The organism is Amphibiibacter pelophylacis (assembly GCF_037688875.1).
Lineage (GTDB): Bacteria > Pseudomonadota > Gammaproteobacteria > Burkholderiales > Burkholderiaceae_C > Amphibiibacter > Amphibiibacter pelophylacis.
On record NZ_JAWDIE010000012.1, the window covers coordinates 1 to 57,457 of the forward strand.

General features: G+C 64.4%; 45 protein-coding genes, 1 tRNA gene, 2 pseudogenes and 1 riboswitch. Of the genes and pseudogenes, 20 read left to right on the top strand and 28 right to left on the bottom strand.

Translation table 11 applies throughout. The annotated features are described in order from the left end of the window. Positions 1-302: 302 nt before the first annotated feature. The 8 genes from RV045_RS08740 to RV045_RS08775 all read left to right on the top strand — a co-directional run bounded on the left by RV045_RS08740 (position 303) and on the right by RV045_RS08775 (position 8,472). Complete coding sequence (locus tag RV045_RS08740) at positions 303-1,205, top strand: abortive infection family protein (RefSeq protein ID WP_423235405.1); 903 nt, start codon at positions 303-305, stop codon at positions 1,203-1,205. A 162-nt stretch (positions 1,206-1,367) separates the two neighbouring features. After that, on the top strand, positions 1,368-2,186 hold the full coding sequence (locus RV045_RS08745) for a hypothetical protein (RefSeq protein ID WP_423235406.1): 819 nt from the start codon (positions 1,368-1,370) through the stop codon (positions 2,184-2,186). Positions 2,187-2,431: 245 nt separating this feature from the next. After that, entirely contained in the window at positions 2,432-2,695 is a 264-nt protein-coding gene (locus tag RV045_RS08750) for a type II toxin-antitoxin system Phd/YefM family antitoxin (RefSeq protein ID WP_423235407.1), read from the top strand. After that, entirely contained in the window at positions 2,692-3,078 is a 387-nt protein-coding gene (locus RV045_RS08755) for a type II toxin-antitoxin system VapC family toxin (RefSeq protein WP_423235408.1), read from the top strand. Before RV045_RS08750 ends, RV045_RS08755 begins: the two co-directional genes overlap by 4 nt. 1 nt (position 3,079) lies before the next feature. Further along, complete coding sequence (locus RV045_RS08760; RefSeq protein ID WP_423235494.1) at positions 3,080-4,507, top strand: class I SAM-dependent DNA methyltransferase; 1,428 nt, start codon at positions 3,080-3,082, stop codon at positions 4,505-4,507. Further along, positions 4,504-6,069 carry a restriction endonuclease subunit S gene (locus RV045_RS08765; protein ID WP_423235409.1) on the top strand — a complete coding sequence of 522 codons (1,566 nt, stop codon included), beginning with the start codon at positions 4,504-4,506 and terminating at the stop codon, positions 6,067-6,069. The genes RV045_RS08760 and RV045_RS08765 overlap by 4 nt, the downstream gene beginning before the upstream one ends. After that, positions 6,059-7,633: an AAA family ATPase gene (locus tag RV045_RS08770; RefSeq protein ID WP_423235410.1), complete on the top strand. Its 1,575-nt coding sequence runs from the start codon at positions 6,059-6,061 to the stop codon at positions 7,631-7,633. Before RV045_RS08765 ends, RV045_RS08770 begins: the two co-directional genes overlap by 11 nt. Continuing rightward, positions 7,630-8,472 (top strand): HNH endonuclease family protein, encoded by an 843-nt coding sequence (locus RV045_RS08775; protein ID WP_423235411.1) that lies wholly within the window; start codon positions 7,630-7,632, stop codon positions 8,470-8,472. The genes RV045_RS08770 and RV045_RS08775 overlap by 4 nt, the downstream gene beginning before the upstream one ends. A 268-nt stretch (positions 8,473-8,740) precedes the next feature. Here RV045_RS08775 and RV045_RS08780 read toward each other — a convergent pair whose 3' ends face one another. The 7 genes and pseudogenes from RV045_RS08780 to RV045_RS08810 form a co-directional block, all read right to left on the bottom strand. Then, on the bottom strand, positions 8,741-9,808 hold the full coding sequence (locus RV045_RS08780; protein ID WP_423235412.1) for a PDDEXK nuclease domain-containing protein: 1,068 nt from the start codon (positions 9,806-9,808) through the stop codon (positions 8,741-8,743). Next, positions 9,805-11,007: pseudogene (locus RV045_RS08785) on the bottom strand (tyrosine-type recombinase/integrase). The gene RV045_RS08780 and the pseudogene RV045_RS08785 overlap by 4 nt, the downstream one beginning before the upstream one ends. Positions 11,008-11,252: 245 nt before the next feature. Continuing rightward, positions 11,253-13,448 (bottom strand): catalase/peroxidase HPI, encoded by a 2,196-nt coding sequence (gene katG / locus RV045_RS08790; protein WP_423235413.1) that lies wholly within the window; start codon positions 13,446-13,448, stop codon positions 11,253-11,255. A gap of 398 nt (positions 13,449-13,846) precedes the next feature. Further along, entirely contained in the window at positions 13,847-16,438 is a 2,592-nt protein-coding gene (acnB, locus tag RV045_RS08795; RefSeq protein ID WP_423235414.1) for a bifunctional aconitate hydratase 2/2-methylisocitrate dehydratase, read from the bottom strand. A 63-nt stretch (positions 16,439-16,501) separates the two neighbouring features. Beyond that, positions 16,502-17,095 carry a hypothetical protein gene (locus RV045_RS08800; RefSeq protein WP_423235415.1) on the bottom strand — a complete coding sequence of 198 codons (594 nt, stop codon included), beginning with the start codon at positions 17,093-17,095 and terminating at the stop codon, positions 16,502-16,504. 63 nt (positions 17,096-17,158) lie between these two features. Continuing rightward, a complete protein-coding gene (locus tag RV045_RS08805) occupies positions 17,159-18,181 on the bottom strand; it encodes an HpcH/HpaI aldolase/citrate lyase family protein (RefSeq protein WP_423235416.1) in 1,023 nt (340 codons plus the stop codon). Continuing rightward, entirely contained in the window at positions 18,178-19,164 is a 987-nt protein-coding gene (locus RV045_RS08810; RefSeq protein WP_423235417.1) for a malate dehydrogenase, read from the bottom strand. The genes RV045_RS08805 and RV045_RS08810 overlap by 4 nt, the downstream gene beginning before the upstream one ends. A gap of 205 nt (positions 19,165-19,369) precedes the next feature. Between RV045_RS08810 and RV045_RS08815 the strand changes: the two genes are divergently transcribed. From RV045_RS08815 to RV045_RS08845, 7 genes are all read left to right on the top strand, one after another. Beyond that, positions 19,370-20,176, top strand: a complete 807-nt coding sequence (locus RV045_RS08815) for a GntR family transcriptional regulator (protein ID WP_423235418.1) — start codon at positions 19,370-19,372, stop codon at positions 20,174-20,176. 231 nt (positions 20,177-20,407) lie between these two features. Beyond that, the gene (gene sdhC, locus RV045_RS08820) at positions 20,408-20,824 is read left to right on the top strand and encodes a succinate dehydrogenase, cytochrome b556 subunit (RefSeq protein ID WP_423235419.1); all 417 of its coding nucleotides are present in this window, start codon (positions 20,408-20,410) and stop codon (positions 20,822-20,824) included. A gap of 25 nt (positions 20,825-20,849) precedes the next feature. Beyond that, entirely contained in the window at positions 20,850-21,221 is a 372-nt protein-coding gene (sdhD, locus tag RV045_RS08825) for a succinate dehydrogenase, hydrophobic membrane anchor protein (RefSeq protein ID WP_423235420.1), read from the top strand. 2 nt (positions 21,222-21,223) lie between these two features. Further along, positions 21,224-23,047, top strand: coding sequence for a succinate dehydrogenase flavoprotein subunit (sdhA, locus tag RV045_RS08830; RefSeq protein WP_423235421.1), 1,824 nt, complete (start codon positions 21,224-21,226; stop codon positions 23,045-23,047). 12 nt (positions 23,048-23,059) lie between these two features. Continuing rightward, positions 23,060-23,764, top strand: coding sequence for a succinate dehydrogenase iron-sulfur subunit (locus RV045_RS08835; RefSeq protein WP_423235422.1), 705 nt, complete (start codon positions 23,060-23,062; stop codon positions 23,762-23,764). Positions 23,765-23,782: 18 nt separating this feature from the next. Next, a complete protein-coding gene (locus tag RV045_RS08840; protein ID WP_423235423.1) occupies positions 23,783-24,070 on the top strand; it encodes an FAD assembly factor SdhE in 288 nt (95 codons plus the stop codon). Then, positions 24,067-25,377, top strand: coding sequence for a citrate synthase (locus RV045_RS08845; protein ID WP_423235424.1), 1,311 nt, complete (start codon positions 24,067-24,069; stop codon positions 25,375-25,377). Before RV045_RS08840 ends, RV045_RS08845 begins: the two co-directional genes overlap by 4 nt. Before the next feature lie 106 nt (positions 25,378-25,483). On the opposite strand, the gene RV045_RS08850 is transcribed toward RV045_RS08845, so the two are convergent. From RV045_RS08850 to RV045_RS08870, 5 genes and pseudogenes are all read right to left on the bottom strand, one after another. Next, a complete protein-coding gene (locus tag RV045_RS08850; protein WP_423235425.1) occupies positions 25,484-27,265 on the bottom strand; it encodes an ABC transporter ATP-binding protein/permease in 1,782 nt (593 codons plus the stop codon). A gap of 54 nt (positions 27,266-27,319) precedes the next feature. Further along, the gene (locus RV045_RS08855) at positions 27,320-28,342 is read right to left on the bottom strand and encodes an ABC transporter ATP-binding protein (RefSeq protein ID WP_423235426.1); all 1,023 of its coding nucleotides are present in this window, start codon (positions 28,340-28,342) and stop codon (positions 27,320-27,322) included. Positions 28,343-28,364: 22 nt separating this feature from the next. Further along, positions 28,365-29,990, bottom strand: a complete 1,626-nt coding sequence (locus RV045_RS08860; RefSeq protein ID WP_423235427.1) for an ABC transporter permease — start codon at positions 29,988-29,990, stop codon at positions 28,365-28,367. 7 nt (positions 29,991-29,997) lie between these two features. Further along, positions 29,998-31,095: a thiamine ABC transporter substrate-binding protein gene (locus RV045_RS08865; protein WP_423235428.1), complete on the bottom strand. Its 1,098-nt coding sequence runs from the start codon at positions 31,093-31,095 to the stop codon at positions 29,998-30,000. A gap of 114 nt (positions 31,096-31,209) precedes the next feature. After that, positions 31,210-31,328: riboswitch (TPP riboswitch) on the bottom strand. A gap of 396 nt (positions 31,329-31,724) precedes the next feature. Continuing rightward, positions 31,725-32,741 (bottom strand): annotated as a pseudogene (locus tag RV045_RS08870) (inositol monophosphatase family protein); the annotation flags it as partial. Between the two features lie 23 nt (positions 32,742-32,764). Between RV045_RS08870 and RV045_RS08875 the strand changes: the two are divergent. Next, entirely contained in the window at positions 32,765-33,535 is a 771-nt protein-coding gene (locus RV045_RS08875; RefSeq protein WP_423235429.1) for an RNA methyltransferase, read from the top strand. Positions 33,536-33,542: 7 nt separating this feature from the next. On the opposite strand, the gene RV045_RS08880 is transcribed toward RV045_RS08875, so the two are convergent. From RV045_RS08880 to RV045_RS08895, 4 genes are all read right to left on the bottom strand, one after another. Beyond that, a complete protein-coding gene (locus RV045_RS08880) occupies positions 33,543-35,477 on the bottom strand; it encodes an amylosucrase (protein ID WP_423235430.1) in 1,935 nt (644 codons plus the stop codon). A gap of 74 nt (positions 35,478-35,551) precedes the next feature. Next, positions 35,552-37,105: a threonine ammonia-lyase, biosynthetic gene (gene ilvA / locus RV045_RS08885; protein ID WP_423235431.1), complete on the bottom strand. Its 1,554-nt coding sequence runs from the start codon at positions 37,103-37,105 to the stop codon at positions 35,552-35,554. A gap of 12 nt (positions 37,106-37,117) precedes the next feature. Beyond that, the gene (locus tag RV045_RS08890) at positions 37,118-38,890 is read right to left on the bottom strand and encodes an HDOD domain-containing protein (RefSeq protein ID WP_423235432.1); all 1,773 of its coding nucleotides are present in this window, start codon (positions 38,888-38,890) and stop codon (positions 37,118-37,120) included. Continuing rightward, positions 38,880-40,733: an HDOD domain-containing protein gene (locus tag RV045_RS08895; RefSeq protein WP_423235433.1), complete on the bottom strand. Its 1,854-nt coding sequence runs from the start codon at positions 40,731-40,733 to the stop codon at positions 38,880-38,882. The genes RV045_RS08890 and RV045_RS08895 overlap by 11 nt, the downstream gene beginning before the upstream one ends. Before the next feature lie 178 nt (positions 40,734-40,911). Between RV045_RS08895 and trxA the strand changes: the two genes are divergently transcribed. Together trxA and RV045_RS08905 are read left to right on the top strand one after the other, a co-directional pair. After that, positions 40,912-41,241, top strand: coding sequence for a thioredoxin (trxA, locus tag RV045_RS08900; RefSeq protein WP_423235434.1), 330 nt, complete (start codon positions 40,912-40,914; stop codon positions 41,239-41,241). Between the two features lie 68 nt (positions 41,242-41,309). Then, a tRNA-Arg gene (locus RV045_RS08905) sits at positions 41,310-41,387 on the top strand. Between the two features lie 108 nt (positions 41,388-41,495). Here the strand turns inward: RV045_RS08905 and RV045_RS08910 are convergent. After that, a complete protein-coding gene (locus RV045_RS08910; protein ID WP_423235435.1) occupies positions 41,496-43,118 on the bottom strand; it encodes an ArnT family glycosyltransferase in 1,623 nt (540 codons plus the stop codon). Positions 43,119-43,414: 296 nt separating this feature from the next. Here RV045_RS08910 and RV045_RS08915 point away from each other — a divergent pair, with 296 nt between their 5' ends. After that, on the top strand, positions 43,415-44,677 hold the full coding sequence (locus RV045_RS08915) for a branched-chain amino acid ABC transporter substrate-binding protein (RefSeq protein ID WP_423235436.1): 1,263 nt from the start codon (positions 43,415-43,417) through the stop codon (positions 44,675-44,677). Positions 44,678-44,761: 84 nt separating this feature from the next. Here RV045_RS08915 and ampD read toward each other — a convergent pair whose 3' ends face one another. Together ampD and RV045_RS08925 are read right to left on the bottom strand one after the other, a co-directional pair. After that, on the bottom strand, positions 44,762-47,038 hold the full coding sequence (ampD, locus tag RV045_RS08920; protein WP_423235437.1) for a 1,6-anhydro-N-acetylmuramyl-L-alanine amidase AmpD: 2,277 nt from the start codon (positions 47,036-47,038) through the stop codon (positions 44,762-44,764). Positions 47,039-47,118: 80 nt separating this feature from the next. Further along, on the bottom strand, positions 47,119-48,525 hold the full coding sequence (locus tag RV045_RS08925) for an aminotransferase-like domain-containing protein (RefSeq protein WP_423235438.1): 1,407 nt from the start codon (positions 48,523-48,525) through the stop codon (positions 47,119-47,121). Positions 48,526-48,683: 158 nt separating this feature from the next. On the opposite strand from RV045_RS08925, the gene RV045_RS08930 reads away from it, so the two are divergent. Further along, positions 48,684-49,358, top strand: a complete 675-nt coding sequence (locus RV045_RS08930) for a LysE family translocator (RefSeq protein WP_423235439.1) — start codon at positions 48,684-48,686, stop codon at positions 49,356-49,358. Between the two features lie 80 nt (positions 49,359-49,438). Here the strand turns inward: RV045_RS08930 and nagA are convergent, their stop codons facing one another. The 9 genes from nagA to queF all read right to left on the bottom strand — a co-directional run bounded on the left by nagA (position 49,439) and on the right by queF (position 57,243). Further along, positions 49,439-50,578, bottom strand: a complete 1,140-nt coding sequence (nagA, locus tag RV045_RS08935; protein WP_423235440.1) for an N-acetylglucosamine-6-phosphate deacetylase — start codon at positions 50,576-50,578, stop codon at positions 49,439-49,441. Next, positions 50,579-50,755 carry a hypothetical protein gene (locus RV045_RS08940; RefSeq protein WP_423235441.1) on the bottom strand — a complete coding sequence of 59 codons (177 nt, stop codon included), beginning with the start codon at positions 50,753-50,755 and terminating at the stop codon, positions 50,579-50,581. It lies immediately after the preceding gene. Continuing rightward, entirely contained in the window at positions 50,752-51,291 is a 540-nt protein-coding gene (locus RV045_RS08945; RefSeq protein WP_423235442.1) for an ATPase, read from the bottom strand. Before RV045_RS08945 ends, RV045_RS08940 begins: the two co-directional genes overlap by 4 nt. Beyond that, the gene (prmB, locus tag RV045_RS08950) at positions 51,272-52,189 is read right to left on the bottom strand and encodes a 50S ribosomal protein L3 N(5)-glutamine methyltransferase (protein ID WP_423235443.1); all 918 of its coding nucleotides are present in this window, start codon (positions 52,187-52,189) and stop codon (positions 51,272-51,274) included. Before prmB ends, RV045_RS08945 begins: the two co-directional genes overlap by 20 nt. Beyond that, a complete protein-coding gene (gene dapE / locus RV045_RS08955) occupies positions 52,186-53,334 on the bottom strand; it encodes a succinyl-diaminopimelate desuccinylase (protein WP_423235444.1) in 1,149 nt (382 codons plus the stop codon). Before dapE ends, prmB begins: the two co-directional genes overlap by 4 nt. 11 nt (positions 53,335-53,345) lie before the next feature. After that, entirely contained in the window at positions 53,346-54,593 is a 1,248-nt protein-coding gene (locus RV045_RS08960) for a PilT/PilU family type 4a pilus ATPase (protein ID WP_423235445.1), read from the bottom strand. 43 nt (positions 54,594-54,636) lie between these two features. After that, entirely contained in the window at positions 54,637-55,461 is an 825-nt protein-coding gene (dapD, locus tag RV045_RS08965) for a 2,3,4,5-tetrahydropyridine-2,6-dicarboxylate N-succinyltransferase (protein WP_423235446.1), read from the bottom strand. A gap of 69 nt (positions 55,462-55,530) precedes the next feature. Next, complete coding sequence (dapC, locus tag RV045_RS08970) at positions 55,531-56,820, bottom strand: succinyldiaminopimelate transaminase (protein ID WP_423235447.1); 1,290 nt, start codon at positions 56,818-56,820, stop codon at positions 55,531-55,533. 6 nt (positions 56,821-56,826) lie between these two features. Beyond that, the gene (gene queF / locus RV045_RS08975) at positions 56,827-57,243 is read right to left on the bottom strand and encodes a preQ(1) synthase (RefSeq protein WP_423235495.1); all 417 of its coding nucleotides are present in this window, start codon (positions 57,241-57,243) and stop codon (positions 56,827-56,829) included. Between the last annotated feature and the right edge of the window lie 214 nt (positions 57,244-57,457).

Sequence of the window (57,457 nt, forward strand, 5' to 3'; positions counted from 1 at the left end):
CTAGCTATAAAAGCAGGAGCGCATCTTCAGTTTCAGCAATTCCGCCTCATAATTATTATTAATTTCCGCCATGCCGATGATAAAAATGATATTTTTCTGTATTGTGAATTCATATGCGATAGAAAATGGAAGATGCGAGCGCATATGCAATCTTGACGACGAATGCCTAAAAATTGACAGAAAAATCACTAAGCGCGACAGCCCGTAAGATCTTCCGAAGTTATAAATCCAAGAAGTATCTACCAGCATAGATGCACAGAACCGATCGGCGGATTGGTTTTATATGATATACAAAGGCGCATATGAAAGTTACAGAATTGACACGTCGGGACATCATCGACTCCCTTGCCTCAGAAACAAACAATTGGTCCGGTCGACTTGAAGAACCGGAATTTTTGGGCCGTCTATTTGATCTCCAAAACCTCCCATCAACGGACACCCGATATAAGGATGCTGCAGGCGACATCTGGCAACATCGCGTTAACAATAATGACTGGGAGGATGATTGGGTATTTCTCGACAATCGCTTTAACTTGCTTCGCGGAGACGATGACGCCTTTCTTCGTTTCCTCTGCGAGATGCAGCATCCTGTTGTCCGACCCGATGCCACAGAAGCTGAAAGATTGCGCCAAATGTTCAATCAGTTTCTTTCGAGCGATGGCTTCGAGCTGGCCGAGCGCACGCGCATCTCCGGTCGTCCAGTCTATGCGGGTCGATTCGTTGGCATCGACCAAACACCTGGCATAGCAGCAGTGCGAGAGACGCTTGCGGGAACGGACCCTGGCTATGTGAGCCAACAGATCACACGCATGGAGTCCTCAGTCAACAATGATCCGGGTCTTGCCATCGGCACGGCCAAAGAGTTGGTCGAGACATGCTGCAAGACAATCCTGACTGCGTGCAACGTTGAGTTTTCGAAAAGCGCAGATCTTCCAGAGCTTGTCAAACTCACTGCAAAAGTACTTGATTTAACACCTTCGGATATCTCTGAGCAGGCAAAAGCCAGCGAAACGATCAAACGATTGCTGAGTAATCTTGCCAGCATTACGCAGGGTGTGGCAGAGCTCCGAAATCATTACGGGACAGGTCATGGAAAGCCAGCGGGATCCAAAGGCCTTCAACCTCGTAATGCCAGACTGGCAGTCGGAGCGGCTTCAACGCTGGCTGTTTTTCTAGCAGAGACTCACAACGAACGCATTTCATAGCGTACATGTCCATCTCACATAAAAAGAACAAAAGGTGCTTAAGTCAGACCACGTTCGGCAAATAAAGTCATTTGGTATAGGGCCGTAGCTGCATAACAAGGAGCCGGTCGCGGCAATGGAAGCCGAAGGTCGATCTCAAAATAAATAAGGGAATAGAAAGTAATGAAAGTCCATCCATTTACTCGCCCCACCATTGTTGCTGCAGTCGAATTCCTCGCGGAAATGCTGTCTCAGGCCAAGTTCGATCAACTCGCGGTGCGGCTAGGGTTGGACGACGAAATTCCCCAAGGGTCGGCAAAGAGCGTAACCGCAAAGAGCGCCTTGCTAGCGCGGATGGTCAACCAACGCGCGACACAGACTGTCAGAACCTTAGACGGGCCTGTGACTCTGGCCGAAGCTGCGGTACGCGAGGCCGTTAGAGTGACCGTGCCGCAATACGCGAAAGCCGAGCAGGAGCGTTTTATACGAGGCCTGGCGCTCGACGGCTATGTTGTCTCTTGGGATGAGGACACACGAATGCCATTGCTGCGCGCAGCATTACCTAGCGAAGTGAATCTTCCTACGACCGATGACGAAGTTCACCAACTGTTAAAGCATTTTGGATTTATCGTACCGTTGGGACATCTGGATCAGGCAATCGACGCGCACGCACGCGGGGACTGGGCAGCCGCGAACAGTCAGATTCGCACGTTCCTGGAAGGCTTGCTCAGCGAGATTGCCTTGCACATTGATCCGCAGAAGGCCGCTACGCTGGCTTCGAGCGAAAACCGCCGCGCCTGGCTGGCGGCGCGTGGCTTCCTGTCCAGCAGTAGGAACGAATGGACCAACGATGGGAAGAGCTATTTGAACGGTTTGTTCAAAATGCTTCATACCGATGGCTCGCATCCTGGCCTCTCGGACGAAGACCACAGCACGTTCCGGCTGCACGTCGGTCTCATCACCGGCAGAGCCTTACTTCGCCGCCTTAACAATGGCCGCTGAACAGCATCCATCTCATTACAACGAAGCAGCAGCGATGGGCCGTAATTGCTCATTTGCATAGATGACATGCACTCACCGCACTGGCGATCCGAGCCTTCGGTAAAGAGTTGTGAGCAAAAAAGACTACAGGTCTCTACCGTCACTTGCGTGAGTGTGCATGCCGCGCCCTAGTTGAGGTGGTCCAACATATAGTCTAAAATTCGAACAAAAAATGGACCGCTTTTTAGTCCGTAACGGAGTGTCTGATGCATATATCGGTGACAGAGGCAAAAGGTCAACTGACCGAACTAGTCAGGCGGGCGGAATCAGGAAACGAGGTCATCTTGACTAGACATGGTCAGGAGGTCGTCCGTCTCGTACCAATTAGAGTACGGCCTGATCGGAGGTCACGCAAAGCTCTGCTTGAGTCAGTCCGCGCTGCCGCAGCCTTGAGCGCTGCCACTAGGCAGGTAGCCGCTCGCGTTCGAAATCAAGACTTCCTGTATGGTACTTCGGAGGTGCCGACGTGATCGCAGTTGATACATCGGCTTTAATGGCGATCGTACTCAACGAGCCAGAGGCTGACCTATGTGCAGCTGTACTGGAAATAGAGGACGATGTCTTGATTTCCGCAGGCACAGTCGCCGAGGCCCTAATAATGGCCGAAAAATGGAATGTTAGTGCGGAGATGTCGCAGCTACTTGATGGACTAGGCTTTCAGTTCATTAGCGTGACATCTGCAACTGCACGCCGTGTAGCGGATGTTTATACCCAATGGGGCAGAGGCTCCCATCCCGCAAAATTGAATTTTGGCGACTGCTTTTCTTATGATGTGGCGAAAGAAAACGGATGCCCTCTGCTGTTTGTGGGCCATGGTTTTAGCCATACCGACATAAGAAGTGCAATTGGATGATATGGCAAATATGAATCAACAAAACAGTGCAGTCCAAAAGATTTGGAACCTCTGCAATATCCTGCGTGGTGACGGCGTAAGCTACCATCAGTATATTGCCGAATTAACTTACTTGCTCTTTCTCAAGATTGCAGAAAAAAATAAGACAGAACGGTTAATCCCAGAGGGATATAGGTGGGCTGACTTAGTTAACTACTCTGGCGACGACCTCTTGACTCGCTACAGAGATATCCTGACGTTTCTCGGCGGTCACGCTAATGAAAAGCGAGTTCGAGAGATCTACGCATTTCCAACGACAGTTTTCTCACATAGCGAAAATCTTCGCGCCGTCATTACTGGGATAAACAAGCTTGACTGGAGCGCCATCTCGTCAGACATGATGGGGGATATTTATGAAGGCCTGATTGCGAAAAACTCGCAAGATGCCCGGTCTGGTGCTGGCCAATATTTCACTCCTCGCGCCCTGATTGATTCTATCGTTCGAGTTACTAAACCCAGCCTGGGCGAGCTCATTCAAGATCCAGCGACCGGCAGCGGTGGCTTTCTTGTAGCGGCCAATCAATTTGCAAAAGAGCAAAACAGTACACACGCATTCGCAAAGAATCCCCCTCGATTTAATGGCATGGAAATTGAGAAAGGAACGTACCGCATATGCCTGATGAACGCGTTTCTTCATAATTTAGATCTTAACCTGATCCTAGGTGACGCACTAACCGTAGACGCTAAAGAACTCGGCACAGTAGATGTGATACTTGCTAATCCGCCGTTCGGAGGCCGCGCAGGTAGTGCAAGGAAGCAGCGGAAAGACCTGCCATTTCCTACTGCAAATAAGCAGTTAGCTTTTCTGCAACACATCTACCTTGGATTAAAACCAGGTGGCCGCGCTGCTGTCGTTCTCCCGGATAACGTACTGTTTGAGGATGGGGTCGGCCGCAAAATTCGGCAAGATCTTCTTGAACGTTGCAACTTACATACTATCCTGCGCTTACCCACGGGTATCTTTTACGCTCAAGGCGTGATGACAAATGTTCTCTTTTTCTCTCGAGGGAAGACTGACAGCGGCAACACTAAATCTGTGTGGATCTATGATATGCGAACGGGCATTCCTGCATTTAGCCGCAAGCGACCTCTGGCCTTGGAGGACTTCGCCGATTTCGAAGCCTGTTTCGGCGCAGATGAGTACGGCAAGGCCAAACGCAAGGATCTTGGCATAAGCGGTAGATTCCGAAAATTTACTCGACGCGAGATTACCGACCGTCATGATAATTTAGACATTATTTGGCTGCGCGACGACTCCGGCACATCTGAAGACTCTAGCACGGACCCGTCGGAACTTGCAGCACGTATCTCACTACTTCTTAAAGGAGCTGTCGAGCAAATAGATTTGATTAGTGATCAACTCATTTCAGATGAAGGTGAGTCTCTGTGAGTTCATTTCCAGAACATTGGGTGAAGGCACCGATCGGCAATGTTTGCAAACTAGTAAATGGGCGCGCCTTCAAACTTTCGGAGTGGTCCGATCACGGCTTGCCAATTATCCGAATTCAGAATCTGAATAATCCCAAGGCTGCCTACAACTATTTCAATGGAGCGATCGAAGATCGCCATCGCGTTGAAAACGGAGATTTGCTCTTTGCTTGGTCAGGAACCCCTGGCACTTCCTTTGGGGCCCATATCTGGGAGCAAGGCCCGGCAGTCTTAAATCAACATATCTTCAAAGTAATTTTCAATCGTGACTTGGTTGATTCTACGTTTCTAAGATTTGCAATTAACGACACTTTAGATGAGTTAATAGCTCAGGCGCATGGTGGAGTTGGTCTTCGCCACATCACAAAGGGAAAGCTTGAGGCCACCGAGATCAGCTTGCCGCCTCTTGAAGAGCAACGTCGAATAGCGACTGCCTTAAGAGTTCACCTAGCTCGCATTTCTAGCATCAGAAGTGACCTGCGGGATGCAAGAGATCTGGGCTCAAAATACAAGGATTCTATTTTAGATGCAGCTTTTGGGGAGACTGATCGCAACAAACCCTCCGCAGAGTTTACGCTACTTTCGGATTTCGTCGACGAGGGCCCAACAAATGGCTGGTCGCCAAAGACAGGTCCGGATGCAACGGGGGCATTGTCACTCAAGCTCACGGCTACCACATCGGGTTACCTTCGCCTTGACGAGGCCGCTGTTAAGCGCCTCTATGAAAGGCCTGAAGAGGACTCCAGGTATTGGCTGAAACCGGGGGATCTCCTCGTCCAACGTGCAAATGCGATGGAGCATCTCGGGGCTGCGGCAATCTACGACGGACCTCCTCTTACATACGTTTATCCGGACTTGATGATGCGGCTGCGCATTTCGGACAGCAACCGATGTCGCTATCTATGGCGGTATCTTAATTCAGGCGCAGCCAAACGCTTTCTTCGTAGTCGGGCTACCGGAACCGCAGGAAATATGCCGAAAATCAATGGTGAGACCCTAAGAAGCTTGCCGATCCCCCTTCCAGCCGGCGGAAATTTCGCAGAAGTAGTTGATCGTATCGAACGCAACTTCGCGGATATGGACAGTGTGCTTCAAGCTACTGAAAGCTCAGCATCAGCGCTTAGCCTTTTGGAAAAAGCAATCCTTCAGCAAGCGCTTTGCGGAAAGCTAGGCACAGCGGACAAAGCCGATGGCTCAGCGGCAGACCTACTGTTAGAAATTCAGAATTCCTCGGTCAGTGACAGTGCCCTAGCTAAATCATCAAATTCTCGATTGGCTTCAGGAAACTCTCTGAGAAAGGCAAAGGAGATAGACATGGCGAGTAGAGTTAGGGCCGACGTCGCAGCAGATCATTTAAGGGTGACTCTTATCGGCATGGGCGGCGCGACATCACCTCGCGATCTCTGGAGAAAAAGTGAAATGACGATCGACGAATTCTACAAGCAGCTACGCCAAGAAATGGGAGATGGCTGCATCCTTGCAGGCGCGGGACAAGATGAATTGGTGATACCAGATGCGTCTTGATCTATTAAAAATTAGCAAATTCAAGAATCTATCCGACATTGAAATAAACTTCGATGAAGGGGAGCTTTCCACTGTTCTCATCGGAGAGAATGGTACTGGAAAGTCGAACGTGATTGAGGCTCTAGTCACCATTTTTCGCGACCTCGATCTGAATGACAACACACCATTCGCATATTGGCTAGGATACAGCTGTCACGGGCACAGAATAGAAATTGATAACAATTTCATCGCTCCAGCCTTGTCTATGACGGTCGATGGAAATCAAGTTTCGCGAAGCGCTTTTTACGACAGCCGAGCAAAGTATTTGCCAACGAATGTGTTCGGATACTACTCCGGATCTAGTCGGAGACTTGAGCAGCTATTTGATAAGCATCAACTTCGATACTACAGAAAGGTAATATCACCAAAATCCAAGTCTACCGACATTAAAGATGTCAACTTGAGACGCCTATTCTATTGTCGGCCTGCATATGGGCAGCTAGCACTCCTAAGCTACTTCGCCTTCAAGTCTGACTCGGCAAAATCATTCCTTAAGAAGCATATGGGAATTATAGGATTTGACAGTGCCCTGATTGTTTTACGAAAGCCGCGCTGGGCTGAACGTACAACCAAGAAAAGGGCTGCCGGTCACCTCGAGAATTTCTGGGATTCCTCGGGTCTCGTTCGCGGACTGCTAGAAAAGCTCAGGGCTAGCGCACTTGCACCGTTTGCGGATCAGAACCGGGAGCAGGATGACTACCGAGCAAAGCCTGCCAATGAGGAGCAAATTTATCTATTCATCAAAGATGTGAATGACCTTAACGATATCGCGAGATCGTTTGAGGACGAGCGAACCTTCTTCGCACTTTTAGAGACACTCGATATCTCAGACCTCATTCGTGAGGTTCGCATTTGGGTTGAGAAGGAAAATGTGGATGGCGAGATCCCCTTTCACGAAATCAGCGATGGGGAGAAGCAGCTATTAAGCGTCTTGGGTCTTATGAGATTTACGAGCCAAGACGAAAGCCTATTTCTTCTGGACGAGCCTGATACACATTTGAATCCAAATTGGAAGTGGGACTACCTGCACTTGGTGAAGGATGTTGCGCAGCGAGGAGAGAGCCACATAATCCTTACGAGCCATGACCCGCTGACAATTGGGAGCCTGATGGCATCTCAAGTTCAGATAATGTCTCGATCGAACGATGGAAATGTCATGATCCAGCCACCTGAGATTAATCCCCGAGGCCTAGGGTTTACAAGCATACTTACCCAAATTTTCGGACTTCCAACGACCCTCGATCCAGACACACAGTCACTGCTAGACGAGCGAAACGAGATGATTCGCATCGTTGCACGGACTCCAGCGCAAGATATTCGCCTGATTGAGCTAAATGAGAGGCTAAAGCATCTAGGGTTTGTCATTGAGGACCGGGAGCCAGAATACGAACTGTTCTTGCGAGCAATGACGGAGATAAAGCAAGCAGATCGCTCTGCTCTTACTCCGGAAATGATCGCACAGAAAAATGATGTCGCGAAACAGATGCTAGCCAAGATTATGACTCCCAAGGAGTCTCGCGAGTGATCTACATTTTTCAAGACGAATCCAAGCTTCCGGAAGCGTGGCTCACGAAAGTTGCAGCCTTTAAGGTTGCATTAGACGGCCTTCAAACACCCGAAGAGCGAAAAGCATATATTGAAGGCAAGCAAACGGTATGGGGCGAGATCAAGAACGTCCTCTTGGAGATGTCACGCGGCAAGTGCTGGTACTCAGAAGCTCCGGACGCAGTTTCAGATTGGCACGTCGATCATTTTCGGCCTAAATCACGGTCTCTAGATGCCGATCGCACTATACATGCCGGCTATGATTGGCTGGCGTTCGATTGGAGAAATTATAGAATAGCTGGCAGCTATTCTAATTCGCCTCACAAGGACGATAGTGGCACTACCCGGGGGAAATGGGATTATTTCCCTCTAGCTCCTGGTACGTTCAGGGCTTCGCGAGATGACCGCGACATAACCAAAGAGACTGTGCTTCTCCTTGACCCTACCAAGAAGACCGATCCAAAGCTGATGACGTTCGATGAGGAAGGGCTTCCGATACCTTCAGATCCGAACAACGCCATTATTCGCAAACGCGTCGAGACAACGATTCATTATCTGTATTTAGATAGCCCCCGTTTGGTAGCAGCGAGAAAAAGGAAGTGGCGTGAGATCAATGATTGGATCGAGACTTATCGAGATGTTTGCCCGGCTACGATTGACGAATGCACCCCGGCGGACTATATCCGTCTCGAGAACTTGATCGATCGGCTTCAATCGCTTTCTGGGCCTGATGCAGCCTTTGCCGCAACGGCTCGAGCGTGCTTAAAAGCGAACGCCTTGGAGCAGTTCCTCCAGCTTGTGGAGGAGTCACCGGCGTAGAGCTCCCTGTCGGGTTGCGCCGCCACAGCCCCCGCATGGATGGGCCAGGACAAAGTCACATGGATCGCTCAGAGGCCCGTAGGCACCAAAAGCATCATGGGCCCGAGGCTCCAGTCTCGCTCGGCAAATGACGCTGTTTCAGCCCGTGTCAACGAATTAGGCCGAAGGCGCCTGGAATCACAGCGCCGAATGGCTGTGATTCGGCGCGAAGAACGGGGCGTAGTCCGCGAGCCCGACGGCTATACGCCGGAACGCACGAATTCAGTTGTCAGGACTTCTCGCCAGACTGTCGCTGCTCGATCTGCAACAGCGCCCGCTCGGTCGCCTGCTGAAGCTTCTCGCCCAGCATAGCACGCGGCGGCAAGTTGGTCAGGTACTCGGCCACGTGGATACCTGATTTATCCAGTTCCAACAACTCGATCTGCTCACGCTTCTTGCCAGTGCAAAGAATGATCCCCAGCGGCGAGGCTTCCTCTGGCTCTCGCTCGTGCTTGTCCAGCCAGCGCAAGTAAAGCTCCATCTGTCCCTTGTAGGCTGCCTTGAACTCACCGATCTTCAATTCCACCGCCACCAGCCGCCGCAGCTTGCGGTTGTAGAACAGCAGGTCAAGGTGAAAATCCTCATCGTCGATCTGGATGCGCTTCTGCCGGGCGACGAAGCAGAAGCCCGCGCCCAGCTCCAGCAGGAAGGCTTCCATTTCGCGGATGATGGCCGCCTCCAGGTCACTTTCCTGCCAGCTATCCTGCAGTCCCAGAAAGTCGAGGATGTACGGGTCGCGCATCACCAGCGCCGGTGTCATGCGCTGCGCATTGCGCAGTGCCGCCAACTCCTGCGCGATGGTTTCCTCCGGCTTTTGAGATAGCGCCGTGCGTTCGTACAGCATCGAGTCGATGCGCTCGCGCAGCGTTCGCACACTCCAGCGTTCGGCACCTGCCATTTGCGCGTCGTAGTCCCGCTTAAGCGGCTCCTTGAGCGTCAGCAGCAGCACAAAATGCGACCAGCTCAATTGTCGCGACAGTGTCGCGACAATTAGTTCTTCGGGGAACGTGGCGGCGAACTTAACCATCCGGCGCAGATTCTTCTCCCCAAAGCCGCGCCCATAGTCGCGGGCAAGCTGCTCGGCCAGGGTCGGCAGGATTTCTTCGCCGTACCCGGCCCGTTGCCCAGCCAGTACCTCCGTATAGATGCGCTGGCCTATGCGCCAGAACAGCAGGGTCAGTTCGGCATTGACCGTTGAGGCAACGCGCTGCCTCGATGCCTCGATCAGTGCCCGAATGTCACCCAGTAGCGCCTTTGGCGTTGCTGGTGAAGAGTTGGCAACCCTGCGTCTGCTCATGCTGTCACCTCCGCAGGCGATTGCTTGGCACCGGTGATCGCTTTGCGTCGGTTCGCCACCAGCTCGGCGGCCTCCCGCACGGGCTTGTCTTCGGTGTGGACATATCGCATGAACATCGCCACGGTCTTGTGCGCCGTAAGCGCCATACCGACCTTCACCGGGATGCCAGAATTGGCAATGTCCGTCGCCGAACGGTGACGGATGCCGTGCGTGCCCACATGCGTCACGCCTGCAGCTTTGAGAGTGCGGCTCCACCCGTTGTAATACTCGCCGTCGGTCAAATGCCGATCAGGGTGACGCGGAGACGGTAATACATGGGGCGTCGTAGCATTGCGGGCGGCGGTTGAAAGAAGCCGATAGGCTTCTTCGCTCATGGGCTTGGACATACCGCCTGTCTTGCTGTCAGGCCACACCACCCGCCGGTTTTTCAGATCAATCCAATCCCATTGGAGTGAGACGATCTCAGAAAGGCGAGCGGCAAACTCGAATTGCAGGCGGATGGCCAACGGGATCACAGCCTACTCTAGGCCTTCCGCCTCCAACTGGTCAAGGTAGCGGAACAACTTGCCCATTTCCTCGTCGCTGATGAGGTGAGTCGCCTTGCCGTTCGGGTACATAGGCACATGGCGGCACGGGTTGGTGCCGTCAGGACGATAGCCCCATACCTCGGCCAAGTTGAACATCTTGCGCATCACGCTGAACGTGCGGTTCGCATCAGCGGGCTTGTGCGCCATCTTCTTCATCATCGAAGCCACGTCAGGCCGCTTCAGATCCTGTACCTTCATGCGGCCAAGCATCGGGATGATGTTGCGATCAATGACGCTCTGGTAGCCTTCTTGCGTGCTCGGCTTGTTGCGCTGGCTGGAGTAGTCCTCCATGAACTTGGTGCACAGTTCCTTGACCGTGGGTGCCAGACGCGCTGCAGCCTTCTCTGCAGCAGGGTCGCCACCTCGGCGCACTTGCGCCAGCCACTCCTGCGCCAGCGACCGAGCCTGTTCGACGGTCAGTTCCCCGTACAGACCCAGGGCAGGTTTGCGTCGCTCTCCGGCGTTCGTGCGGTACTCGAGCATGAACACCTTGCGGCCTGCCGGGGTGATCTTGCACAGGAAGCCAGGAACCAGGGTATCGCGCAGTTCGACTGGCTGCGCCTGGGCTTGTGCCGCATCGACTGCGGACTTGGTGAGTTTGATTTTCGCCATGATGACTCCTCGGAAGACCCGATTTCCAGGAGCCTGTTGGGAGCCAAGCGGGTGGAAGCCGGGTCAAGTTTCAGAAAGCACCGGCATATGATGAATCCGCCTAAGTTATTGATAAAACTGCTGCATCATGCTGCGGCGTAGTCCAGCGAAGTTCGGTGCTGGAGTCATGGTGAAATAAAAAAAGCCCAGCACAAGGCCGGGCTTTGAAAACCCGGCCTGCCACAGCCGGGTGGGGTAACAGCGATTTACGCGCGGGCGTCGAATTGATCCAGGTTCATCACCTTGGTCCACGCGGCGACGAAGTCGCGCACAAACTTGGCCTGGTTGTCGCTCTGGGCGTAGACCTCGGCCAGAGCGCGCAGCTGCGAGTTCGAGCCAAAAGCCAGATCCACGCGGCTGGCCGTCCAGCGCACGGCACCCGTCTTGCGGTCGCGGCCTTCGTAGGCGTTGTCGCCGGTGGGCTTCCACGCCGTGGACATGTCCACCAGGTTGACGAAGAAGTCCGGCGTGAGCTGGCCCACACGCTGGGTGAACACACCGGCGGTGCTGCCACCGTGGTTGGCCCCCAGCACGCGCAGACCACCGACCAGCACTGTCATTTCGGGCGCGGACAGCGTCAGCAGCTGGGCCTTGTCCAGCAGCATTTCTTCGGGCGAAACGCTGTAGGCCTTCTTGCGGTAGTTGCGGAAGCCGTCGGCGACCGGTTCCAGCACGGCGAAGGATTCAGCGTCGGTCTGCTCCTGCGTGGCATCGCCACGGCCCGGGGTGAAGGGCACTTCGATGCTGTGACCGGCGGCTTTGGCGGCCTGCTCGATGCCCACGCCACCCGCCAGAACGATCAGGTCAGCGATGGAGACCTTTTTCGCGCCGCTGTTGAAGGCCTTCTGCACGCCTTCCAGCGCCGACAGCACCTTGGCGAGCTGGGCGGGCTGGTTGGCCTCCCAATCCTTCTGCGGGGCCAGACGCACGCGGGCACCGTTGGCGCCGCCGCGCTTGTCGCTGCCGCGGAAGGTCGAGGCCGAGGCCCAGGCCGCGCCCACCAGTTCGGACACCGACAGACCCAGGGCTGCGATGCTGGCCTTCAGACCGGCCACGTCAGCGGCGGTGATGGTCGAGCGCGATGCGGCCGGGATCGGGTCCTGCCAGATCAGGTCTTCGGCCGGAACTTCCGGGCCCAGGTAGAGCGATTTCGGCCCCATGTCGCGGTGCGTCAGCTTGAACCAGGCGCGGGCGTAGGCGTCAGCGAACTCTTCCGGGTTGGCCAGGAAGTGGCGGGCGATTTTCTCGTAGGCCGGATCGAACTTCAGCGACAGGTCCGCCGTGGTCATGTGCGGCGGGAACTTCTTGCTGGGATCGTGCGCGTCGGGGATCATGTCCTCGGGCTCCACGTTCTTGGCGCGCCACTGGATGGCACCGGCTGCGGTGGTCATCTGCTCATACTCGTACTTGAACAGCACTTTCAGGTAGCCCATGTCCCAGGTGGTGGGGTTGGGTTTCCAGGCGCCTTCAAAGCCGCTGGTCGTGGTGTCGCCGCCCTTGCCGGTGCCGTGCTTGTTGATCCAGCCCAGGCCCATTTCCTCGATGGGCGCGCCTTCCGGCTCGGGGCCGACCAGGGCTGCATCGCCCGCGCCGTGCATCTTGCCAAAGGTGTGGCCCCCGGCGACCAGTGCGACGGTTTCGTAGTCGTTCATGGCCATGCGGGCGAAGGTTTCGCGCACATCGCGGCCCGACAGCACCGGGTCGGGGTTGCCGTCCGGGCCCTGCGGGTTGACGTAGATCAGGCCCATCTGCACGGCGGCCAGCGGCGTTTCCAGTTCGCGGTCGCCGCTGTAGCGGCTGTTGGCCTTGTCGCTGGTGGCCAGCCATTCGGTTTCAGCCCCCCAGTACACGTCTTCTTCCGGGGCCCAGATGTCAGCGCGGCCGCCACCAAAACCGAAGGTCTTGAAGCCCATGGTTTCCATGGCCACGTTGCCGGCCAGGATGAACAGATCCGCCCAGGAGATGGCGTTGCCGTACTTCTCTTTCAGAGGCCACAGCAGACGGCGGGCCTTGTCCAGGTTGCCGTTGTCGGGCCAGGAGTTCAGGGGTGCAAAGCGCTGGTTGCCGGTGCTGGCGCCGCCCCGGCCGTCGGCCGTGCGGTAAGTGCCTGCCGAGTGCCAGGCCATGCGGATGAACAGGCCGCCGTAGTGGCCCCAGTCGGCCGGCCACCAGTCCTGCGACTGCGTCATCAGGGCGGCCATGTCTTTCTTCAGCGCGGCGTAGTCCAGCTTCTTGAAGGCTTCGGCGTAATCAAAATCCGGGTCCATGGGGCTGGACACGGGCTGGTGCTGGTGCAGGATGGCCAGGTTCAGCTGGTTGGGCCACCAGTCGGCGTTCGAGCGGGTGCCGTGGGTGGCACGGGCGCCACCGGCTTCATGGAAAGGGCATTTGGATTCACTCATGAGGGGATCTCCTGTCTGGGTCTGGATCTGCCTAAGGGCAGGCGAGGTGCGGGCACTGAATCACCCGCGCAGACCAAGATTACCCTCTTGCACAGAGGGGTGTCCAGTCCTTTAATAAAGACCCTCTATCGCACTAGTAAATTCGATTGAAAATTTATTGGTTGAGAGGATTCTCTCCATGCAGCCGCAGCCGGTACTGCGCGGCCAGATTGGCCACTGCCGGGGTCAGTTCGACACAGCGGAATTGCACCAGCGCCAGCGCGTAACGCCTGGCCACCGCGGACTGACCCGCTTATGACGGGCCAGTCCTGGCGCGCCCTTCAGGGTCATCTCAGGTAAAAACGGCCCCGAAGGGCCGTTTCCGTATCAACCGCCTGCCACTCAGGGCACTCAGGCCATCAGGCCGTCACGCCTTTGGCCACGTCCGCATACTCTTCGATCTGGTCGAAGTTCATGTAGCGGTAGACGCTGGCTTTGTCGGCGTCGATCACGCCCATTTCCTTGAGGTATTCCTCGCGGGTGGGCAGTTTGCCGATGCGCGAGGCAATGGCAGCCAGCTCGGCGGAACCCAGGAACACATTGGTGTTCTTGCCCAAGCGGTTGGGGAAGTTGCGCGTGCTGGTGGAAATGACCGTCGCGCCTTCGCGCACCTGAGCCTGATTGCCCATGCACAGGCTGCAGCCCGGCATTTCGGTGCGCGCACCGGCGGTGCCAAAGGCGGCGTAATGGCCTTCCTTGATCAGCTCGGACTGGTCCATCTTGGTCGGCGGCGCGACCCACAGCTTGACCGGGATATCGCGCTGGCCGCCCAGCAGCTTGGCGGCGGCACGGAAGTGGCCGATATTGGTCATGCACGAACCGATAAAGGCCTCGTCGATCTTGGTGCCCGCGACTTCGGACAGGAACCTGGCGTCGTCCGGATCGTTGGGGCAGCAGACGATGGGCTCCTTGATATCAGCCAGATCAATCTCGATCACGGCGGCGTATTCGGCGTTCTTGTCGGCTTCCAGCAGGCTGGGGTGGGCCAGCCAGGCCTCGACCTTCTCGATGCGGCGCTGCAGCGTGCGCTTGTCCTCGTAACCTTCAGCGATCATGTTCTTCATCAGCACGACGTTGCTGGTCAGATACTCCTGGATCGGCGCGGGATTCAGCTTGATCGTGCAGCCGGCCGCCGAGCGCTCAGCGCTGGCGTCGGACAGCTCGAACGCCTGCTCCACCTTCAGATCAGGCAGACCCTCGATTTCCAGGATGCGGCCCGAGAAGATGTTCTTCTTGCCTGCCTTGGCCACAGTCAGCAGTCCGGCCTTGATGGCATAGAGCGGAATCGCGTGGACCAGATCGCGCAGGGTCACGCCCGGCTGCATCTCGCCCTTGAAGCGCACCAGCACCGATTCGGGCATGTCCAGCGGCATCACGCCCGTGGCCGCACCAAAGGCGACCAGGCCAGAACCTGCGGGGAAGCTGATGCCGATGGGGAAGCGCGTGTGGCTGTCGCCGCCCGTGCCCACGGTGTCGGGCAGCAGCAGGCGGTTGAGCCAGCTGTGGATCACACCGTCGCCCGGGCGCAGGCTGACGCCGCCGCGGTCGCTGATGAAATGCGGCAGTTCGCGGTGGGTTTTGACATCGACCGGCTTGGGGTAGGCGGCGGTGTGGCAGAAGGACTGCATCACCAGATCCGCCGAAAAACCGAGGCAGGCCAGGTCTTTGAGTTCGTCGCGCGTCATAGGGCCGGTGGTGTCCTGGCTGCCCACGGTGGTCATGCGCGGCTCGCAGTAAGTGCCGGGGCGCACGCCCTGGCCTTCCGGCAGGCCGACGGCGCGGCCGACCATTTTCTGCGCCAGCGTGAAACCGGCTTTCGTTGCGGCGGGCACGCTGGGCAGGCGGAACAGGGTGCTGGCGGGCAGACCCAGGAACTCGCGCGCTTTGGCGGTCAGGCCCCGGCCGATGATCAGGTTGATGCGGCCACCGGCGCGCACTTCGTCGAAGAGCACATCGCTTTTCAGCTTGAACTCGGCGACTGTTTCGCCGTTCTTGACCAGCTTGCCGTCGTAGGGCATGACGTCGATCACGTCGCCCATTTCCAGCTGGCCGACGTCAACTTCAATGGGCAGCGAGCCCGAATCTTCCTGCGTGTTGAAGAAAATCGGGGCGATCTTGCCGCCCAGCGTCACGCCACCAAAGCGCTTGTTGGGCACGAAGGGGATGTCCTGGCCGGTGGCCCAGATGACGCTGTTGGTGGCCGACTTGCGGCTGGAGCCCGTGCCGACCACGTCGCCCACGTAGGCGACCAGGTGGCCTTTTTTCTTCAGGTCTTCGATGAACTGCATGGGACCGCGCTTGCCGTCTTCTTCGGGCTTGAAGGCCGCGCCGTCGCGCGTGTTCTTCAGCATGGCCAGGTAATGCAGGGGGATGTCCGGGCGGCTCCAGGCGTCGGGCGCCGGGGAGAGGTCGTCGGTGTTGGTCTCGCCGGGCACCTTGAAGACGGTGACGGTGATGGTTTTGGGCACTTCGGGGCGGGTGGTGAACCACTCGGCGTCGGCCCAGCTCTGCATGACTTCTTTCGCCTTGGCATTGCCCGCCTTGGCTTTTTCGGCGACATCGTTGAAGAAGTCGAACATCAGCAGGGTTTTCTTGAGGCCTTCAGCGGCCACGGCGGCGACTTCGGCGTCGTCCAGCAGCTCGATCAGGGGGTGGACGTTGTAGCCACCCACCATGGTGCCCAGCAGTTCGGTGGCCTTGGCTTTGGAGATCAGACCGACTTTGAGGTCGCCATGCGCCACCGCCGCCAGGAAGCTGGCCTTGACCTTGGCCGCGTCGTCCACGCCGGGCGGGACACGGTGGGTCAGCAGGTCGAGCAGGAAGGCGTCTTCCCCGGCGGGCGGGTTCTTGATCAGTTCGATCAGTTCGGCGACCTGCTTCGCGTCGAGCGGCAGCGGCGGGATGCCCAGGGCGGCGCGTTCGGCTTCATGTTGGCGGTAGGCTTGCAGCATGGCGGAAATCCTTGTGGTAGGGAGTTCGTCAGAAAGCGCCGGGTTCTCCGGCGCGCGTGAGGGTCAGGGGGTGGTTTTCGGCGGGGTCTGGTCGAGCACGCCGGGGCCCCGCTCGTTCTGGGGCAGCTTGTCGTAATCGGCCTTGAGCTTGGCCTGCTCGGTGCTTTCACAGCCATCCAGCACGCGCTCGCCGGTTTTCACGTTCATCAGCATGGATTTGAAGGCGATCTGCAGCAGCAGCATGTCCCCCTTGACGTCCTCGAGGCGGATGGCGCCGGTGCTGGACTGCACGGGCTTGAACAGCCAGGTGTTCTTGCCGGATTTCAGGTCGGCGTAGCCGGGGTGTTCGGTGCTGGGCGAGACGTCGATGGTCTGGCCGAATTCGCACGAATAGCTGCCGTAGTAAACACGGCTGGCGACTTCCAGCTGTGCAGCGTCGGCGGGCGGGATCACCAGTGGCGCGGCGGCCACAGCGGCTTTGGCGACGGTCTTGCCCTTGCTGCGCGAGGTTTTGGCCTTGGCCTTGGCTTTGGATTTGCTGGTTGCGGCGGCTTTTTTGGTCGCAGCTTCGGCGTGCGGCGCGGCCATCAGGCCCAGCGACAGGGCCAGGGCGGCGGTCAGGGCGGAAATCAGGGGGCGGTTGAGGCTCAGGGACATGAAAACTCCATCATCAGATCAAGGTTGAAACTTGCTTGGCAAGTGCTTGTTTGCTTTCCGATTTTAGCCTTGACTGAAAAAGCGTTTGAGGGCCTCTTGCGGCAGCGCCAGGCCGGTCTGGCGGGCGCGCTGCAGCAGCGACCAGAAATAGCGGTAGCTGGCGCGGTCGTGCAGACGATCCGCGTGGCGGATGGGGCCCCACTGGGCGTCCTGCGCGGCGGACAGCAGCGCCACGGCCTCGTCCACCTCGTCCTGCGACGGGGTGTAGGCCGCCAGAATCACCGGAATCTGGCTGGGGTGGATGCTCCACATGCGCGTGTAAGCAAACTGATGGCGGGCGCGCTGCACGGCGCTGGCCAGCACGCCTTGCTGGTTCAGCTCGGTGACCACGCAGTGCGAGGGCACTTTGCCATGCGCGTGCGCAGCGGCGGCGATGCGGGTTTTGGCGCGGCAGACCAGCGGGTGGCTGAACTGGCCTTCGGCGGTCAGCGCGTCGGCGGGTATGGCGCCGTCGTGATCGGAGACGAAATCCATCAGCCCGAAGGACAGCGATTCGATCTCCGGCAGCGCGGCAATGTCAAAAACATCGATCAGGGCGCCGTGGGTTTCGATCAGCACCTGCACCGGAATCGGGTGCGGGTAATCGGCCTCCAGCGCGGCGTGGTGGATGGCCGAGCAGGCCTCCTGAGCATCGTGCAGGTGGCGCAGCTTGGGCACCATCAGATAGGCCAGCGGGTGCGTGCGCCCGGCGTGGTAGCGCAGCAGGGCTCGCAGCTCCGGGCGGAACATGGGGTGATCCACGGGGTGCACGCGCACGCCGACGCGGCCGTGGACGTTGTCCGGGCTGGCCAGCAGCTCGTGGATCAGGTCGCAGTGAGCCATTTCCTGGCCGACGGGCGCGCCGTCTTCCAGGTCCAGCGTCACGTCAAAAACCGGGCCCATGCGCGCCTGGAGCTCCAGGCTCTTGCGCATGCGGGCTTCCACTCCGGCGTAGTGGTCGCACACCGGCAGGCGCCGCCGCGCCGGCCGGCCCAGCAGGGCCAGGTCGGGGCTCAGGCGGTGCGTGTCGGGGGCGGTGGGGTTCACAGCAGGTGCTTGACGCCGTCTTTTTCGCCTTCCAGCTCGGCCAGGGTCTTGTTGATGCACTCCTGGCTGAAGGCGTCAATGGGCAGGCCTTCGACGATTTTGTACTCGCCGCCTTCACAGGTCACGGGGTAGCCGAACATCACGTCCTTGGGAATGCCGTAATCGCTCTTGCTGGGGATGCCCATGGTGACCCACTTGCCGTTCGTGCCCAGGGCCCAGTCGCGCATGTGGTCGATGGCGGCGTTGGCGGCCGATGCGGCCGACGACAGTCCACGCGCCGCGATGATGGCTGCGCCACGCTTGCCGACCGTGGGTAGGAAGGTGTTGGCGTTCCAGTCGTGGTCGTTGATGGTGTCCTTGACGCTCTTGCCGTTCACGGTCGCGAAGCGGTAGTCGGCGTACATGGTCGGCGAGTGGTTGCCCCACACGGCCAGTTTCTCGATATCGCCCACGGCGCAGCCGATTTTGCTGGCGATCTGCGAGGCCGCGCGGTTGTGATCCAGGCGCAGCATGGCGGTGAAGTTTTTGGCCGGCAGATCCGGCGCAGACTTCATGGCGATGTAGGCGTTGGTGTTGGCCGGGTTGCCCACCACCAGCACGCGCACGTTGCGCGAGGCCACGGCGTTCAGGGCCTTGCCCTGGGCGGTGAAAATCTGGGCGTTGGCGGCCAGCAGGTCGGCGCGCTCCATGCCGGGGCCCCGCGGACGCGCGCCCACCAGCAGGGCGTAATCGGTGTCCTTGAAGGCGGTCATCGGGTCGGCGTGCGCCTCGATGCCAGCCAGCAGTGGGAAGGCGCAGTCTTCCAGTTCCATGATCACGCCCTTGAGCGCGTTCTGGGCTTTTTCGTCGGGGATTTCCAGCAGCTGCAGGATGACGGGCTGGTCTTTGCCCAGCATTTCGCCAGAAGCGATGCGGAACAGCAGCGCGTAACCGATTTGACCGGCAGCGCCGGTGACTGCGACACGGACAGGGGACTTGGCCATGGGGGAATACTCCAAAAAAATGAGGCAGCGGATGCCGCCTGGAAGGGCCCCGCTTGGATCAAAAGGAAGGGGCCGAATCAGATCGACAGCGATTGTGCCACCACTTTCCCTGCGGAACCTGACTGAGCTATCAAATTTCTTCTATCTTATATAAGATACTGCAGTCTGCCGATGTTTTGACCGACTGCCAAGGATGTGCTGTCCCATGTCTGACCGTTTTTCCGCCTCGTCTGTGCTGCTTCCGTCCGCCCCGTCCGCCAGCGACCCGGCCCCGGCCGAGGCCGTTTACCTGCCGCTGTACCAGCAGATCAAGGCCCTGCTGGTGCGCAGCCTGCAGGGCCAGGAGTGGGCGCCCGGCCAGGCGATTCCGGCCGAAACCGAGCTGGCCGCGCGTTACAAGGTCAGCCAGGGCACGGTGCGCAAGGCCATCGACGAGCTGGCTGCCGAGAACCTGCTGGTGCGCCGCCAGGGCAAGGGCACTTTTGTCGCCACGCACGATCACGAGCAGACGCAGTTCCGCTTCCTGCGCCTGCGCGCGGACGGCCCCGAGCGCGAAGGCCCGCGCCAGCGCCGCTACCAGCGGTGCGAGCAGCTGCCCGCTCCCGCCAGTGTTGCCGCTCACCTGGGCCTGGCGCCCGGCGCCGGGGTGCTGCACATCCGCCGCACGCTGGGTGCGGCCGGGGCCGACGCGGCGACCGCGCCCGTCATCTGCGAGGACATCTGGCTGCCCGCCGCGCTCTTTCCCGGCCTGACGCTGGAGCGCCTGCTGCGCCACAAGGGGCCGCTATACGCCTTTTTCGAGCGCGAGTTCAACGTCCGCATGACCCGCGCCCGAGAGCGCCTGCGCGCCGTGGCCGCCGGGCCCGATCTGGGCACGCTGCTGGGGCTGGATGCACATGCTCCGCTGCTGCAGGTCGAGCGCCTGTCGCTGACCTACGATGGCAGTCCGGTCGAGTTGCGCCTGGGCCATTACGACACCCGTGAACACCACTACTGGAACCGCCTGGACTGAGGCAATGCCCGCCTGCAAAGCTGCTCAAACCCTTCAATCCCGGGATTGCGGCCTGGATTCAGCTCTTTTGTAAGCTGTCATTCACAAGAACCTGAAAGAATGCGCCAGCGCAGCAGTGTGAATGCTGCAATGCACTAGAATCTTCGCCACCCCAGCTTATGGGGCCCCCGGCCCTGGGATCAGCGGCCCCGCCGCACGGTCCCCGCCCAGTTTCAACCCCGACGGAATGCCATGAAAACACCTGCCCAGCCGCGTCCCGAATTCCGCAACATCCACATCACCGATCTGCGCAGCTACCGGCTGCCCCCGGCGGGCATCGTGTCCATCCTGCACCGCATCAGCGGACTGGGGCTTTTCCTGCTGCTGCCCTTCATCGTCTGGATTTTCGACCGTAGCCTGAGTTCCATGTCCAGCTACGAGGCGCTGTCGGCCGCCTTCAGTGGCGGCACGGGCATCGTGCTGAAAATCATCTGCCTGGGCCTGATCTGGGCCTTTCTGCACCACCTGTGCGCGGGTGTGCGCCACCTGTGGTTCGATGCCACCCACCAGGTCAGCAAGGAAAAAGGCCACAGCACGGCGCTGGCCACTTTCGCTGTCAGCATCGTGCTGACGCTGCTGCTGGCGGCCAAGCTGTTCGGCGTGTTCTGAGTTTATTTTTTCGAAGGAGCGCACCATGAGTGCAACGGGTTCCAGAGTCGGCGCCAAGCGCCTGGTGGTGGGGGCGCATTACGGTCTGCGCGACTGGCTGGCCCAGCGCCTGACCGCCGTCCTGATGGTGATGTACACCGTGGTGCTGGGGGCGCAGATGCTGTTTGCTGGCCCGCTGGATTACGACACCTGGGCGGGTATTTTTGCGCCGCAGTGGATGAAATTCCTGACCTTCGTCGTCGCTATCGCCCTGTTCTGTCACGTGTGGGTGGGCGTTCGTGACATCTGGATGGACTACGTCAAACCCGTATCCGTCCGTCTTTTCCTTCATGTGTTCACCCTGGTGTGGCTGCTGGGCTGCACCGGCTGGCTGATCCAGGTCCTGTGGAGAATCTGAGCATGGCATCCCCGGCTATCCTTCCCCTGAGCGCCGCCACGGCCGCGCTGCCCCGTCACAAGTTTGACGTCATCATCATTGGCGCCGGGGGCTCGGGCATGCGCGCCTCGCTGCAGCTGGCCCGTGCCGGCCTGAAGGTGGCGGTGCTGTCCAAGGTCTTCCCGACGCGCTCGCACACCGTGGCCGCCCAAGGCGGCGTGGGCGCGAGCCTGGGCAATATGTCCGAAGACAACTGGCACTTCCACTTTTACGACACCATCAAAGGGTCGGACTGGCTGGGCGACCAGGACGCCATCGAGTTCATGTGCCGTGAAGCACCCAATGTGGTCTACGAGCTGGAACACTTCGGCATGCCCTTCGACCGCAACCCGGACGGCACGATTTACCAGCGCCCCTTCGGTGGCCACACCGCCAATTACGGCGAGAAGCCCGTGCAGCGCGCCTGCGCCGCCGCCGACCGCACCGGCCACGCCATGCTGCACACGCTGTACCAGCAGAACGTGGCGTCGCGCACGCAGTTCTTCGTCGAATGGATGGCGCTGGACCTGATCCAGGACGCCGACGGCGACGTGGTCGGCGTGACCGCGCTGGAAATGGAAACTGGCGACGTCCACATTTTCGAGGGCAAGACCACGCTGCTGGCGACGGGCGGTGCGGGGCGCGTGTTCGCGGCCTCGACCAACGCCTTCATCAACACCGGCGACGGTCTGGGCATGGTCGCCCGCGCCGGGATGCCGCTGCAGGACATGGAGTTCTGGCAATTCCACCCCACCGGCGTGGCGGGTGCGGGCGTGCTGCTGACCGAAGGCTGCCGGGGCGAAGGCGCCATTTTGCGCAACAGCGAAGGCGAGCGCTTCATGGAGCGCTACGCGCCCACGCTGAAAGACCTGGCGCCGCGCGATTTCGTCTCGCGCTGCATGGATCAGGAGATCAAGGAAGGTCGCGGCTGCGGTCCCAACAAGGATTACGTCGTGCTGGACATGAGCCACCTGGGCTCGGAAACCATCCTCAAGCGCCTGCCCTCGGTCTACGAGATCGGCCACAACTTCGCCAACGTGGACATCACCAAAGAGCCGATTCCCGTGGTGCCCACCATCCACTACCAGATGGGCGGCATCCCGACCAACATCAATGGCCAGGTGGTCGTGCCCAAAAATGGCGACGACCGCAGCGTGGTCGGCGGGCTGTATGCGGTGGGCGAATGCTCCTGCGTGTCGGTGCACGGCGCCAACCGCCTGGGCACCAACTCGCTGCTGGATCTGCTGGTTTTTGGCCGCGCCGCTGCCAACCACATCATCAGTACCGCCCGCTCGCAGGGCAAGCACAAGCCGCTGCCGGCCGATGCGGCCGATTACAGCCTGGGGCGCGTGGCCAAACTGGACGCCAACCCGGGCGGCGAATACTGCCAGGACGTGGCGGGCGACATCCGCACCAGCATGCAGAAGCACGCGGGCGTGTTCCGCACCCAGGCCCTGCTGGACGAGGGCGTGGCCCAGATCCAGGCGCTGGAAGCGCGCGTGGACGCCATCGGCCTCAAGGACAATTCCAAGGTCTTCAACACCGCCCGCATCGAAGCGCTGGAAGTCGCCAACCTGATCGAAGTGGCCAAGGCCACCATGGTTTCGGCGGCGGCGCGCCACGAAAGCCGCGGCGCCCACACGGTGGACGACTACGGCGACACGCCGCAGCACCCCAACGGGCGCAACGACGAGGAATGGCTCAAGCACACCCTGTGGTTCAAGGACGGCAACCGCCTGCAGTACAAGTCGGTAAACCTGCAACCGCTGACGGTCGAATCCGTGCCGCCCAAAGTCCGTACCTTCTGAGGAAACAGCATCATGACCCTGCGCACGTTTCAAATCTACCGCTACGACCCGGACAAGGATGCCAAGCCCTACATGCAGACGCTGCAGGTTGAGCTGGACGGCTCCGAGCGCATGCTGCTCGATGCCCTGCTCAAGCTCAAGGCCGTCGACCCGACGCTGAGCTTCCGCCGCTCCTGCCGCGAAGGCGTGTGCGGTTCGGACGCCATGAACATCAACGGCAAGAACGGCCTGGCGTGCCTGACCAATATGCGCACGCTGCCGGGCACCGTGGTGCTCAAGCCCCTGCCCGGCCTGCCGGTGGTGCGCGACCTGATCGTCGACATGACCGATTTCTTCAACCAGTACCACTCGATCCGGCCGTATCTGGTCAACGAGACGCCGCCCCCCGAGAAAGAGCGCCTGCAAAGCCCCGAGCAGCGCGACGAGCTCAACGGCCTCTACGAGTGCATCCTGTGCGCCAGCTGCTCGACCAGCTGCCCCAGCTTCTGGTGGAACCCGGACAAGTTCGTCGGCCCGGCCGGTCTGCTTCAGGCCTACCGCTTCATCGCCGACAGCCGCGACCAGGTCACCACCGAGCGCCTGGACAACCTGGAAGACCCGTACCGGCTGTTCCGCTGCCACACCATCATGAACTGCGTCGATGTCTGCCCCAAGGGTCTGAACCCCACCAAGGCCATCGGCAAGATCAAGGAACTGATGGTCAGCCGCGCCATCTGATTCGTGCCGCAACCCGCCATGGACAACGCCACCGTCGTCAACCGCCTGCGCTGGCGCTGCCGTCGGGGCATGTTGGAAAACGATCTGCTCATCGCGCGCTTCTTCGAGCGGTACGGCGACAGCCTCACCGAGGCCGACGCCCGCCTGATGGAACGCCTGATGGCAGAATCTGACAACGATCTGCTCGATCTGTTGTTGCAGCGTCGCCCCCCTGAAGGGGATCTGGCGACACCGGAAATGGGGGCCCTGCTGGCCCGACTGGCCGCCAGCCCCCAGCCGACCACCCAAGTGAAGGAAAATCCATGATCCAGTCCGACGTCAAAGCCACGCTGTCGTTCTCCGACGGCAGTCCCAGCATGGACCTGCCGATCTACAAAGGGACGGTAGGTCCCGATGTGATCGACATCCGCAAACTGTACGGACAGACGGGCAAGTTCACCTACGACCCGGGCTTTCTGTCGACGGCGTCGTGCAACTCGTCCATCACCTACATCGACGGCGACAAGGGCGAACTGCTGTATCGCGGCTACCCCATCGAGCAGCTGGCCACGCAGTGCGATTTCCTCGAAACCTGCCACCTGCTGCTCTACGGAGAGCTGCCTGACGCGACCGAGAAAACCGATTTCGAAGCCCTGGTGACGCGCCACACCATGGTCAACGAGCAGATGCAGTTCTTCCTGCGCGGCTTCCGTCGCGATGCGCACCCGATGGCGGTGCTGACTGGTCTGGTGGGCGGCCTGTCGGCCTTCTATCACGACAGCACTGACATCAACAATCCCAAGCACCGCGAGATTTCGGCCATCCGCCTGATCGCCAAGATGCCCACGCTGGTCGCCATGGCCTACAAGTACGGCATCGGCCAGCCCTACATCTACCCGAAGAACGAGCTGAGCTACTCGGCCAACTTCCTGCGCATGATGTTCGGCACGCCCTGCGAGGATTACCAGCCCAGCGACGTGCTGGTGCGCGCCATCGACCGCATCTTCATCCTACACGCCGATCACGAGCAGAACGCCAGCACCTCCACGGTGCGCCTGTGCGGCAGCTCGGGCACCAACCCGTTTGCGGCCATCGCAGCGGGCGTGGCCTGCCTGTGGGGCCCCGCGCACGGCGGCGCCAACGAGGCGGCCCTGTCGATGCTGACCGACATCCAGCGCAACGGTGGCGTCGAGAAGATCGGCGAATTCATCAAGCAGGTGAAGGACAAGAACTCCAACGTCAAGCTGATGGGTTTTGGTCACCGCGTCTACAAGAACTACGACCCGCGCGCCAAGCTGATGCGCGAAACCTGCCACGAGGTGCTGGGTGAACTGGGCCTGCACGACGACCCGCTGTTCAAGCTGGCCATGGCGCTGGAAAAGATCGCGCTGGAAGACGAATACTTCGTCGCCCGCAAGCTCTACCCGAACGTCGATTTCTACTCCGGCATCGTGCAGAGCGCGCTGGGCATCCCCGTGAGCCTGTTCACCGCCATCTTCGCGCTGGCGCGCACGGTGGGCTGGATCGCCCAGCTCAACGAAATGATCGGCGATCCCGAGTACAAGATCGGCCGCCCGCGTCAGCTTTTCGTGGGCTCGACGCCCCGCGATGTGAAGCCGATCGCGCAGCGCTAAGTCCTCGCAGCGCTGATTTCTGCCAGCACCGCTGTGGCGGTGCTGGCCGGATGAAAAAAACCACCTGATCGCTCAGGTGGTTTTTTTGCGCCTGAAGGGGTCGGCCTCAGGCCTGTTTCGCAAACCTGAGCACCCGTCCGTGCAGCTCGCGCAGACCGGGGCGGTGGCCGATGCTCACGACGCTGGCGCCCGGCAGCGCTTCAAACAGCAGGGTGTAGAGGCGGGTTTCGGCGGCCGGGTCCAGCGCGGATGTGGCTTCGTCCAGGAAGAGCCAGCGCGGCTGCTGGTGCAGCAGGCGGGCGAAACCCAGGCGCTGCTGCTCACCCAGCGAGAGGCGGTCCTGCCAGCGGTCGGCCACGTCAAGTTCGTCCACCAGCGCCTCAAGGCCGACCTGGTTCAGCAGGCGACGCGCGGTGTCGTCGTCCAGATCGGCTTCGGTGCGCGGGTAGGCCAGCGCGGCGCGCAGTGTGCCCTGCGGCAGGTAGGGCTTTTGTGGCAGGAAAACGCGCTCGCCGTCCGGCCAGTGGATCTCGCCGCTGGCGTGCGGCCACAGCCCGGCCAGGGTGCGCAGCCAGGTCGATTTGCCGCAGCCCGAGGGGCCTTCCACCAGCACGAGCTCGCCCGGTGCGATGGTGATGTCGGCGGGAATGGCCTCCAGCGGCACGCTGTCGGGCGTGCTGATCGCCAGACGGGTGTGCAGCGGGGCGCTGGCCCCGTCGCCGGGCGGGTCCTGCGACGGGGTTTCCACGACCGGGCGCTGGTGCGCGCGCGCCGCTTCAATGGATTGCGACAGCCCGTGCAGACGCTGCACCGTGGCCTGCCAGGACGCCACCGAGGCGTAGGCATCGACAAACCAGGACAGCGCATCCTGCACCGAGCCAAAGGCGCGGGAGATCTGCATCAGCGTACCGAAGGTGAAAGCGCCTGCCAGATAGCGCGGCATGGCAAAGAAAAAGGGCGCGATGATGGCCGTCTGGCCGTAAAAACTGTTCATCCACGTCAGCTTTTTACCGCGCAGGATCAGGCGCATGGTGTTGGCCACGGCTTCGCCAAAAGAGGATTTGGCCGCCGCCGCTTCGGCCTTCTCGCCGCGCTGCAGCGCAATCGATTCACCGTGCTCGCGCACGCGCGCCAGGCTGTAGCGGAAATTGGCCTCCAGCCGCTCCTGCAGGAAGTTCAGGCGCACCAGCGGCCGCCCGATGCGGTAGGTCAGCCAGCTGCCCGCCAGGGCGTAAATCAGCGCAGCCCAGACCATGAAGCCCGGAATGACAATGTTCATTCCCAGGAGAGTGAACTCCAGCGAGCCGCCCAGCACCCACAGCAGGGTCACGAACGACACTAGCGTCACGGTCGCGTTGAGCAGGCTCAGCATCAGGCCAAAGGTGTCGCCCACGAAGCTGCTGATGTCCTGGGTGATGCGCTGGTCGGGGTTGTCGTTGCGCAGCTTCAGGGTGACGATGCGCCAGTGCGCGCTGCCCTGCAGCCAGTCGTCCAGCCACTGCTGGGTCATCCATTCGCGCCAGATCAGGGTCAGGCGCTGCTGGAAAAACTGCCGGTAGACCGCCGCGATGATGGAGGCAAAAGCCAGCCCCGAAAACACCAGCAGCTGGTGCCAGACCTCGGCGGCGTTCTTCTCCTGCAAGGCGGTGTAGAAGTTGTTGGACCATTTGTTCAGCCCCACCGACATCGCCACGCCAAACAGCGTCAGGCCCACTGTCAGCACCATGAAAAGCAGGCCGGAGCGCCGCGCGTTCGAGGTCCAGTAGGGCCTGGCCAGCGCCCACGCCTGGCGCAGGCTTTCGCGGATGGGCGGGCGGTTGGGCGTCGCCACGTCCTCGCGCGGGACGGTATCGCCAAAACGGCCAAACAGGGTGTCGGACAACAGCATGGAACAGCTCCGGATTGCAACAGCCTGAACGGTACCGCAAAAAGCGCGACGAATTCAGAAGCGATGCCCCGGCGCATCCACCCGCAGCACCAGCGCCTGGCCGGTTTCGGGGGAATCCAGCGCCAGCCACTCGCGGCGCGAGAGCTGCATCTGCCACACGGGCGGCCCCGCACCCCAGCTGGGCGGCAGGGGATGCAGCGTGCTGCTGGGCGTCAGCGACAGTTCGCAGACGGCGCCCAGGCGGCGCAGCGCGCTCAGCGTGACGGGCACAGGAGCGCCGCCCGGCGGCACGGGCTGGCCCGGGCGCAGCAGGCGCAGGTCCTGATCCAGCCAGACGGCGCGGTCGCCCAGGTTGCGGTGGCCCAGAAAGCGCGCCAGCCAGGGCGTGGCCGGCTGGCTGTACAGCCTATCGGGCTCGCCCGCCTGCACCAGATCGCCCGCCTGCATCACGGCCAGACGGTCGGCCAGGGCCCAGGCCTCGCGCTGGTCGTGGGTGACCAGCAGCGCGGTCTGGTTCTGCGCGTGCAGCAGCTCGCGCAGCATGTGCTGCAGGTCTTCGCGCAGCCCGGGGTCCAGGCTGGAGAAGGGCTCGTCCAGCAGCAGCAGCCGGGGCTGCGCGGCCAGCGCCCGCGCCACGGCCACACGCTGCTGCTGGCCGCCGGACAGCTCGTGGATGCCGCGCTGCGCCAGCGGGGCGATCTGCAGCGCCTCCAGCGCGCGGCGGGTGCGCCGGGCGATCTCGTCCTGGCCCAGGCGCTGCTCGGTGGGCGCGAAGGCCACGTTGTCGTAGACGCTCAGGTGCGCGAACAGCGCGTGGTCCTGGAAGACCAGCGCAAAGCCGCGCCGCTCGGGCGGCGTTGCGGCCAGATCCTGCCCCTGACACACGATGCGTCCGCCGTCCAGCGGTTCCAGACCGGCGATCTGGCGCAGCAGCGTCGATTTGCCGCAGCCGCTGGGGCCCAGCAGCACGGTCAGCGCGCCCTGCGGCAGCCCCAGGGTGATGTCCTTGAGCACCCGCTGGCGCCCATGGCTGCGGCTGAGGCCATCAATCAGCAGAAAGTCGGGGGCGGTGTTCATGCGGGGGCTTGGGCGTGAAAAGTCAGCGGGTGGCGGGCTGCGGCCCGGCCAGCGAGCGGTGGGTGCCCGCGCCCCAGGTCAGTACAGCGAACACGCTGGCGCAGACGATGAGCAGCAGCACGCTGCCCGCCTGCGCCAGCGCCAGGTTGATGCGGCCGGGGCGGCCCAGATGGTCGTAGATCAGGGTGGTCAGTGTCTGCCATTCTGGTCGCGACAGAAAGAGCGTCACGGTGAACTCGCCCAGCGAACTGGCGGCCGCCAGCGCCAGGCCCAGCTGCACGCCGGGCCGCTGCTGCGGCCAGATCACCCGCCACCAGGCGCGGCGCGGGGCGGCGCCCAGACTGCGCGCCGCCTGCCACAGCTGGGGCGGCACGCGCGTCTGTGCCAGCGCCCGCACCACCAGCGGATAAGCCAGCAGCACATAGCCCAGCAGCAGCAGCGCAAGCTGATCAGCCCACTGCGGCCAGGTGATGAGCAGCGCCAGCGACAGCAGGCTGGCCGAGACCAGCCAGGGCAGCGCGGCCATCTGGTTCTGGGCCAGCGCCAGCCAGCGGCCCGGCTCGCCCCGGCGCGGCGTGCGGGCGGGTGGGCCCAGCAGCACGCCCAGCAGCAGCGCCACGGGCAGGCACAGGGCGGTGTAGGTCAGGCTGTGCCCCAGCGCCTGCCAGGTGGTGATGTCGCTCAGCAGCACCGTCCAGGCCACGCCGGGGATGTGGTCCAGCGTCAGGCTCTGGCGCAGCAGCGCCAGCAGTGGCCCCAGGGTCAGCCCGCTCGCGGCCAGTAGCGCCAGCGCCGTCAGCACTCGGGCCAGGCGGGGCTGTGGCCCGGCCCAGGCGCGGGTCTGGCCTGCAAAACCTGTCGCTGCTGCCGGTGCGCTGCCCGGCGTCAGGCGCTGCGACAGGCGCTGATAGGCCAGCAGCGCCAGCGCGCCCAGCAGCCACTGGGCCGCGCCCAGCAGCGAGGCCGCGCCCAGGTTGAGCTCGAAAGCGGTCAGCGTGTAAATGTCGACCTCCAGCGTGGTCCAGCGCGGGCCGCCCAGCAGCAGCGGCAGGGCAAAACTGGTGGCGCACAAAAAGAAGACCAGCAGCGCCGCGCTGCCCACCGCAGGCGCAATCGCGGGCACGATCACGCGCCACACCAGGCGCAGCGGCCCGGCACCGAGCTGGCGCGCCGCCATCAGGCTGGCGACGGGAATGCGCTCCAGCGCCTGCAGCGTCAGCCACAGCACCAGGCCCAGGTTGTAAAAGACAAAGCCCCACAGCAGCAGCGGCAGCGAGCCCGCGTCGCTGACCAGGCCGTCGGGGATCAGGCTCTGGATGGCCATGGCGCCGACCACCGCCGGGACCAGAAAGGGCAGCAGCAGCAGGCGCAGCCACAGCGCCTGGCCCGGCACCGGCCAGCGCCACATCGCCCAGGCCAGCGGCACGCCCAGCGCCACGCACAGCCCGGCGCCCATCAGGCCCAGCAGGCCGGTCACGACCACGCGCTGGGCGTACCAGCCATCCAGCAGGACTTCGTCCCAGCCGTTGCCCGCCTGCAGCGCCGTGTTGGCCAGCGGCCAGACCAGCACGAGGACGATCAGCGCGAGCGCCAGCCAGCCCAGGGTCCGCAGGCGCGGGCCGTAGGGGTGAGCGGGCAGTGCGTTCATGGCCTTGTCACGGCCGCATCAGCCGCGCCCACTGGCGCAGGTCGGCCTGAAGCTTCTGCGCATCGGCCGGGATGCTGACTGTACTGGGCAGACCGGCGGGCAACGGCGTGGCTTGCAGGACAGGGTCCAGCGCCACGCCTTCGCGCACCGGGTAGACCCACATCTGCGTGGGGATGTCGGCCTGGACGTCGGCCGAGCGCAGGAAGCGGATGAACTCCAGCCCCAGCTGCGGCTGTTTGCCGCCCTGCACCAGGCCCGCGCCTTCGACCTGCAGCCACACGCCACCGGGCAGCATCACATTGTCGGTGGGCGGCGCCGTGTATTTGCCCTCGCTGTAGAAGACTTCGGCGGCGGGCGAGGTGGAATAGCTCAGCACCAGCGGCCGCTGTCCGCCGTTCAGCGTGAACTCTTTCTGGTAGGCCTGCGTCCAGCCCGGCGTCACCATCACGCCGTTGGCTTTGAGCGCTTTCCAGAAATCCCACACCTGGCCGCCCAGCGCCTGCTGCGTGGCCAGGAAGAACGCCAGGCCCGTGCTGGACGTGGCCGGGTTCTGCACGACCAGGCGGTTCTTCCACGCCGGCTTTGTCAGATCCTGCAGCGTCTTTGGCGCGGCCAGACCGGCCTTGGCCAGTGGAGCGCGGTCGGCGTTGAGGTTGACATAGCCGTAATCGATGGGCGCAAGGTCGGGCCCCAGATCGAAGGCCTTGAAGCGCGCGCCGTCCGCATCCAGTGGCTGGGGCAGCGGGGCCAGGACCTTCTCAAAGCGGGCCTTGGACAGCAGGCCGTTGTCGATGCCAAAGACCACGTCGGCAATGGGCGCCTGACGCGTCAGGATGAGCTTGTTGAGCATCTCGCCCGCGTCACCGGCCTTGATCAGGCTGATTTTGACCTTGTGATCGCGCTCGAACTGGGCGATCAGCGATTTTTTCAGCGCGAACGAACTGTGCGTCAGCACGCGCAGCACCGGTTCGTCGGCCGCGTGGGCGGGCGCAGGCAGCGCGACGCAGGCCAGGGCGGCCAGTGCAGCGCCCAGCACCAGCACAGGGCGGCGGTGCAGGCGCACAGCGGGTTTCGGGAAGGAAATGGCGGGGGAAGGGGACAGCATGGCAGCTCCGGTCGGGGGATCGCAGCGGCCGCCACACAAGCGGCCACGAACGGCGAAACAACCAGAAGCGCCTGCCAGCCCGGATGGTCCCGTGAACAGGGGCCGCCCGGAAGGGGCACGTCAAAACCGCATTCCTACGCTGGTACGAGCCAGATCAGGTTCGAGGGTGTCTTCTCAGCCCGCACCGTCACACGATGAACTGTGCGACGGCGGCGGGCACCCCTGGGGTTTTACGCCAGCGCGGATGATACACCGCGCCCGGATCAGCCCTGACGCGGGCCCCGGCGCGGGGGACGGTCGCTGGACGGGCCACCCCGGCTGGGACCGTTTCGACTGTCCCGGCTGTCACGTGATCCGCCGGGGCCGCCGGGGCCGCGCCCGGCGCCAGGACCGCCGCTGTAGCCGCCGCCCGAACTGCCGTATCGGGGAGCGCCACCCTCACCATCGCGGCGCGGCGGTCGGTCGCCGCCCTGTCCGCCAAAGCGCGGGCCCTCGCCATCGCGGCGGGGCGGTCGGTCGCCGTAAGGGGCTCGGCCTGGGCCACCCCGGCTGTCGCGGGAATCGCGACTGTCCCGGCTGTCCCGACGGGGGGCGGCGGGTTTGACGCTCACGGTGGGCACGTGATCCGATTTGGTGACGCGGTGCGGGCGCTCGTCGGAGGATTCGGGGCGCGGCGTGGCGCTCAGGGTGCGGCGCGGGGCGCTGGTGGCATCTCCCGAGGCTCCGCCGACGGCGTCCGTCAGGGCATCCAGTGGCGTGAGGCCGCTGCTGGCGTCGCCGGCGCGGACCGCATCGACAGCGTCCGCCTTCTGGCCGGAGAGCAGCGCGTGGCGGCGCGCGACCTGGCTGATGGGACTCAGTCGCTGCACCAGCTGGCCGTAGATGCGCGGCGTGCCCGCGACAATTTCTTTTTCGTACAGATAAGGTTCTTCGCCGGTGAAGTTGCCGACCAGGCCGCCCGCTTCGGTGATGATCAGGCTGCCGGCCGCCATGTCCCACGGCGACAGGCCGGTCTCGAAGAAGCCGTCGTAGTAACCGGCCGCCACGTAACACAGGTCCAGCGCCGCAGCGCCCGGGCGGCGCAGCCCGGCGCAGTCCTGCATCAGCGATTCCAGCACGTGCATGTAGTCTTTGAAGGCATCGCCCCGGCGGAAAGGAAAGCCCGTGCCGATCAGCGCCTGGTTCAGGTAGAGGCGCTTGCTGACGCGCATGCGGCGGTCGTTCAGGTAGGCGCCGCGCCCTTTGCTGGCGACGAAGAGGTCGTTGCGCGTGGGGTCGTAAACGACGGCCTGGGTGATGATGCCGTCAACGCTCAGTGCGATCGAGGTGCAGTACACGGGCAGACCGTGGATGAAGTTGGTCGTGCCATCCAGCGGGTCGATGATCCAGCGGTAGTTGCTGTCCTTGGCGCCATGTTCCTCGCCGGATTCTTCGGCCAGGATACCGTGACCGGGGTAGGCTGTCAGCAGGGTTTCGATAATGGCGGCTTCGGCCGCCTGATCGACTTCGGTGACAAAGTCGTGGGCTGATTTCTCGCTGACACGCACGCTGTCGAGATCCAGCGAGGCACGATTGATGATGGACCCCGCTGCCCGCGCCGCCTTGATGGCGATGTTGAGCATGGGGATATTGAGAGCTTGCGACATGAGGGCGTCCGGTGGCGGCAACGATGACAAAGAGCGAAGTCCCGCATTTTACGGGCACCCGTTTTGTTTTGGTGAAAACGAGTCACGCGGGCAACGTCGGCGCCGCCGCGCGGGCCCTGAAAGTGATGGGTTTTGACCACCCCGGCGCGCTGGTGCTGGTCCAGCCGCGCTGGCCGGACGTGCTGCAGCGCGAGGAAGCGCTGGCCCTGGCCAGTGGCGCGACCGACGTTCTGGCCCACGCGCGCGTGGTGGACACCCTGCAGGAGGCGCTGCAGGGCGTCCACCTGGCCGCCGCCACGGCGATGACCCCGCGCGATTTCGGCCCGCCGACCTTCGCGCCGCGCGCACTGTTTTCCGATTGGGCGCCGCGCCAGCTCGCCAGCGGCCTGCAGGTGGCTTTTGTGTTTGGCAGCGAGCGCTTTGGCCTGGCCAACGAGGACGTTTACCGCTGCCACGCCTGCGTCAGCATCCCGACGGCGCCGGGCTACGGATCGCTCAACCTGGCGCAGGCCGTGCAGCTGCTGGCCTACGACTGGCGCGAGGCGCTGGGCAGTTTCCCCGTGCAGGGGCGTACCACGCCCGAGCCTCTGGCCGACAGCGGCCAGATCGACGGCCTCATGCAGCAGTGGCAGCAGGTGCTGCTGGACAGCGGCTTCCTGGACCCCGCCAGTCCGCGCAAGATTCCGCAGCGTCTTCACCAGTGGCTGCTGCGAAGCGCGCCCAGCCACCGCGAGGTGCAGATCCTGCGCGGCCTGGCGCGGGCGGTGCTGGGGAAAATGTCCGGACGGGGATGACAGCGCCTCAGCGCTGCGGCAGCGCCAGCCACATCATCTGGTAGGGCTGCAGCGTCAGGCCCTGCGCCAGGCGGTGGCCGGTGGCGGCGATCAGGTCGGTGGCCTGGCCGGGCAGGGCGGACAGCACCCCCGCCGCAATGTGCTGCTCGTCTTCGCTGAAGTTGGCCAACACCAGCAGGCGCTCAGGGGCGTGGCCGGAGCCCACGTCGCCGCGCACATAACCCAGCACCGCGCGGTTGTGCGTCCAGAAGGGGGTGAGCTGCCCGCCCGCCAGCACGGGCAGGTGGCGGCGCAGCGCGATCAGGTGGCGCAGCCCGGCGTAGACCCGGCCCTGGGGCGTGGACGGATCGTGGCGGCGCGCGCCCGCTTCGGCGTCGTAGCGCGGGCGGTGGACCCAGCGGCTGTCCTCGGCCTTGCCGTCCTCGTGGACGTAGGCGTAATCGTTGGTCTGCGCGAGTTCATCGCCCAGATAGATCAGCGGAATGCCGCCGCTGGACAGCGCCACGCCATAGAGCAGCAGCAGGCGCGCCGCCGCGTGGACATCCACCTGCTCGAAGCCGCACAGGGACGCAGCCGTGCCGCTGATGCGGCAGTCGCCCGTGGCCGGGTTGTCCTGGAAGGGCACGCCGCGCGCAAAACTGCCTTCAAAGCGGTTGACGAAAAAGCGGTTGAGGAACTGGCGGTGGTCGAAGCCGTTGATACCCAGGCGCGCTGCGTCTTCGTCGGCGAAAGTCCAGCCGATGTCGTCGTGGCTGCGCACGTAGTTGACCCAGGCGGTGCCGGGCGGCAGGGCGTGGCGCTCTTCCAGCGCGAGCTGCAGCATGTTGACCTCGCGCGTGGCCAGGCTGTTCCACAGCAGCGCCATCTGCAGCGGGTTGTAGGAGACCTGGCACTCTTCGGGCGAGATGTAGCTGACCACATCGTCCGGGTGGACGATGGCCTCGGATTTGAACAGCAGCGAGGGCGCAGCGATGCGCGCCAGCGCGTTGTAGGCGCGCAGCAGGTGGTGGGCCTCGGGCAGGTTCTCGCAGGGGGTTCCGAGGCGCTTCCACACGAAGGCGACGGCGTCCATGCGCAGGAACTCGACGCCCAGGTTGGCGATGCGCAGCATCTCGCCGGCCATGGCGCGGAAGACTTCGGGGTTGCCGTAGTTCAGGTCCCACTGGTAGCTGTGGAAGGTCGTCCAGACCCAGCGCCCGTCGGCGAGCTGGCTGAAGGCGCCGGGGTGCTCGTCGGGGAAGATCTCGCGCACCGTGCGCTCGTACTGGTCGGGCAGGGTGCGGTCGGGGAAGAGGTAGTAATAGCCGCTGCACTCGGGGTCGCCCGCGCGCGCGGCCTGCGCCCATTCGTGCTCGTCGCTGGTGTGGTTGAAGACGAAATCCAGCACCAGCGAGATACCGGCTTCGCGCAGGCGTTCGGCCAGGCGCTGCAGGTCGGCCATGGTGCCCAGGCTGCGCTTGACGTCGCGGTAGCTGCTGACGGCGTAGCCGCCGTCGTTGTGCGGCTCGGGGCACAGGTAGGGCGGCATCAGGTGCAGGTAGCTCAGGCCCAGCTCCTGCAGCTCGGGAATGCGCGCTTCCAGGCCTTTCAGGTCGCCCGCATACAGGTCGACGTAGCACACGCCGCCCAGCAGGGTGTTGGACTGGAACCAGTCGGGCTGGGCTTCGCGCTCGGCGTCGCGCTGGCGCAGCACCTCGGGGCGCTCGCTCCAGCACTCGAAGGCGGTGGTGAGCAGGCGCTCGACGATGGCGTCGAAATCGTCCAGATCGCCATACAGCGCCGACAGCTCGCTGCGCAGGCGCTCGCCGTGCTGCAGCAGGCGCTGGTAAAACGGCTTCCAGCCCTTGCGACGGCCCAGCCGCTTGTTCAGGCGCTGGACGACAGCGGCATTGGGGATCTGGGTGATGACGGGCGTGACGGAATCGGCGGTGTCTGGAGTCATGGCGGCAGTCCGGGTAAAAAGAGGGCGCTGTTCGGCCCTGCAGCCAAAGACAGCGCTATCAGCCGGATTGTCGCCTATCGTAGGAAGAGCTTGTAGCTAGGGTTTGTACTTTCCTCGGTCCACGGCAGCTGCTGCGTCTGAAGCCAGTCGTCCAGCGCGGCCTCGTTGCCCGGGGCGGGCTGGATGCCGATCAGCACGCGGGCGTAATCGGCGCCCTGGTTGCGGTAGTGGAAGAGCGTGATGTTGCAGTCGGACGGCATACCGCCCAGAAAACGCATCAGCGCACCGGGCCGCTCGGGGAAAATCACCCGGAACAGGCGCTCGCCCTCGGCCTGCGCGGTGCGTCCGCCGACCATGTGGCGCAGGTGCTCTTTGGCCAGATCGTCGTGGCTGAGATCAATCACGCCAAAGCCCTCGGCGCGCAGATCGTCCTGCAGCGTCTGCGCGTCGCCGGGGTGCTGTACGCCGAGGCCAATGAAGATGTGGGCTTCTTTCGGGTCGGCGATGCGGTAGTTGAACTCGGTGATGGCCGCGCCGCCGATGCGCTGGCACAGGCGGCGGAAGCTGCCGCGCGCTTCGGGGATGGTCACGGCCAGCATGGCCTCGCGGCCTTCGCCCAGCAGTGCGCGTTCGGCGACGAAGCGCAGGCGGTCGAAGTTCATGTTGGCACCGCAGGTGATGCCGACCCAGTTCTGGCCCGGCTGCCCCTGGGCCCGCGTCTGCGCGTATTTTCGCGCCCCGGCCACGCACAACGCGCCCGCGGGTTCAACAATGGAGCGCGTGTCCTGGAAGATGTCCTTGATGGCGGCGCAGACCTCGTCGGTGTCCACGGTGATGAACTCGTCCACCAGGCTGCGCGCCAGGCGCCAGGTCTCGCTGCCGACTTTTTTCACCGCCGTGCCGTCCGAGAACAGGCCCACATCGGCCAGTTCGACCACCTGGTCCTGCTCCACCGACTGCATCATGGCGTTGGAATCGGCCATCTGCACCGCGATGATGCGCACTTCGGGGCGCAGCGCCTTCACATAAGCCGACACGCCCGCGATCAGGCCGCCGCCGCCCACGGCGACAAAAATGGCGTCCAGCGGGCCCTGGTGCTGGCGCAGGATCTCCATCGCCACCGTGCCCTGTCCGGCGATCACGTCGGGGTCGTCGAAGGGGTGGATGAAGGTCAGACCCTGTTCGCGCTCCAGCTGCAGCGCGTGCTGGTAGGCGTCGCTGTAGCTCTCGCCCGACAGCACAATCTGCACCTGGCTGCCGCCAAAGGACTGCACCGCGTCGATCTTGACCTGGGGCGTGGTCACCGGCATGACGATCAGGGCGCGGCAGCCCAGCTTCTGGCTGGACAGCGCCACGCCCTGGGCGTGGTTGCCCGCTGAAGCGCAGATGACGCCGCGCGCGCGCTGCCCGCCCGTCAGCCGCGCCATGCGGTTGTAGGCGCCGCGCAGCTTGAAGCTGAAGACGGGCTGGCAGTCCTCGCGCTTGAGCCACATGTTCTGGCCGATCTTGGCCGAGAGCTGCGGGGCGAAATCCAGCGGCGTTTCGCGGGCCACGTCGTAGACGCGGGCGGTCAGGATGCGCTGCAGGTAATCCTGCAGCGACAGCGGTTCGGGGGCGGAGGCGTTCATGCCCCGATTATCTCAGGGCGCGGCGGTGGCCTGTGCGGGGTTGGCGTCCAGAACGTCCTGCGCGCCGACCATGACGCGGTGCTCGCTGCCGCGCAGCGCCTCGGTCAGGGCGTCGTTCAGGGTGTAGGCGGTGCAGCCCAGCCAGCGCCCGTAGCGCTGCGCGACCAGGTTGAGTGCTTTCAGTCGCTTGTTCTTCATGGTGTCCTTGTGCACGAAAACCTCGTAGGCGCAGGACACGATGGCGCGCAGGAAAAGGCTGTCGTCGGGCGGCGTGTCTTCAACCAGCGCCTGCGCGGGCAGTGGCTGCAGCATCTCGATCACGTCGGCTTCCATGCCCCACAGACGCAGCACCTCGGCGGCGAGTTCGCTCAGGGGCAGCTCCAGCACGTCCTTGCAGGCCGCGTCCAGCGCGTCCCAGGGCGAGGGCGGGGGATTCTCCTGGCGCGCCTGTTTGGCCAGGTGCTTGATCTGCAAGGCCTCTTCCGGGAAGTGATAGCCCAGGATGAGCTGTCCCAGGCCGTGGAAGAGCGCAATGATGAAAACGGTTTCGGGCTCGAACGCGCCGGGGTTGATGTGCTGGGCGACCAGGCTGGCGCGGCGGATCTGCCAGATGTCGTCCTCCAGATCGCGCGCCTGGAAGCGGTTGAGCGGCCCGGGCCACAGCGTCAGGTTCTTGGCCGCCTGCTCGACCCCATTCAGACCGGCCAGGGCGATGGCGCGGCGCATGTTCAGCACCGCGTCGTTGGCGTTCAGGGTTTCGCCCCGGCGCAGCGTGTTGTTGCACACGCGCAGCAGCTCCAGCGACAGGGCGGTGTCCTGCAGCATCACCTCCACCAGCTCGGTCTGGTGCGAGACCTGCATGCGGCTCAGGCGCACCACGCTGCGCATGGTGTCCTCGTTGCCGGGCAGGATGCCGCGCAGGCGGATGCGCTCGCGCAGCGTGGCCAGCACGTTGGGGCCGTTGCCCTCGTCGCTTTGCAGCACGTCTTCCAGCGCCGAGGCCAGGCTGCGCGCCGTGGCAAAACGCTGGCGCGGCAGCACGTTGAGCGCGCGCTCGTAAATGTGGCGGATGGGCGGGGAGAGCGCCACCGCCTTTTTCTCCGGCAGTTCGAGCTGGCTTTCGCCCAGCGGCGGCAGGCGGCCCATGGCCAGCAGGAAATCGCTCTCGCCCAGCGGTGGCTCGCCGCTGATCAGCCAGTGCAGCATCAGCGACACAAAGAAGAGATCCACCGGCGTGTTCTCGCGCAGGTCGCTGCGCTCGGTCTCGAGCGGGTCTTCGCTGCCCGGGCCGGTGGTGGGCCGCCAGGCGACTTCCGCCCCGCACAGGCGCACGCGCTTGCCGTCGATCAGCACCAGGTGCGGCTGCACGTCGCGGTGCAGGCTGCGCGTGTCGTGCAGGTCGGTCAGCGCCAGGGCAATCTGGTGCAGGGTGCGCAGCGCCTCGCGCAGGCCCATGGGGCCGCGCCTGACGCGCTCGCCCAGGGTGATGGCCTCGCCGCGCACGTAGGCGGCGTAGGGGCGCCCCAGCAGCTGGCCGGTTTCCGCCAGCGGCATCAGGTGGCGCGAATCCAGGCGCTGCAGCTTGCTGACGCGGCCCAGCCACTCGGGCCAGTGCGCGGCGTCCAGCGTCTGCTTGGGCATCACCAGCACCTGCTCGGTCTGCGTGCGGGTGTCCAGCACCAGCCAGCTGGCGGTGCGAACGCTGTGCCCCAGGTTGGTGATGAGTTCGAAAGGGCCCAGGCGCGGGCGTGCCGCGCCTTCCCCGGGGGTGTCGTCACTGGCCATCGGGCCTCCACATTTCGAGCAGGTCTTCCTGGATCTCCTGACCGATCCACAGATCGCTGCGCAGCTGGGTGGGCACCAGCGGCAGATCGCCGCCACTGGTGTCCATCACCGTCGCCAGGCCCTTGCGCAGATCGGTCAGGGTCAGGGCCAGACCCGGGCGATAGGCCGCCAGAAGCTGTGGCAGCCAGATCTCCAGCATCGGGCTGCCCAGGGTGTGCAGGTAAACGGCCTCGTTGGCCAGGCTGGCCGTCAGGCGCAGCAGGTGATGGTCGCCCGTAGGCTCCTGGCGCGCGGCCTGGTCCGAGCCGATGGCGTTGGCCAGCGCCTGCACTTCCGGGCCCAGACCCCACTGGCGCAGCGTGGCACGGCTGATGGTGTCGAAATCCAGCCCCAGCACCGAGGTGCAGGCCTGCTGCGCCAGGGTGAGCACCGGCGGCAGGCTGGCGCCACTGTCCTGCGTCAGCGTTTTCAGGGTCTGGCGGATGTGGTGGTGGATCTGCGACGCATCCTGCGGCAGATGGGCGACCACCATCAGGCGGCCCAGGTTCTGCAGCAGGCCGATGATGTAGACGGTTTCGGTGTCGTAGCCCGCCGGGCTGAGGATCTGCGCCAGCCGCGCCGCCTTGCGCACCAGCATGAACTGCTGCGTCATGAGCGCCATCTGCTCGTCGTTGAGGCTGCGCGGAGACTGTTCCAGCGCCCGCGCGATGCGCGCGATGCCGCGCAGACCGCGCATGCCCAGGATCCGGTGCAGGCTGAGCACGGCGTCGTTCACGCCCAGCGCGCCGCCATGCCGCAGCGCACTGTTGCTGACGCGCACCAGCTCGCAGGCCAGGCCGATGTCGGCCAGCAGCACCATCACCAGGTCGTGCGAGGGGCACTGGCGCAGGCTGGACAGGCGCTGCAGGCGCGGGAAGGTGTCCGGGTTGCCCGGCAGCAGACCGTAGGTGGCGGCGCGCGACATCAGGGTCTGCAGCACCTGCGGATCCTGCTCGGCCTGCGTCTGCACCACGGTGTCCACCGCCCGCACCAGTCCCCGGCTGCTGACAAAGCGCTGGTCCACACGGTGGTGCAGGGCGCGGGCCAGCACCTGGCGGGTCTCGGCCGACATCCTGTCTTTGCGGGGCGGCTGCAGGAAAGTGCTGCCCTGCGGCGGCAGACGCCGCCAGGCGCGGTAAAGATCGCCATCGTCCAGCGCGGGTTCGCCCGACAGCACGCCGTACATGAGCAGCGCCAGCTGCTGCGTGTCGCGCTGGAAGGTGGCGCGCAGCAACGGATCGACCAGCTGCGACTGCGGGCTCATGGCCCAGCGCACCGAGTGCGCGTAATCGTAGGCCAGGCCCATGCCCGCCAGCAGCGTGCCGTCGGGCGTCTGCACCGCCATCCAGGGCTGGAGGTCGCCGTGAGGAATCTGGGCCTCGTGCGCCAGCGCCAGCGCCTGGGCCAGCGCCTGACCCATCTTCAGGCCGTCGGATTCGTTCATCGTGCCCAGATGCGCCTCGGGCTGGGCCAGTGTGCTGCAGCCGGGGCCCAGCGGGTAAAGCACCCAGGGCAGGGTGTCGCCCACCTCCAGCGGCGTCAGCCAGCCCTGCGCCTGCATGCGCGCGGCGTGCAGCACGAGGTGGCGCCAGTGACCGAGCTCGCGCCCCTGCCACAGATGGCGCGACAGCACCAGCAGGCCGCCGCTGCCGCCTTCGGCCTCGGTCACGGAGAAGGCACAGCTCAGCGCCGAGGCGCCCAGCGGCTGCTCGACCCGGAAGCGCCCGAACAGCGGCTGCCACAGCGGATTTTCTCGGATCAGTGCATCGGCTTCGATGCGTGGGATGACAGCACTGAAGGGCATGGGCGACAAAAGGGTTGGACAGGGCCGGGCTGATCGCCGGGCCACACCTATTTCAGCACAGCCGTCCGGGCGCAAAGCCCCGATAAGATTGCCTTCGCCACGCCTGCTTGGCATCTGTGCCAGAATTCCGGTATAGATTCACAGCCCTCCCGCAGGGCCCTTAACCCACAGGATGTTTATGAGCAGCCCTTTGATCAAACATGTGACCGATGCCAGCTTCGACGCCGACGTGATCCAGTCGAACGTGCCCGTTCTGGTCGATTTCTGGGCCACCTGGTGCGGGCCCTGCCGCGCCATCGCGCCCATTCTGGACGAACTGGCCGGCACCTACGAGGGCCGTCTGCAGATCGCCAAGGTCGATGTCGACAGCAACCCCGACACCCCGGCCCGCTTGGGCGTGCGCGGCATCCCCACGCTGGTGATTTATAAGGGCGGCCAGGTCGTTGCGACCAAAGTGGGCGCCCTGCCCAAGGCGCAGATGGTCGAGCTGATCAACCAGTACGTCTGATTTTTTACGCGTTTTTTTGCCAAGGCTTGACGAAACCGGAAATACGGTGCTATAGTTCAAGGCTTGATGCGGCTGTAGCTCAGTTGGATTAGAGTACTTGGCTACGAACCAAGGGGTCGTGGGTTCGAATCCTGCCAGCCGCGCCAACTAAAAAACCCTCACAGATGATTGTCTGTGGGGGTTTTTCTTTGGGCGTCTGCCGGAATCCGGAAATATAAAGAGGCCGCCATCGCGGGCGGCCCTGTTTCATTCCCTCAGCAACCCGGCTGGCTCTTCCACTGGTACAGCACCCAGTCGCTGCCCCGGCGGCTCTCGCGGGCCAGAGCCTGCAGCTGGTTGGGGTATTGGCGCGCCAGATTGGCGAAGGGTGCGGACACCTCCTTCTCGTCAACCACCAGCCAGGCCAGCGGCACGGCACACAGGCGCTGGCGAAGATCCTGCGGCATCACCAGCACCTGGGCGGCCATGGCCGGATCAAAACGGCGGCCATCCAGCAGCTCTTTGGCCCAGTTGTCGGCGGTGTTGGCCTCTTCGCGCCAGTCGTGAACGATCCAGGGGCGCACGCGGGTGTGCGTCAGCAGGTTGAGATCGCGGCGGTTTTCCTCGAAAAAGACCAGCGGAATCTGCGCCTCGGCCGGGTGGGCCGCAATGCGTGCATTGATGGCCTGGGGCAGATCACGCAGCGACTTGTGGTCCACGCCGACAAAAATCCAGGGCAGCAGCACGATCAGCGCAAACGCCGTGCCGGCCACGCGCCGCTTGAGGGCCCCGTCGGGCCAGGACCGCAGGATGCAGGCGGTCAGCACGACCACGGGCAGCATCACGGGCAAGATGTAGCCGACCAGTTTGGAGTTGGGCACCGAGAAAAACAGCGTGATCGCCACCAGCCACCACAGCCACAGCGCCAGCCATTCGCGCGGGACGGCGGCCGAAGCGTCGCCAGTCGCGCGGGTGTCCGGGGCATCCGCACCCCACTGCGCCAGACGTGGCCAGACGCGGCGTGCGGCCGCCAGCAGCCACCACAGGCTCCAGGGCAGCATGAGCAGGATCAGCACGACGATGTAAAACAGCGCAGGCTGGGCGTTGTTGAAGTTCTGCCCGACGTAACGGCTGACCTGCTGGTCGATGAAAAAGTAGTGGTTGAAACCCGGGAAGCGCCACTCCAGCACCAGGAACCAGGGCAGCGTCAGCACGGCAAAACCCACCAGTGCGGGCCAGTTCAGCCAGATGGCCAGCTGCGCGCGCCAGGCCGGCCAGACGTTGCGCGAGGCCCGGTCTGGCAGCGCGCGCCACACGCGCCACAGCCCCCAGGGGCCCACCACCAGCAGCGGCAGTGCCACGCCGATCAGGCCTTTGCTCAGCAGCCCCAGCGCCGCGAAAAACCAGCCCAGACGCGCCCAGGTCAGCGGCCAGTGGCTGCCCGGCACCGGGGTGCTGGCGTGCGCCCAGCACACGATGGTCGCGGTGATCATCCCGGCGACGGTCATGTCCAGGTTGGCGTACTGCGCGGCCATCACCGGCAGCGGCGCCAGCAGCCACACCACCAGCGACTGGCGCAGCAGCGGGTGCTGGCTGCCCACGCTGTGGCGCAGGTGGACGAAGAACATCACCAGGGTCAGCGCCGCCGCCGTCAGACTGGCGAAGCGGATGGTGAACAGGTTGACGCCCCAGCTGCTCATGGCGAAGGCATCGAGCCAGTAAAACATCGGCGGCTTGTGGAAAAACGGCATGCCGTTCTGACGCGGCACCAGCCAGTCGCTGTAGACGACCATGTCGCGGGCGACCCCGGCGTAGCGCCCTTCGTCGGGCATCGAGATCGGCCGGATCACCGCCAGCAGCACCAGCCAGAGCAGGCCCAGCGCCATCTGGGCGGGCACGGGCAGTCGGTTCCAGGCGGCGCCAAGCGCGTTCGCCGTTTGTCGGATTCGGGCAAAAAACATGGGCAGGAGCGCAGGCGCGCAATGCAGGGGGATGGTCTCAGTCTAGCAGCGCGCCAGACCCGGGCTCAGGGGGGATGAACTGTTGCTATTTTGTAACGGCCTCAGGGTTTACAGGGAGAAACCCGGTCAGACCGCCGACAGACTATCGCAGATAATTCTTTCCACGTTGGCAGACGGCAGGCTGAGGTGGCCCGCCGTAGGTGCCCGGATTCATATCCCTTACGGAGATCACGATGCTGAAAATGTTGCCGGTGGCTTTTGCCGCTGCTCTCCTGCTGGCCGCCTGCTCGAAGCAGGAAGCCCCCCAGGCCGAAGCTCCCGCTGCGGCGGCTGCTCCCGCTGCAGACGCGGCCAAACCCGCTGATGCTCCGGTCGCCGATGCCAAACCCGCCGACGCAGCGCCTGCCGCTGCTGCCGGTGGCGAACTGGTGGTCCAGATCGGTCATGTCGCCCCGACCAGTGGCGCCATCGCCCACCTGGGCAAGGACAACGAAAACGGCGGCCGCCTGGCTGTCGAGGATCTGAACGCCGAAAACTTCATGATCGGCGACAAGAGAGCCAAGTTCGAGCTGGTCCCCGAAGACGATGCCGCCGATCCCAAGCAGGCCACGGCTGTCGCCCAGCTGCTGGTTGACAAGAAAGTCAACGGCGTGGTCGGTCACCTGAATTCGGGCACGACCATTCCGGCTTCGGCGATTTATGCCAAGGCGGGCATTCCCCAGATCACCCCTTCGTCGACCAACCCGCAGTACACGCGCCAGGGTTACAAGACGGCCTTCCGCGCCGTGGCGGATGACGTCAAGCTGGGGGGCACGCTGGGCAAGTACACCGTGGACACGCTCAAAGGCAAGACTGTGGTCGTGATCGATGACCGCACCGCTTACGGCCAGGGTCTGGCTGACGAGTACACCAAGGCGCTGGAAGCCGCGGGTGTCAAGCCCGCTGACCGTCAGTTCACCAACGACAAGGCCACGGATTTCACCGCCATCCTGACCGCCATCAAGGCCAAGAAGCCCGACGTGGTCTTCTTCGGCGGCATGGACGCCGTGGGTGGCCCGATGCTGCGCCAGATGAAGCAGCTGGGCATCACCGCCAAGTTTGTGGGCGGCGACGGCCTGTGCACCGGCGAGCTGTACAAGCTGTCCGGCCAGTCCTTCGGCGACAACCAGGTCTACTGCGCCGAAGCCGGCGGTGCCGATGGCGAGTACAAGACCAAAATGGACGACTTCAAGAAGCGCTTCAAAGAGAAGTTTGGCGTGGAAGTCCAGATTTACGCCCCGTACGTGTACGACAGCGTGATGATGCTGGCCAATGCCATGAAAGAAGCCGGTTCGTCTGACCCCGCCGTCTACCTGCCCAAGCTGGCTGCAACCACGGGCTACAAGGGCGTGACCGGCGAGTTCTCCTTCGACGAGAAGGGCGACAACAAGAACGCCTCCATGACGCTGTACACCTACAAGGGCGGCAAGCGCGAAGTCCTCGAAATCCTGCACTGATCCAGACGCAGGCCTTCGGGCCTGCGAACGGATCGGATTCCGTTGTTTGACAGCCGCTCCGGGTTCGCGCCCGGAGCGGTTTTTTTACGCCCCGGCCAGCGGCGCGCGGGCTGGCGCCAGGCTGGCGAAGCGGCGCACCTCCCAGCCCAGAGCCTGATGCAGGCCGTGCCAGTCAAAGCCTGGCCCGGGATCCAGCTTGCGGCCCGGCGCGATGTGCTCGTGCCCGGCCAGGCTCTCCAGCGGCCATTGCCGGTTGATGGCCAGCAGCAGGCGCACCAGCACCTCGTACTGCACGGGCTCGAACAGCTCGCCCTCCAGCCCTTCCATTTCAATGCCGATCGAATGGTCGTTGCAGTTGTCGCGCCCCTGCCAGTGCGAAGCGCCCGCGTGCCAGGCGCGGTCGTTGACCGAGACAAACTGCAGCGCCTGCCCGTCGCGTCGGATGACAAAGTGCGCCGACACCTGCAGGTTGCGCAGCGGGCCGAAATAGGGGTGGGCGTCCGGGTTCAGCTGGTTGGTGAAGAGCTGGGCGATGTAAGGCCCGCCGTACTCGCCCGGCGGCAGGCTGATCGAGTGGATGACGGCCAGATCAATCTGCCCCCCGGCTGGGCGCGGCCCAAAGTTGGGCGAGGGGATGGCGCGGGCGGGCGTCCACCAGCCGTTGCGCCACTCCTGTGGCGGCCTGTCCTGCGCCAGCACGCTGTCGGCATCCAGCCCCAGCCGTGACATGCGGTAACGCATCTGGCGCAGCGACAGCCCCAGGTGCTGCCCGGCCGCTGTGCGGTTCATGCCGTAAACCTGCAGCGCGCGGCGCAGCACCTGGCGCTCGATGTCGTCCAGATAGGCCTGAAGATCGGTGGGCAGATCGACCGGCAGCGCATCATCGGGCGACCGGGCCACTGGCGCTGGGGCCGACACCGGCGCAGAAGCCGCAGGGGGCGGTGGCTGGGGTGACAGGGGGGGAGACGCGGGTTCGCTGTCGGGCAGATCCAGGCCCAGATCGAATTCGGTGATGACCGCGCCGCTGCGCAGCGCCAGCGCGCGCTGCAGGCAGTTTTCCAGCTCGCGGACATTGCCCTCGAAGCTGTGGGCCTGCAGCGCAGCGATGGCGCCAGGGCTGAGCGTGGGCATGTCCTCGCCGTTGCTGCCCGTCTCGCCCGCAATCCGCGTCAGCAGAGCACGGGCCAGCAGCGGGATGTCGTCGCGGCGCTCGCGCAGGGGCGGCACGATGATGTCGATGACGTTCAGGCGGTAGTAGAGATCCTGGCGGAAGCGGCCTTCGATGACTTCCTGCCCCAGCGTACGGTGCGTGGCGCTGACGATGCGCACGTCCACCCAGGTTTCCTGCGTGTCACCCAGCGGCCGCACTTTGCGCTCCTGGATGGCGCGCAGCAGCTTGGACTGCATGGACAGCGGCAGCTCGCCGATTTCGTCCAGAAAGAGCGTACCGTCGCGCGCCGCCTGGAAGAATCCGCCCCGGTCCTGCTGCGCGCCGGTGAACGCGCCTTTGCGGTAGCCGAAGAATTCGGCTTCGAGCAGGTTTTCGGGGATGGCGCCGCAGTTGACGGCGATGAAGGGTCCGGCGCGCCGGTCGCTGAGCTGGTGGATGCCGCGCGCGACCAGCTCCTTGCCGGTGCCCGATTCGCCGTGGATCAGCACTGGCGCCATGCTGCGCGCCACTTTGGCCATGCGCGCGCGCACCTGGCGCATGCTGGTGGAATCGCCGACCATGTGGCGCAGTTCGGGCGGATCGTCGCGCGGGCCCAGCCAGTCGTCCTGCAGCGGCAGGCCCTGGCTGTCCAGCGCGTCACCGCCCGGCTGGACGGGGGCGGTGGCCGGACGCGCAGCGGCGGTCGACGGGGCCGGGGCGGCCGGGCGGGGCTGGCTCCGCAGCGCGGGCGCCGCCGCTGTTACCGACGGCGAAGTGGCTGGGGTGGTGGCCGCCCCCGCCGTGCTGGACGGCGCACTGGCGGGCGGCACGCCGGTGAGCGCGCCGCGCACGATGCGGCGCAGGTCCTTGAGGTCCACCGGCTTGGTCAGGTAATCGTAAGCCCCGGCGCGCAGCACTTCGACGGCGTTTTGGGGTGAGCCGTAGGCGGTGATCACCATGGTTTTTTCCTGGCGGCCGTCGCGCTGCAGGCGCTGCAGGAGATCCAGCCCCAGGCCGTCGGGCAGCCGCATGTCGGTGATCAGCAGATCGTAGCGCGCCGCCTGCAGCCGCGACCAGGCCGCCGTCACACTGCCCGCCGTATCGACGGCGTAGCCTTCGCGGCGCAGCGTCATTTCGTAGAGCGCGCACAGGTCGGGCTCGTCGTCCACGATGAGCAGGCGGGCGGCAGCGGAAGGGTCAGGAAGCGTCATCCAGTGATTGTGCCCAAAATCGGCTGGGACGATATCCGGAAAAAGTGTTGGAAAAGCGCATAGCCGGGATCACACGCGGTTCACATCCGGGCCAGGGCGCTGCCGATCAGCTCCCAGTGCGGCGGCGGGGTCAGGACGGACAGGCGCAGCCAGGTGCTGTCCTGGCGCTGCGGCGAAAACAGGCTGCCCGGCGCGGCGACCACGCCCGCGCTGGCCAGGGTCTGGCTCAGGGTCAGGCTGCTGCGGCCGGTGTCCAGCCACAGGAAGGGGCCGTGGCTGGCTTCGGGGTGAGCCGGATGCAGGCCCAGCCGGGCGGCCTGCGCCTGCGCGACCCGCCGCGCCTGCTGCAGCCGCGTCTGCAGCCGCTGCAGGTGACGGCGGAACTGCCCTTCGGCCAGCACCTGGTGGACGACGGCCTCGCTGTGCGCGCAGCTGGTCAGCCCGGTCAGCAGCTTGAGCCCGGTCAGCGCCGCGATCTGTTCGGGCGCCGCCGCCAGGTAGCCCACGCGCAGCGTTGGCGAGATCAGCTTGGCGTAGCCGCCGGCCAGCAGCACGCGGCGGCAGCGGTCCAGCGCGGCCAGGCGCACGGGCGGGCGCGGCAGCAGATCGCTCCAGGTGTCGTCCTCGAAAATCAGCAGATCATGCCGCTGGGCGATGTCCAGCACATCGACCGCGTGGCCCAGCGACAGGCTGTAGCCGGTCGGGTTGTGCAGGCCGCTGTTGACAATGAAGAGGCGGGGACGGTGCTCGCGCGCCATGTCTTCCAGCTGCGCCAGATCAGGCCCCTGCGGACCGCGCCGGATGCCGATGACGCGCGCCCCGGCCGCCTGCAGCCGCCCGAAAACCACAAACCAGGCGGGATCTTCCACCAGCACCGTGTCGCCCGGCTGCACGTGGTGGCGCAGCACGAGGTCGAGCGCATGCGTGACGCCGTGCGTCAGCAGCAGGTTGCGGTCGGGGTGGACGGGGATATCAGCGGCAGCGAGCTGGCGCGCCAGCTGAGCGCGCAATTCAGGCAGGCCCAGCGGGTGGCCGTAGGCGGGCGCGTCCTCGTCGTGGCTGTGGCGCAGCACGGAGCGCTGGGCGCTGCGCAGCAGGCGCGAATCGAGCAGCGCAGGCGGCAGGGGCAGCTCGCGCTGCAGCACCTGCTGCAGCAGCCACTGCACGTCCTGGCGGCCGGTGTCGAGCTGGCGCGGTACTGGCTCGCTGCGCGTTTCGGGCTCAGGCTGCGGCGGGCGGCGCACGAAAAAGCCCATGCCCTGGCGCGCCTCGACCACGCCGCGCGCCATCAGGCGGTCGTAGGCTTCGACCACGCTGAAGCGGCTGGCGCCTGTCTGGCTGGCCAGGCGGCGGATGGACGGCAGGCGGCTGCCTGCGGGCAGCTGGTGCTCGTCCATGTGGCGCAGCAGGGTGCGCGCGACCTGCTCGGGCAGTGGCGTGTCGCCGCCCCGGCTGACGGCCCAGCCGGGCAGGGGGCTGTCGCTCATGGGGGATTTCTCGGGCGGGTTCATGGGCTCTGTGCTGTACTGGTTGCGGCGCCGGGCCAGTGGTGAATATTCTGGCTGCGACTGTACAGGAACCCTGCCGGTTTCTGACCTACATTGGCTGACATACCGTGACGCTCACGGGGTTCAAGGAATCCGCCATGACCGCTTCTGCCCTGTGGGCGCTGGCCCTGTTCAGCTTTGTGATGTCCGTCACGCCCGGCCCCAACAACATGATGCTGCTGGCGTCTGGCCTGAACTTCGGCTTCGCCCGCACCGTGCCGCACATGCTGGGCATTGCGGCAGGCGCCGGGGTGATGCTGGTGGTGCTGGCGCTGGGCCTGGGCGCACTTCTGGTGCGCTGGCCGCTGCTGGACGCCCTGCTGCAGACGGTCAGCGCGCTGTGGCTGATCCATCTGGCCTGGCGACTGGGCACGGCCACCACGCCCCTCGCCGCGCTGGCGCAGCCGGATGGGCCACCCTTGGAATCTCCTGCGGCCCAAAGCGCAAAAACGGCAAAAACCGCCCGCCCCATGACGGCGCTGGGCGCGGCTGCCTTCCAGTGGGCCAACCCCAAGGCCTGGATGATGGTGACCACGCTGGTCGCCAGCTACCTGCCCGCGGCGCCAGGCGGCGCGCTGCTGGCGATGGTGGTGCTGGTTTTCATGGCCATCAACCTGTGCAGCGTGTCGGTCTGGGCCTGGGCGGGCCGGGCGCTGCGCCGCTGGCTGGCGCACCCGGTGCGGCTGCGCTGGTTCAACCGCGTGATGGCGCTGACGCTGCTGGCCTCACTGTGGCCGGTGGTGTCGGGTGCGCTGCAGCATGTTCGGGCCTGACCCGGACACGATCATGAGCGATTCTTCTTCCCACTTTGCCCTAGCGGCACGCACCGCGCGCAGGGGCCGACGCCCCGCTGTCAGGCCATAGCGGCTGCAGGCGCAGCGGCAGGCGCAGGCGCGATGCCTTCGCCCTCGACAAACACCTCCTGCAGCGCCAGCGCCTCGTCCAGAACGACCAGGTCAGCGAACTGTCCGACTGCAATCTGCCCACGGTCGGGCAGCTGCAGGAACTGCGCCGGGTGGCGCGACAGTGCGTGGCTGGCCTCGGCCAGGCTCAGGCCCACGCCGTGGACCAGGTTGCGCAGCGCCTGATCCATGGTCAGGCAGCTGCCCGCCAGCGTGCCGTCGGCCAGGCGCACGCCGCCCAGGCATTTGTGCACCGTGTGGCTGCCCAGGCGGTAATCGCCGTCGGGCATGCCGGTGGCCGACGTGGCGTCGGTCACGGCGAACAGGCCCGGGATGCAGCGCCAGGCCGCGCGGATGGCGCCGGGGTGGACGTGCAGCAGATCCGGGATGATTTCGCTGTGCGTGGCGTGCGCCAGTGCTGCGCCGACCAGGCCAGGCTCGCGGTGGTGCAGGGCGCTCATGGCGTTGAAGAGGTGGGTGAAGCTGCTGGCGCCCGCGTTCAGCGCGGCCACGGCGGCCTCGTAACTGCCCGTGCTGTGGCCCAGCTGCGCACGCGCGCCCCGGCTGACCAGGTGGGTGAGCATTTCCAGGTGGCCGGGCATTTCCGGCGCGATGGTGCAGACGCGGATGGGCGCGATGGCGTTCCAGGCGTCGAACTCGGCGGCGCGGCCCGGCACGGCGTTGGGCGGCTGCGCCCCCAGTTTGTGCGGCGAAATGTAAGGCCCTTCCAGATGCACACCCAGAATGCGCGCGCCCCCTTGCGGACGCTGCGCCACATGCGGCGCCAGCGCCCGCAGTGCGGCCTCGATGTCTTCGGCGGGCGCTGTCATGGTCGTCGCCAGGAAGGATGTTGTTCCGTGGCGCGCGTGCGTGCGTGACACCGCCGGGGCCGCATCGCCGCCCTGCATGATGTCGCGCCCGCCGCCACCGTGGCAGTGCAGGTCGATGAAGCCCGGCAGCATCACCGGCAGACGTTGCCCGGCCTCGGCGGCACGCGGCACGATGGCGCGGATGCGGGTATCGAAAGTGATGTCGGCATCGAGCCAGCCGCAGGGGGTGAGGAGGCGGGCGTGGCGGGTGGTGGACTGCATTCAGAACTCCTTGCGCAATTGGTCGGCGGTAATACGCACCGGTTTTCCGCCTTGCACGACGACGATGGCGGTATTGGTCTGTATCGCCACCTGCCTGGCCGTGGCGGCAGCGCGCTGCATGGCGGCCAGCGATGCACGCAGATCCGGGTTTCGGGCTTTGAACAGGTCCTGTCTCATGTGTTTTCTCCCCAGTCGATCAGGATCGGTGTGCGGCCTGCGTTGTCATAGACGGCCCAATCGCTGACCGCGTCACGGTAAAACTGTTGGAAATTTTGCCAGCCTGCGGCAAAACGGCGACGTACGGTCTGCTCCGGAATGTGATGGCCCCCTTGGCGCACGCGCTCGGCGACTCTGGCCAAGGCCGTTTCGGCATCGGGGAGCGACAGAAAAAACAGGCTGACATGGTATCCGTCGCTGCGCCAGCGCTGGATATGGCGCAGATACGATAGTCCGGCCAGTGTCGTTTCAAACGCAAAGCTGGCTCTCTGCAGGGCGGCCGTATTGATTTCTTCCAGCATCAAGCGTCCTGCCTTGATGGCGGCTGCTTCCGGCGCAAAAGGCGAAAGCCCAGCGGCAATCAGGTCAGCATTAATGAAACGTTGCAGCTGGGCTTCAGCCGGAAGGAAAGATCTGGCGAAGACAGTTTTTCCTGCCCCGTTGGGCCCGGCAAAGATGATGATTCTTGGATGCAAATCAGGCGGACGCATTGTCATGCCCCCCCGCCAGATCCCCCCGCGTCAGCAGCAGCACCTGCTCCTCGCCCGCGCTGGTGGGCAGGCCGATGGCGGGCAGGCCGGGGAAGGCGCGCACAAAGTGCCCGATCTCGTGGCCGATCTCCAGCACCAGCACGGCCTGCGGCGACATCAGCGCGGGCAGGGCAGGCAGGGCGCGGCGCAGGATGTCCATGCCATCGCGCTGCGCGGGCGGGGCGTGGTCGTGCGGATTGCCGTCCAGCGCCAGGCGCGGCTCAGCGCGGAATTCGGGCGGCAGGCGATCCATGCTGTCCTGGCAGACGTAGGGCGGATTGCACAGCACCAGATCGAAAGGACCGTCGGCACGCACCGGATCGAGCAGATCACCCTGACGCAGCGTGACGCGGCCCTGCAGATCGTGGCGCTGCACATTGCGCGCGCCCAGCGCCAGCGCGTCGGCGCTCAGGTCGCAGCCGACCACGCTCACGTCCGGCCAGGCCATGGCGGCCAGCACGGCCAGGCTGGCGTTGCCGGTGCACAAATCCAGCACGCGGCGCGTGTTGTCGCCCAGCCAGGCGTCGAAACCGCCGTCGGCGATCAGTTCGGCGATCAGGCTGCGCGGCACAATGCTGCGCGCGTCGCTGTAAAACGGCACGCCCTGCAGCCAGGCTTCGCCCGTCAGATAAGCCAGCGGCTGGCGCGTGGTGATGCGCCGCTGCAGCAGATCGTGCACGGCGGCCTGCTGCGCGGCGTCCAGCGGCTGACTGGCGATGTCGTCAAATGCATCGAGCGGCTGGCCCAGCGCGGCCAGCACCAGCCAGACGGCCTCGTCGCGCAGGCTCAGCGTGCCCTGGCCCAGATGGACGTCCGCCGCACCCAGCGCGGCTTCGGCGTGGAGCGCCAGTTCCTGCGCCGTCATGCCAGCAGGCTGACCAGGGTGCGCTGGTAAATGGCTTTGAGCGGCGCCAGATCGGCGACGGCCACCTGCTCGTCGATCTTGTGGATGGTGGCGTTGATGGGGCCGAACTCGACGACCTGCGGGCAGATTCGCGCAATGAAGCGGCCATCCGACGTGCCGCCGCTGGTGGACAGCTCGGGCGTGACGCCGGTTTCGGCCTGGATGGCGGCGGACAGCGCATCGACCAGCGGCCCGGGCGGCGTGAGAAAAGGCAGGCCGCTGAGGTTCCACGCCAGGTCGTACTGGATGGGATGCTGGTCCAGCAGCGCCAGCGTGCGGGTTTTGAGGCTTTCGGGCGTCGATTCGGTCGAGAAGCGGAAGTTGAAATCAATCACCAGCTCGCCCGGGATGACGTTGGTCGCGCCCGTGCCGCCGTGGATGTTGCTGATCTGGAAGGTGGTCGGCGGGAAGTGCGCGTTGCCGCCGTCCCAGACGGTGCGGGTGAGTTCGGCCAGCGCGGGCGCCACGTCGTGGATGGGGTTGCGCGCCAGGTGCGGGTAGGCGACGTGGCCCTGCACGCCGTGCACGACCAGGCGGCCCGACAGCGAACCGCGCCGCCCGTTCTTGATGATGTCGCCCAGGCGTGCCGTGCTGCTGGGTTCGCCGACGATGCAGCAGTCCAGGCGCTGGCCCTGCTCCTGCAGCCAGCGCACCACCTGAACGGTGCCGTCGACCGAGGGGCCTTCCTCGTCGCTGGTGATCAGAAAGCCGATGCTGCCCCGGTGATCGGGGTGTTCGCGCACGAAATCGCGCGCGGCCAGCGTCATGGCGGCGATGCTGGTTTTCATGTCGGCTGCGCCGCGCGCGTAAAGCACGCCGTCGCGCACCTGCGGCTCGAAGGGCGGCGAAGCCCAGCGCGCCGCATCGCCCGTGGGCACCACGTCGGTGTGCCCGGCAAAGACCACGACCGGGCCGTCACGCGGGCCCTGGCGCAGCGCCCACAGGTTGCTGACGCGCGCGCCTTCGGGGCCGAAGGGCAGGTCGGTGCAGGTGAAACCGGCGGGTTCCAGCTCCTGGCGCAGGCGGTCCTGGCAGCCGTCGTCGTGCGGGGTGACGGAAGGGCGGCGCAGCAGGTCCAGGGTCAGGCTGAGAACATCGTCGGTCATGGCGGAGGGGTTTACTGAAAGGTGAACAGGGGCTGTTCGTCGCGGCGCGCAGGCACATCGATGAACAGCTCCTGGTAGTCGGTGACATGCTGGCCGGGCCGCACGGCAGGCTCAGCTCGGGCGTTGGCTTGGGCGGCTTTTTTGCTGCTCTGGTCGTTGTCCAGGCGCCAGATCAGGTTGGCCGAGGAATCGGCGTGGGCCAGCGCTTCTTCGCGGGTGATGATTTTGCCCAGGATGAGCTTGACCAGCTCGTCGTCAAAGGTCTGCGAGCCGTCGCTCAGCGTGGTCTGCATGGCGTCGCGCACGCCGTCGATGTCGCCCGCGTGGATCAGTTCGGACAGGCGCTGGCTGTTGATCAGGATCTCGACCGCCGGGACGCGCCCGCCGATGGTGCTGCGCAGCAGGCGCTGCGTGACCACCGCGCGCAGGGCGGTGGACAGGTCGTGCAGCATGGGCTCGCGCACTTCGGCCGGGAAGAAAGAGACCACGCGCGACAGCGCCTGATAACTGTTGTTGGCGTGCAGCGTGGCGATGACCAGGTGGCCCGACAGCGAATAGGCGATGGCATTGGCCATGGTTTCGCGGTCGCGGATCTCGCCGATCATGATGCAGTCCGGCGCCTGGCGCAGGGCGTTGCGCAGCGCGGTGTGCAGCGATTTGGTGTCGCGCCCGACCTCGCGCTGGTTGACGATGGAGCGGTTGTTGGTGAACAGGTACTCGATCGGGTCTTCGATGGTCAGGATGTGGCCGGTGACCTTGCGGTTGCGCTCTTCCAGCATCGCCGCCATCGTCGTGCTCTTGCCCTGGCCGGTGGCGCCGCAGATCAGGATCAGGCCGCGTTTTTCCAGGATCAGCTGGCCCAGCACAGGCGGCAGGCCCATGGCCTCCAGCGAGGGGATTTCAGCGGTGACACAGCGCAGCACGGCCGCGATGGTGCCGCGCTGGCGGAAAGCGCTCAGGCGGAAACTGCCCACGCCCGACAGGCCGATGCCGACGTTGAGCTCGCCCTGCTCTTCGAGTTCGGCGATCTGGTCGGGCCGCAGCAGCTCGCTGATCAGAAGAAAGGTCTGGTCGGGGCGCAGCGCCTCCTCGCTCAGCTGCATCATCTGGCCGCTGATGCGCACCAGGATGGGCGTCTTGGCCGACAGATAGACATCCGACGCCCCGCGCTCGGCCATGAGCCGCAGGATGCGGTCCATGGTTTTGGCCTGCGGATTGCCGATCTGGTCCAGCGAGAAAGGGATCTGCGAAGAAGTCATGGCGGTGCGCCCTGGTTGGGCCTGCCGTCGCAGCAGCGGGACTTCAGCTGCGCAGCAGGTCGTTGATGCTGGTTTTGGCGCGGGTCTGGGCATCGACTTTCTTGACGATGACCGCACAGTAGAGGCTGTATTTGCCGTCGCTGCTGGGCAGGTTGCCGCTGACCACCACCGATCCGGCCGGGATGCGGCCGTAAGTGACCTCGCCGGTGGCGCGGTCGTAGATCTTGGTGCTCTGGCCGATGTACACGCCCATGCTGATGACGGAGTTTTCCTCGACGATGACGCCTTCGACCACCTCGGAGCGTGCGCCGATGAAGCAGTTGTCCTCGATGATGGTCGGGTTGGCCTGCAGGGGTTCCAGCACCCCGCCGATGCCCACGCCGCCCGACAGGTGGACGTTTTTGCCGATCTGCGCGCACGAGCCCACGGTGGCCCACGTGTCGACCATCGTACCTTCATCCACGTAGGCGCCGATGTTCACATAAGAGGGCATGAGCACCACGTTTTTGGCCTGATAGCTGCCGTGGCGGGCCACTGCGGGCGGCACCACGCGCACGCCGGTGGCGCGCAGTTCGGCGTCCGACAGGCCGCTGTACTTGCTGGGCACCTTGTCGAAGAACTGCAGCTCGCCCGCGTTCATGACGCGGTTGTCGTTCAGGCGGAAGGACAGCAGCACCGCCTTTTTGATCCACTGGTTGACGTGCCAGTCGCCCACGCCCCGGCGTTCGGCCACGCGCAGGCTGCCGCTGTTGAGCGCGTCCAGCACGCTCTGGACGGCGTCGCGCACGTCGGACGGGCAGTTGGCGGGAGAGAATTCGGTGCGCAGTTCCCAGGCGTTTTCGATCAGGCTTTGCAGTTGGGATGTCATGGTGGGGCTCGTGTTGGGCGGTGGGTCAGAAAGGGAAGAAATCGGGGAAAGAAGGGGGCAGGGGCGGCTTCAGCCCAGGGCGTGCACAAAAGCCGCCAGGCGCTGCGCGGCCTGCACGGTCTCGTCCAGCGGACTGACCAGCGCCAGGCGCAGGCGGTTGCGGCCCGGGTTGACGCCCGCGCTGGTTCGCGCCAGCAGGCTGCCGGGCAGCACGGTGACGCCGGTCTCGGCCAGCAGCGCCAGCGCAAAGACGATGTCGGGCGAAAGCGCTGTCCCGTGCTCGTCCAGCGGCTGGCCGTAGCGGCGTTGCAGCGCGTCCAGCACGGACGGGGTCAGGCCCGCCCAGAGATAAAAACCGGCGGGCGGGCGCTGGACGTCCAGCACCGACTGGACCAGCGGCGTCACGGCACGGAATTTGGCGTCGTACTGCTGGCGGTTGTCCTCGACGTGGGCCTCGTCGGCCCAGGCGGCGGCGCTGGCGTGCTGCACCGGCAGGCTCATGGCGCTGCCGTGGTAGGTGCGATACAGCAGGTATTGCGCCAGCACCTTCGCGTCGCCCGCCACGAAGCCCGAGCGCAGCCCCGGCGCGTTGGAGCGCTTGGACAGGCTCGTGAACACCACCAGGCGCTCAAAGCCCCGGCCCAGCTCTTGCGCGGCCTGCAGCGCGCCCAGCGGCGGGGGGCTGCCGGGCGGGTAGATTTCGCTGTAGCACTCGTCGCTGGCGATGACAAAGCCGTGGCGGTCGGCGCGTTCGAACAGCTCGCGCCAGCCATCCAGCCCGGTCACCGCGCCGGTCGGGTTGCCCGGGCTGCAGGTGTAGAGCAGCTGCACGCTGGGCCAGACGCCGTCCGGGATGCTGGACCAGTCGGGCTCAAAACCCGGCGCCAGGCAGTTGGCATAGACGGGCTGGGCGCCCGCCAGCAGCGCGGCGCCTTCGTAGATCTGATAGAAAGGGTTGGGCGCAATGACCGTCGCCGGGGCCGTCGAAGGGGCGCGCACCGGATCAACGAGGGCCTGCGCCAGCGAGAACAGCGCCTCGCGCGTGCCCAGCACGGGCAGCACTTCGCGCTCCGCATCCAGCGCCACGCCGTAGCGGCGCTGCACCCAGTCCGCGCAGGCCTGACGCAAAAAGGGCTCGCCCTTGGTCGCGGGGTAGCTGGACAGCCCGGCGCGGTGCGCATCCAGGGTCTGCGGGATCAGCGCGGGCGTGGCGTGTCGTGGTTCGCCCATGCCCAGCGAAATGGGGGAGGGCGCGGACACGGCAGGCGCGCTCTGGCTGGACTGCCAGTGCGCCACCAGCTGGCGCCAGCGCTCGAAGGGGTAGGGCTGGAGCGCATCCAGCCGGGGGTTGAGCGCCATCGCGGCTTACAGGCCCGAGCCGGCCAGCAGGCCTTTTTCGCTGCCGAGGCTGGCCGTGGCGTCCAGCACATCCATCTTGCCTGGCTTCCAGCCCTTTTTGCGGTGCTGCGCGACCACATTGGTGTAGATGCCGCCGCGCACATACCAGCGCGCGGTGATGCGCACGAAGCGCGGATCGGTGGTCTCGACGATCTTGCCCAGAATGTCGTTGGTGACTTTCTCGTGGAAAGCGCCCTCGTTGCGGAAGCTCCACATATACATCTTCAGGCTCTTGAGCTCGACGCAGTGCTGGTCGGCGATCATGTCGATGATGAAGTGCGCGAAATCGGGCTGGCCGGTCAGCGGGCAGTGGCAGGTGAACTCGGGGATCTGGAACTGGATCAGGTAATCGCGCTCCGGGTTCGGGTTGGGAAAGGCGAGCAGATCCTTGCTGGGTTCGCTGGGCGGGTTGACCGGTTTGGCGCGCTGCGCGGGGGCCGCCTTGGCTTTGGCGGCGGCCGTGGCGGCCGGAGCGCGGCGTGTGCGGGTCGCGGATGCGGCAGGCGCTGGGGCCGCCGAAGCGGCCGGGGCCGATGCTGTCGCGGCCTGATTCACCGAAGCGGTCAGCTCGGCGATGGCTTTTTCCGGATTGATGTTC

Excerpts from the sequence above, each read along its gene's own strand:
- trxA (WP_423235434.1), top strand. The coding sequence starts at position 40,912 with ATGAGCAGCCCTTTGATCAAACATGTGACCGATGCCAGCTTCGACGCC.
- RV045_RS08780 (WP_423235412.1), bottom strand. The coding sequence starts at position 9,808 with ATGAGCAGACGCAGGGTTGCCAACTCTTCACCAGCAACGCCAAAGGCG.
- RV045_RS08850 (WP_423235425.1), bottom strand. The coding sequence starts at position 27,265 with ATGCTGTTGTCCGACACCCTGTTTGGCCGTTTTGGCGATACCGTCCCG.
- RV045_RS08880 (WP_423235430.1), bottom strand. The coding sequence starts at position 35,477 with ATGACTCCAGACACCGCCGATTCCGTCACGCCCGTCATCACCCAGATC.
- RV045_RS08760 (WP_423235494.1), top strand. The coding sequence starts at position 3,080 with ATGGCAAATATGAATCAACAAAACAGTGCAGTCCAAAAGATTTGGAAC.
- RV045_RS08940 (WP_423235441.1), bottom strand. The coding sequence starts at position 50,755 with ATGAGACAGGACCTGTTCAAAGCCCGAAACCCGGATCTGCGTGCATCG.
- dapD (WP_423235446.1), bottom strand. The coding sequence starts at position 55,461 with ATGACATCCCAACTGCAAAGCCTGATCGAAAACGCCTGGGAACTGCGC.
- acnB (WP_423235414.1), bottom strand. The coding sequence starts at position 16,438 with ATGCTGCAAGCCTACCGCCAACATGAAGCCGAACGCGCCGCCCTGGGC.
- dapE (WP_423235444.1), bottom strand. The coding sequence starts at position 53,334 with ATGACCGACGATGTTCTCAGCCTGACCCTGGACCTGCTGCGCCGCCCT.
- nagA (WP_423235440.1), bottom strand. The coding sequence starts at position 50,578 with ATGCAGTCCACCACCCGCCACGCCCGCCTCCTCACCCCCTGCGGCTGG.
- ampD (WP_423235437.1), bottom strand. The coding sequence starts at position 47,038 with ATGACGCTTCCTGACCCTTCCGCTGCCGCCCGCCTGCTCATCGTGGAC.
- sdhC (WP_423235419.1), top strand. The coding sequence starts at position 20,408 with ATGAAAACACCTGCCCAGCCGCGTCCCGAATTCCGCAACATCCACATC.
- prmB (WP_423235443.1), bottom strand. The coding sequence starts at position 52,189 with ATGACGGCGCAGGAACTGGCGCTCCACGCCGAAGCCGCGCTGGGTGCG.
- RV045_RS08875 (WP_423235429.1), top strand. The coding sequence starts at position 32,765 with ATGACAAAGAGCGAAGTCCCGCATTTTACGGGCACCCGTTTTGTTTTG.
- RV045_RS08800 (WP_423235415.1), bottom strand. The coding sequence starts at position 17,095 with ATGTCCCTGAGCCTCAACCGCCCCCTGATTTCCGCCCTGACCGCCGCC.
- RV045_RS08855 (WP_423235426.1), bottom strand. The coding sequence starts at position 28,342 with ATGAACACCGCCCCCGACTTTCTGCTGATTGATGGCCTCAGCCGCAGC.
- RV045_RS08840 (WP_423235423.1), top strand. The coding sequence starts at position 23,783 with ATGGACAACGCCACCGTCGTCAACCGCCTGCGCTGGCGCTGCCGTCGG.
- RV045_RS08945 (WP_423235442.1), bottom strand. The coding sequence starts at position 51,291 with ATGACAATGCGTCCGCCTGATTTGCATCCAAGAATCATCATCTTTGCC.
- RV045_RS08895 (WP_423235433.1), bottom strand. The coding sequence starts at position 40,733 with ATGCCCTTCAGTGCTGTCATCCCACGCATCGAAGCCGATGCACTGATC.
- RV045_RS08750 (WP_423235407.1), top strand. The coding sequence starts at position 2,432 with ATGCATATATCGGTGACAGAGGCAAAAGGTCAACTGACCGAACTAGTC.
- RV045_RS08915 (WP_423235436.1), top strand. The coding sequence starts at position 43,415 with ATGCTGAAAATGTTGCCGGTGGCTTTTGCCGCTGCTCTCCTGCTGGCC.
- RV045_RS08845 (WP_423235424.1), top strand. The coding sequence starts at position 24,067 with ATGATCCAGTCCGACGTCAAAGCCACGCTGTCGTTCTCCGACGGCAGT.
- RV045_RS08740 (WP_423235405.1), top strand. The coding sequence starts at position 303 with ATGAAAGTTACAGAATTGACACGTCGGGACATCATCGACTCCCTTGCC.
- RV045_RS08960 (WP_423235445.1), bottom strand. The coding sequence starts at position 54,593 with ATGACTTCTTCGCAGATCCCTTTCTCGCTGGACCAGATCGGCAATCCG.
- sdhA (WP_423235421.1), top strand. The coding sequence starts at position 21,224 with ATGGCATCCCCGGCTATCCTTCCCCTGAGCGCCGCCACGGCCGCGCTG.
- RV045_RS08745 (WP_423235406.1), top strand. The coding sequence starts at position 1,368 with ATGAAAGTCCATCCATTTACTCGCCCCACCATTGTTGCTGCAGTCGAA.
- RV045_RS08835 (WP_423235422.1), top strand. The coding sequence starts at position 23,060 with ATGACCCTGCGCACGTTTCAAATCTACCGCTACGACCCGGACAAGGAT.
- katG (WP_423235413.1), bottom strand. The coding sequence starts at position 13,448 with ATGAGTGAATCCAAATGCCCTTTCCATGAAGCCGGTGGCGCCCGTGCC.
- RV045_RS08860 (WP_423235427.1), bottom strand. The coding sequence starts at position 29,990 with ATGAACGCACTGCCCGCTCACCCCTACGGCCCGCGCCTGCGGACCCTG.
- RV045_RS08865 (WP_423235428.1), bottom strand. The coding sequence starts at position 31,095 with ATGCTGTCCCCTTCCCCCGCCATTTCCTTCCCGAAACCCGCTGTGCGC.
- RV045_RS08930 (WP_423235439.1), top strand. The coding sequence starts at position 48,684 with ATGACCGCTTCTGCCCTGTGGGCGCTGGCCCTGTTCAGCTTTGTGATG.
- RV045_RS08815 (WP_423235418.1), top strand. The coding sequence starts at position 19,370 with ATGTCTGACCGTTTTTCCGCCTCGTCTGTGCTGCTTCCGTCCGCCCCG.
- sdhD (WP_423235420.1), top strand. The coding sequence starts at position 20,850 with ATGAGTGCAACGGGTTCCAGAGTCGGCGCCAAGCGCCTGGTGGTGGGG.
- ilvA (WP_423235431.1), bottom strand. The coding sequence starts at position 37,105 with ATGAACGCCTCCGCCCCCGAACCGCTGTCGCTGCAGGATTACCTGCAG.
- dapC (WP_423235447.1), bottom strand. The coding sequence starts at position 56,820 with ATGGCGCTCAACCCCCGGCTGGATGCGCTCCAGCCCTACCCCTTCGAG.
- RV045_RS08925 (WP_423235438.1), bottom strand. The coding sequence starts at position 48,525 with ATGAGCGACAGCCCCCTGCCCGGCTGGGCCGTCAGCCGGGGCGGCGAC.
- RV045_RS08770 (WP_423235410.1), top strand. The coding sequence starts at position 6,059 with ATGCGTCTTGATCTATTAAAAATTAGCAAATTCAAGAATCTATCCGAC.
- RV045_RS08890 (WP_423235432.1), bottom strand. The coding sequence starts at position 38,890 with ATGGCCAGTGACGACACCCCCGGGGAAGGCGCGGCACGCCCGCGCCTG.
- RV045_RS08810 (WP_423235417.1), bottom strand. The coding sequence starts at position 19,164 with ATGGCCAAGTCCCCTGTCCGTGTCGCAGTCACCGGCGCTGCCGGTCAA.